Here is a 57,671-nt window from a genome sequence, read left to right on the forward strand (position 1 = left end):
TTTATGAACTAAGCTTGATCTGTGTCTTAATTTGTTTTTTATAAATATAGATGATGGTATGTATACTGATTTGACAATTATTTTTTAATGGGATGGGTTAATAATTAATATGAAATTTATTAAAAATAGATTAGGAGTGATAGCTTTTTTGATTTTTATGTTAGCTCCTATTATATATGCGGCTGTTCTTGACTTTAATGCTAAAAGACATGCGGAAACGATTTGTGCTGAAGCTGTAAAAATTAATAATAAATCAATGATAATTAACTATTTTAAAGAGAAAGCTATCAAAGAAATTTACACTAGAGGGCTTAAATATACTGAAGATAAAGAAGGTTATGGAATAGCAAGTAAAGAAATTATATATGGGTATTTAGAAGGAAATAATAGGGCTTACTTCTCATACAGAGGGTTTGTATTTACAACCTATGATTGCGTTATTGATTTTGAGCATGATGTGGTTGCTGCTAGTCAAGTAGTTTTGTTTGATTGAGTAATTAAACTATTTAGGGGTGATCACTAGTGTCTAGCTCAGAAATGAAAGCTATACTCCACTCAAAGCGCGCTAATCTCTATTATTTAGAGCATTGTCGTGTTATGCAAAAAGATGGACGGGTATTGTACTTAACGGAAGCCAAAAACGAAAATCAATACTGGAATATCCCTATTGCCAATACTACGGTTATTTTATTGGGTACAGGTACATCTATCACTCAAGCAGCCATGCGAATGTTGGCCAGCGCTGGTGTTTTAGTTGGCTTTACAGGAGGTGGAGGTACGCCTTTATTTATGGGAGCAGAAATTGAATGGCTCACGCCACAAAGTGAATATCGTCCTACAGAATATATGCAAGCTTGGATGAAATTTTGGTTTGAAGAAGAAAAACGCTTGGCGGTAGCTAAAGCATTTCAAGTGGCGCGAGTTGAGTTTGTTCAAAGGGTTTGGAATAAGGATACGGATCTAAAAGGGGAAGGCTTCTATATTGATGATTTAGATATTCAGTCTGCTCTTACTGATTATCATCAAAAAGTTGAAAAATATCAAAAAGTAGCTGATCTATTACTCGCAGAAGCAGCCATGACCAAACACTTGTATAAGGCGGCTGCACAACGCAGTGGCGCGTCTTCTTTTACACGTAACCCCGAAGAAGGGGATCTAGCCAATAACTTTTTAAATCATGGCAACTACTTAGCCTATGGATTAGCAGCCACTACACTTTGGGTGCTGGGTATTCCGCATGGCTTTGCTGTGATGCACGGTAAAACACGTCGAGGAGCTTTGGTATTTGATGTGGCCGATTTAATTAAAGATGCTATTGTTCTTCCTTGGGCATTTATTTGTGCCAAAGAAAAGGCCACCGAACAAGAATTTAGACAGCAGATTCTGCAAAAGTTTACTGAACACAAAGCATTGGATTTTATGTTTGATCAGATCAAAAAAGCCTGTTCAGAGATAAATTAAATTTAGGCACAAGCTTTATTGTATTGAAGTAAATTTCTTGGGTTGACGCTAGTAACCTTAGCCCAACTGGCAATGTAAACATAAAAATTTTACATAGGAGTGAGTAATTTATGTCAATCAGTTGCATTGATTTTCACCAAACCGCTAGCTTAGACAACCTAAAACTCAGGATAAACCTGTCATGAACGTATAAGCGGTTTTTTGTGTGCTTTGCGCCTCGTCAGCTTAAGACAGAACCTTTCTTTCGAGTACTTCTATGATAGTTACCTTCGTTTCCCAGTGTGAAAAAAGAGCCATTGCCCGTACGCGTAAAGTCTTGGATGCCTTCGCCAATCGCATTGGTGATAATACATGGCAAACCGTGATTACAGAAGAAGGCTTATTAGCTGTTAAAAAACTTTTGCGCCAAACCGTCACCAAAAACACAGCCGTCAGTTGCCACTGGATCCGCTCACGACGACGCAGTGATTTATTGTGGATAGTGGGTAACCGTAATCGTTTTAATAGTTTAGGGCATGTGCCAGTGAATACTACGCAGAAAAAACTAGTTGTAAAAGAATCTGAAAATGATTGGTGCTATTTACCTTTAATAAAAGGGTTAACGGGAATCTCAGCATTGTTACATGACTGGGGGAAGTGCTCTGATTTATTTCAAGAAAAGCTAGTAGCAAAAAAAGGTAAATTTTTAGGCGATCCATTACGTCATGAGTGGATATCCTGCTTGCTTTTACAATCTTTAATTGATCTATCTGGAGATACTACAAAAGATGACGCTTGGTTAGGCTTGCTAGCCGAAAATACTTGGACTGAAAGTGCTTTACTGGAAAGGATGACAAATCTTTTTGAAGAAACTAAATTTGAACAATTAACAGAGTTACCGCCGTTGGCGCAGATGCTCGTCTGGATTGTTATGACGCACCATAAGATGCCAGATACGCAAGATTTTAAACAATATAGTGACACCTCTATTGTTCAGTTGTCTAAGTTATTGACTACCATTAAAGCAAGTTGGGGGTATAAAAATAAAATTGATGATAGTTTCAATAAAAGGCTCCCTAAGTGCTTTACTTTTAAACAAGGCTTACTTGCAGAATCCTCAGAGTGGATTGCTGCATTAAAACGATGGGCCAGAAAACTTCTGTTTTCATTAGATAAGATTCAAGAGATTATTGATAATGGTAGTTGGAGGCTAGTTATTCAATATTCTCGAGCTTGCCTTATGTTAGGTGACCATTACTTCTCATCACTGCCAAAAGCTAGTTTTAGTAAATTGAGTAAAACAACCAATTTAATGGCGAATACTGATAAAGTTAACGGCGGAGTAAAACAATATCTAGATGAACATTTGCTTGGAGTGTATCAGCATGGTTTAAAAGCCTCTCAATATTTAAAGAACTTAACTCTAGATATGCCTTTTGCACATGATTTGCGGAAAATAAAAAGTAAAAGTCCAACGCAATTTATGTGGCAGGACAACGCAGTTAAATCCATAAAAGACTTTAGAAAAAAAGATGTATTCAGTTTTGAACAAGGATGGTTTATTGTCAATATGGCTAGCACTGGCACAGGAAAAACCATTGCTAATGCAAAGATTATGCAGGCTTTATCAGAGGATGCAGATAGCCTACGTTATATTTTGGCTCTGGGGCTACGCACCTTAACATTGCAAACTGGAGATGCTTATCGTGATCAGCTGGGTATGGAAAAAGAGGATTTGGCGGTATTAATTGGTTCTAAAGCTGTTCAGGAACTACATGATCAACATAAAAAACTAAAGCATACTGAAGAAAATGTAAATTATGAAGAGATAGGATCTGAATCATTAGAAGAACTATTGAATGAAGAAATTGACTTTCCAGATGAGCAGTTTTTTCCAGAATTTTTAAATATATTATTTCCACCTAATAAACCAAATCAAGCTAAAAGAAATAAAGCCTTTTTATATCAGCCAGTATTAGTTTGTACTATCGATCATATTATGGGAGCTACAGAAACAATACGAGGTGGAAAGTATTTACTACCTTATTTGCGCCTATTATCTTCTGATCTAGTGATTGATGAGGTTGATGATTTTAATGTAGATGACTTAATACCATTATCAAGGCTAATTCATTTAGCAGGCATGTTGGGGCGTAAGGTCATGATTTCCTCAGCAACCATTCCTCCTAGCTTGGCAACTAATTTATATCATGCTTATCAGAAGGGATTTCAACTATTTTGTTGTTTTCATCAAATTAAAAATTTAACTGTCAATGCCATGTGGGTAGATGAGTTTTCTACTAAGATAAAAGCACTGTCTTTATCTCGACATAAGGCTGACTCGCATGAGTACTGCGCTAATCATGATGAGTATATTGAAAAGCGCTGCCAAGAACTTTATAAACAAAAAATAAAACAACGCGCCCATATTATTTCCTGTGCGCATTTATTAGCTAAAAAAGAAGTTAAGCAAGATAATAATATTCAAGATCAATACTTTGAGTTAATCAAAGAGAATATACAGCAGTTACATCAAAAGCATCATACTGTTGATGTGGTTTCTGGTAAGAAAATTTCTTTTGGCGTTGTGCGTGTTGCCAATATTCAGCCTTGTGTCGCCTTAACTCGATATTTATTAAATGCTGACTGGGATCAGAATAATTCGCCGAAGGTAATGGCTTATCATTCAAGGCAAGTATTGCTATTACGCAGTGTCCAGGAGCAGCATTTGGATGAAGTGTTATCGCGCAAAGAAAAAACGGGAGAAATGCCTAAAGCGTTTGATCATACTTATATTCGTCAGCAGATAGACGCAGCTACTACAGATAATTTGATATTTATTCTAGTAGCAACGCCAGTAGAAGAAGTAGGACGTGATCATGATTTTGATTGGGCAGTTATTGAACCTTCTTCATATCGATCTATTATTCAGTTATCTGGACGTGTTTTGCGTCATCGTAAACCAGACACAGATATTACTAATGCCAATATAGCCCTGATGCAGTTTAATCTAAAAGGTTTATATAATAGGCCTATAGCCTTTAATCGACCAGGGTTTGAGTCTGAGCGATTTTCACTAGAAAGCAAAAGCTTGACTGATTTAATTGAGCATGAACAGAGTTTACTCAATATCAGTGCTATTCCGCGCATTCGAGAAGCTTCTGTTTTGCAGCCTAGTAAAAAATTGGCTGATTTAGAGCACGAGGTTACACATTTTAAACTAGGTAATAAAAAGGGTGGGCCGCGTTTTACTCAGGGATGGCTAGAGGAAATATGGTTTTTAACGGCATTACCGCAGCGGTTTCATCGGTTTAGGCAAAATGAGCCCAGTGTGCAATTATTTTGGATTTATAACGATGAAACCTTCTCTTTCTGCACAAAAACAGAGGAGGGCATTTGGCTTAATCGGCAAGATTGGTATGGTATCAAGCCTATCGAGCTGAGTCCTTTAGAACAGTCTAGAATATGGTTTAAGCGCGACTACTCTAGCATTTTGCAAGCCTATAGCGCTCCTCAAGCAGGACTGGAGAGTGATATTGACTATTTAATGCAAAGAATATCTCAACGCTATGGGGAGATTATGCTACCCGAACCTCAAGGTAGTGAGCTCAAAAGCTATACATATTCTGATGATTTGGGATTATTTGACTAGGCTCAAAGTTATTTCTAATAGGGCTAGCTAGATTTTATGACAATGTTGCCATTACTACTTTATAAATAGCTTGAAAGCTCTATTAATTGTGTAATGTGAGCTGTAAATTCACTGCCAAGTAGGCAGCTTATACTATTGAACTGGAAGGTCATAATGATTGAAACAATCAACGATTTTGTCAGTAGGCGAAAAGCAACATGGCTAGAAGCAAAACTTAAAAAAGCTAAAGATGATACTGAGCGACAGCAATTTGAAATAGATGCTACTGAGCGTTTTAACTTGGCTAATTGGCTGTCGGACGCTGCAAAACGAGCGAGTCAATTATCAATAACGACACACCCTAGTAAATTTTCTCATCCAAGCGCCAAAAGCACTAGTGTGATTGCTAATAACCCATCGCGGTGTGATGGCTACTTGCGCAGTGGTAATGTAGTCAGCCAGTTGGATGCATTTGGTAATGCAGCGGCCATGGATGTGTATCAATTTTTATCTCTGCCCATTCCCTCTATAGATAATCAAAACATATTAGATGCTTTTGAACAGTCAAATATTAGCTTGCAAGAAACAATTAATAATTTAGGCTTAAATTTTGAAGAGCTGAAAGACTCTTTTTTAACAATTAAACAAGAAATAGGAGCAATAAAAACAGATACTTTGTTAAAGCAAGTATATTTCCCTGTTGCAAAAAATCAGTACCACCTTCTTTCTCTTTTAACAGGATCTGGTCTAATAACAACATTTAAAGAACGTATTAATACCCTTCGCTTTTCTGAAGTGCAAAAAGAAGCCAGAGCGGCTAAAAGAGAAGGAGAGAACCACGCTACAGGATATCGTGATTTATTTGACTTGACCATTACAGGTTATGGCGGTAATAAACCACAGAATATTAGCGTTTTGAATAATCGAAATAATGGTCAAGCCTATCTCTTGCCCTGCTTGCCTCCTAGATTTAAAACACGAAATATTCGTTTACCAAAGCAGAATTTTTTTACACAAACACTCTATTTAAAAGCCGAAAAATCCCGTTTTATAGCATTGCATAAATTAACGTTAAGTAAATGGAATAACTTAGAAATACGATCAGCTATTGAAAATATAGTGCAAAGTATTATTGATTTAATTTTGTATAAGGCTTATCAGCTACGAAGCTCTAGTGAAAACAACTGGACAGATAATGATGCTTACCAAAATTTACCAATGAGCCAAAAAATTTGGCTTGACAATCAGTATAAAGACCTTAGAGCTGAGGATAGTGAGTGGCGCGAAGATGTGGCTAAACAAATGGCTAGAGTAATTCTTAGTACTTATGAAGACATAAATGGAAAGACGAGTTTGGATGATACTTCGCTTAAGTTTATAACGCATGAAGTAGAGCAGTCCCTTGCGGAAGATAAGGAGTTTTTCTAATGAGTCGCGTTTTCTTGTTAATTCCTCATCTTAAAATTCATAACGCCAATGCTATGAGTAGCCCATTCACCATAGGTTTTCCAGCAATGACTGCCTGGATGGGAGCGATGCATGCTTTGCAACGTCAGTTACAGGCTACTGGTTTATCAAATATTAGCTTTACAAAACTAGCAGTTAGTTGTCATCAACTTGATTTACAAGCGTTTAAAGGCAGAGGAGATTATGTTTACTCTATCGTAGGCACGGGAAATCCTTTAGATAAAGATGGTAATAGACCCGCATTCATTGAAGAAGCACGTTGTCATCTAGAAGTTTCATTGCTATTTGAAATAGAAGGGTTTGATATTGATGACAAAGAAAAACTGCTAAAGGTAAGTAATCAATTGATTATGACCATGAAGTTTGCGAGTGGTGATGTCCAGCAAGTTGAGGCATGCCAATTGCTATTTTTTGATACTGATGCTGATAGTCCGAAGCAAGAGCTTAAAAAAGTCACTAATGCATTAATGCTAGGCAATGTATTAATTGAGCGAAAGGATTTAATGGTATCTAGTATGAATGAGGGGCTGGATGCCATTGATGCGTTACTTGACCATTTAACGGTAAATGTTCAAGCAACAGAAGAGAAAAGTACTGATGGCAAGTATCTCTGGCAAAGTAGTCGAAAAACAGCCGGTTGGATTGTACCTGTAGCTGTTGGATTTCAAGGTATTTCTGATTTAAGCAGTGTGCCAATATTAAACCAGCGCGACCAAGAAACACCGCATCGCTTTGCTGAAAGTATAGTTACACTCGGCGAATTTATTTTACCTTACCGCGCGAAAAAAATTGACGATATTTTATGGGAGTACGATACCGATTTAAGTAATGACTTATATCTGTGTCGTAATCAACTTTAACTCAGTATATAAATTACTTAATATCCAAGAAGGAATATAAAATGGCCAAGAGTACTATTGAGGTAGCAAGTGTTTTATCTTTTGAAAAAAAACTAGTGCCTTCAGATGCTTTTTTTTATGGCACAACATGGAGTAATCGTAGCCAAGCTGAGCCGCTGGCATTAGTAGAAAAATCTGTAAGAGGTACTATTTCTAATCGTTTAAAAGCAGCCACTGCAAATAATACTTTAAAACTAAATGCAGAAGTAGATAAAGCTAATTTGCAGCGCGTAGACACCTGTGCTCTTACTGAAAAGCAAGATACTTTAAAAGTTACATTTACATTAAAAGTACTTAGTGGCCTAGATAAACCATCTGCTTGTAATAACAAAGAGTTTTTGGCAAGTTATGCTGAGGCAGTTCAGACGTATATTGCTGAATTTGGTTTTAAAGAACTAGCAAAACGATATGCGTACAATATCGCTAATGGCCGTTTTCTATGGCGTAATCGAGTAGGTGCAGAAAAAATTCAGATCAGTGTAACGCTAAATGATGGCGTATCTCTTGAGTTTAATGCTTTTGAATACTCACTAAAAGAATTCGATAAAACAGACACTAAACTTGAACAGTTAGCAGCGGCTATTGCAGAGGCATTGGAAGGCAAACAAAATTATTTATTGATTAAAGTCGAGGCTTATGCATTGCTAGGCCAAGCTCAAGAGGTTTACCCTAGTGAAGAGCTAGTGTTAGATAAAAACAACAGCAAAGACAAAAAAAGCAAAATACTTTATGCCGTAAATGATGTAGCAGCGATGCATTCGCAAAAAATTGGCAATGCTTTACGAACTATAGATACATGGTATCCAGACTTTGCAGAATATCAACTGCCGATTGCAGCAGAACCGTATGGCGCTGTGACAAATTTAGGACATGCTTTTAGAACACCAAAAGAAAAAAATGACTTCTTTAGCCTATTTGATGCCTTTTCTACTGGAGATGAGCTATCTAGCCTAGAACAAAAACACTATGTTATAGCAGTGCTTATTCGTGGCGGCGTTTTTGGTAAAAGCACTAAGGAATAAGGACATGTTATGAATTTCTATCAAGAAGTTACACTAATAAGGCAGCCAGAAATTTCACTGTACTTTATTTGGTCCAAGGTATATACGCAATTGCATATAGCATTGGTTGAATCAAAAAACAGTGATAATCAGGTGAGTCTTGGTGTTGCTTTTCCTGAGTACCGTTTAAACTCGGATAAGAAAATAAGCTATTTGGGTAGCAAACTGCGTGTTTTTTCCCAAACGGAGGCTGAGCTAGTAGCGTTAGATTTGAGTAGATGGTTAGAACGCCTAACTGACTATGTGCATATCAGCCCAATCCGTAGCGTACCTAAGCAAGTAAATGGATATGCCATTTATAAGCGCAAGCAGGTCAAAAGTAATGCAGAGCGATTAGCTAGGCATCGTATAAAACGAGGTGATATTACATACGAAGAAGCATTGCAACGGTATCTAAATATAACCACACACTGTGATTTGCCTTTTATTCAAATGCATAGTTTAAGTGGTTCAGATTTTACTCATAAGCAACAATTTAAGCTGTTTATAGAAAAAATACCTGCAACAGAAATAGGGAAAGAGGGGTTTAATGCTTACGGACTAAGCCAAAATACAGCTGTACCCGAATTTTGACCCAATTTTTTTAAGTTCTTTAATAACTTATATAAATCAATAGGTTACAATAGCAGCGAAAAACTTGGGGTAAATCCTAGTTTTGACACCTAAGTTGCTGTTGTAACTTATTTTTTTGCGTTACAATTACAGTTCACTGCCGCATAGGCAGCTTAGAAATCAATCAACAAAACCATCCTCGATGACTGGCTGTTCACTGCCGCATAGGCAGCTTAGAAACCCCTACCTGATGCCCACCAAGGGTAGCCCTGGTTCACTGCCGCATAGGCAGCTTAGAAAAAAAACGGCTAGCGGGATACGTGATGTAAAGCGTTCACTGCCGCATAGGCAGCTTAGAAAATATAAACCTTGAAACACACTACTAATGCCCCGTTCACTGCCGCATAGGCAGCTTAGAAAACGTTGCCGCCCGTCGCATTCTCTACGTGCGCGTTCACTGCCGCATAGGCAGCTTAGAAATTGGTACATGAAGCTGATTTGGATCGAAGTTTGTTCACTGCCGCATAGGCAGCTTAGAAAATGTTTAGCCCTGCCGCCGGGTCTGTTGTGTTGTTCACTGCCGCATAGGCAGCTTAGAAAATTCTAGTTGTACTTTTGCAGTTTCTTCGCTTGTTCACTGCCGCATAGGCAGCTTAGAAAAAAGGAAGAAAGTCGCGCCGCTTCCGCTACTAGTTCACTGCCGCATAGGCAGCTTAGAAAATTATCTGCATCGCAATTTGCTACAAGAATTTGTTCACTGCCGCATAGGCAGCTTAGAAATTTGGCTCATGTTTTCTCCTTACTCTCTTGGCAGTTCACTGCCGCATAGGCAGCTTAGAAAGCAATCCGACGCTATAGATAACGGCCGTCCCAGTTCACTGCCGCATAGGCAGCTTAGAAAACCAAAACGATTGCTTTCGTCAATGTCATAATGTTCACTGCCGCATAGGCAGCTTAGAAATTAAAAATATGATGGATTACCCGTTAGGAATGGTTCACTGCCGCATAGGCAGCTTAGAAACTGAGCCTGAAAAGGCGGCACGCTCTTTTCTCGTTCACTGCCGCATAGGCAGCTTAGAAAATCTCAGCGCCTGAGGCTGCCCAGCTAATAGGGTTCACTGCCGCATAGGCAGCTTAGAAAATCATAAAAAACGCCTTCAACATCAGCAGAAAGTTCACTGCCGCATAGGCAGCTTAGAAATGAATCGCAGGCTTCGCCTTGGTACTGGCTGGGTTCACTGCCGCATAGGCAGCTTAGAAAGCTAACACTGCGGTCTTGCTCTTGTCCGATAGGTTCACTGCCGCATAGGCAGCTTAGAAAGTCCGCATTGTGCTGCACTGGTAACGCTGCGTGTTCACTGCCGCATAGGCAGCTTAGAAAATAGGAAGAAGTTCCTACCATGGTTAGATCAGGTTCACTGCCGCATAGGCAGCTTAAAAAACAGTTCAGTGCAGGTTAGTATTCTTTGAAGTGTTAGTAGTGTTTACTAGAGCTGTTTTTATTTGTTAAATAAGGCTTTAACACTTACGAAAGCACATGATAGACAGTATTCGGCTTGCTAACCTAGGCGAGCTTGGTTAGACATATTCTGTAATCAATCCTCTTTATGAAGTTTGCACTTTGATCATAAAATCCCAATATATTACTGGTTCACTTAGCTAAATACTGTTAGCGTTGAGCTGGCTTTATTGTAGGTGGATGTTCTGTTTTTTGTGAACAGATGTCATTAATCAATGGCGTAAGATCAATATAAAAACAATAGGATCTCTTTAGTATGCATAACGCAGACTTTGTAATTGGATGCAAAGTGATGTCGCAGAACCTGAGTAAAATGGTGATTAACGTATGAATCTTCACGAGTATCAGGCGAAGCAACTTTTCGCTGAAGTAGGTTTACCAGTATCTAAAGGTATTGCTACCAATACACCAGAGGCAGCAGAGCAAGCCTGTGAGCAGTTAGGTGGTGAACGCTGGGTTGTAAAAACACAAGTCCATGCCGGGGGACGAGGCAAGGCAGGTGGTGTAAAGCTGGTTAGCAAAGCTAGCGAGGCTAAAGAGTTTGCGGCGCATTGGTTAGGTAAGCGTCTAGTTACGTATCAAACAGATGCAGCAGGGCAGCCAGTTAATACTATTTTAGTAGAGCGTTGCACTGATTTTGAAAAAGAACTCTATTTAGGTGCTGTAGTTGATCGTGGTACACGCCGTATTGTCTTTATGGCGTCTACAGAAGGTGGCGTGGAGATTGAAAAAGTCGCCCACGAAACGCCTGAAAAAATTATTAAAGAAATTATTGATCCTACCGTTGGGGCTCAGCCTTTTCAGGGGCGTGAAATTGCGTATAAACTAGGTTTAAAAGGGGATCAAGTTAAGCAATTTACTAGCATCTTCCTAAAAGCCGCGCAGTTATTCAAAGATTACGATATGGCACTAATGGAAGTGAATCCTTTAGTGATAACTAAAACAGGTGACTTGTTGTGCCTTGATGCTAAAGTCAATATTGATGGTAATGCAATTTATCGTCAGCCTAAATTACGTGCCTATCACGACCCTAGCCAAGAAGATCCACGCGAAGCGCACGCAGCACGCTTTGAGCTCAATTATGTTGCTTTAGAGGGTGATATTGGCTGTATGGTAAATGGTGCCGGTTTAGCCATGGGTACTATGGATATTGTAAATCTGTATGGTGGCAAGCCAGCGAACTTCCTTGATGTAGGCGGTGGTGCAACTAAAGAGCGCGTAACTGAGGCCTTCAAAATCATCTTATCTGATGAAAAAGTAAAAGCCGTTTTGGTAAATATTTTTGGCGGTATTGTACGTTGCGATATGATTGCTGAAGGCATTATTGGCGCAGTACAAGAAGTGGGCGTAAAAGTGCCTGTAGTAGTACGTTTAGAAGGTAATAATGCAGAGTTAGGCAGTAAGGTTTTAGCCGCCAGCGGTTTGAATATTATTGCCGCCACCAGTTTGACTGACGCCGCTCAGCAAGTAGTGAAAGCAGCAGGAGAGAACCAATGAGTATTTTGATTGATAAAAACACTAAGCTCATCTGCCAAGGCTTCACTGGTTCACAGGGTACATTTCACTCAGAACAAGCCATTGCTTATGGTACTAAAATGGTAGGTGGCGTTACACCTGGCAAAGGCGGTACTACTCATTTAGGCCTACCCGTATTTGATACAGTTAAAGAAGCGGTACAAGCAACAGGTGCTAATGCCTCTGTTATTTATGTGCCTGCTGCATTTTGTAAAGACTCTATCTTAGAAGCTGCTTATGCTGGTATTGAGTTGATTGTTTGTATTACAGAAGGTATTCCAACCTTGGATATGCTCGATGCTAAACTCAAATGTGATGAGTTAGGTGTGCGTCTTATTGGGCCTAACTGCCCAGGTGTAATTACGCCTGATGAATGTAAAATTGGCATTCAGCCAGGTCATATTCATCGCGCAGGTAAAGTCGGAATTGTTTCACGCTCAGGTACTTTAACCTATGAGGCAGTGAAACAAACAACAGACGCAGGTTACGGCCAATCTACCTGCGTAGGTATTGGTGGCGATCCGATTCCAGGTTCAAGCTTTATCGATATTCTTAAACTCTTCCAAGATGATCCACAGACAGAAGCCATTGTTATGATTGGCGAAATTGGTGGTACAGCAGAGGAAGAAGCGGCATCCTTTATTAAAGCGAATGTGACTAAACCAGTCGTTTCCTATATTGCAGGTGTTACAGCACCAGCAGGTAAGCGTATGGGACATGCGGGGGCTATTATTTCTGGCGGTAAAGGCACAGCGGCTGAAAAGTTTGCTGCGTTAGAAGATGCTGGAGTGCGTACTGTGCGTTCTTTGGATGAAATTGGTAAGGCGTTATCAGAAGTAACGGGTTGGCCATTACGTAACGCCTAGTTTCGGTGTTACCTAAGAAGCGGTGCTAGTTTAATGAATAAGCTAGCACCGTTTTTGTTTGTATCTATGTTTGATTGGCTAACCAAAGCATCATAGAAAACAGTAATAAATAAAGTGTTTTCTCTTTTGTAGCAATAAAAAGTTAAAATAATCCAATACGGGGTTAAAAATTGCGGTAAAGCACAATAAAAAAAACCTCAACTAAAGTATTGATAGTAATTATTGCGGACTTGGGGCCTGGGCGAGCTAAAACGATAAAAATAAGCAAAATTTGTTATAATTGTTCAATTAATTTCTGTGTTACCTACTAGCTAAAGCTGTTTTTAACTGCTTACCACATTATAAGTGGTTGTTGTTTAGGTTTCTTGTGTATTTCTTGGCATTATCGGCTAAGTACTATCCGCCTAAATAGGTTCGCTAACCGCAACCTTCCTCAATTAGCTCAGCACAGAACAATCTTTTCATCGGCGTGGCTAAGGCCATGCCACTGATGGTTGAATGTTATGAAACGCCTTAATGGTTTTGAATTACTCGCCTTAGGTTTTATGACCTTTGCGTTATTTTTAGGTGCAGGTAATATTATTTTTCCTGTGTTAATTGGTATGCAAGCGGGTGAGTATACGCTTGTTGCGGGTCTCGGTTTCTTGATTACGGGTGTTAGCCTACCTCTACTGACAGTGGTTGCCTTGGCCCGTGTTGGTGGTGGGCTAACTACGTTAACCTCGCCACTGGGTAAAACAGTCGGATTGGTTTTTGCCATTAGTGTTTATTTATCAATAGGGCCATTATTTGCAACACCGCGTACAGCCAATGCTTCCTTTGTAATTGGTATTACGCCATTTTTTGAGTATTTGCCATTTGTGGATGCGGCTCAGTTAGCTGATAAAACCTACAAAGATAACGTAGCCAACTGGACGCTTTGGATTTATAGCACTATCTATTTCTTAATTGTGCTTTATCTGGTTTTATCGCCAGGTAAAATTATTGATCGCTTAGGAAAAATCATTACGCCAGTATTATTATTAGGCTTGATTGTATTAGGTTGTGCTGCCGTTTTTGCTCCTGCTGGCCCGATTGGTCCTGTATCGGATGAGTTTTCAAAATTACCTATGCTAGGCGGTTTTCTCAATGGCTATCTGACAATGGATGCATTGGGTGCATTGGTCTATGGTTTGGTGATTGCCAATGCAATTCGCAGTAAAGGAGTTAATGATAAAAAACTCATTACACGTTATTCAATTTATGCTGGCATTATTGCTGCTATAGGTTTGTCTTTAGTTTATTTAACTCTAATCTATTTAGGCGCTGGTAGTTATAGTATTGCTAGCGGTGTTTCTAATGGTGGCGATATCTTAGCCTTATACGTGAACCATACCTTTGGTTATTACGGTAACTTCTTGCTGGCATTAGTTATGGTGCTGGCCTGTTTAACTACCGCTGTAGGATTGATTACTGCCTGTGGTGAGTTTTTCAACGATGTTACCGGTATTCCTTATACCATTATAGCTATTGCTTTTACCTTGTTTAGCTGGTTGGTGTCGAATGTGGGTTTAGAGCAGTTGCTCAGTTTCTCTGCACCCGTGCTAACAGGACTCTATCCATTGGCTATTGTTATTACACTTTTAGCCCTGGCAGATGGTGTTTGGAATTATCGACCACTCATTTATATTCCAACTCTGTTTGTTACTTTGCTGTTTGGCATTGTTGATGGTTTAAATGCTGCGGGATTAAATGATTATGTGCCACGCATGTTTGATGGGATTTTTGCCGCAGAAGTAAAAATGGGCTGGCTGCTTCCTGTTTGTTACACAGTGCTTGCCGCTTTTATTTTGGATCGTTATGCGCCGCGTGCCATTGATTATGTGGTTCAACAAGCCAATAAATCCTCAAAAGAATAAAAGATATTTACCTCATCTAAAAAGCCCTGAGTTATTCAGGGCTTTTGCGTTTTGTTGTGGCTAAAACGATAGATTGCGGTTAATTGAGGAAATTTAATTAATTTTGGCTAAAATGATCAGGCCCTGTTTTAGTTATTTTCTAAACCCTAAAAAAATTAGTGTTTATTAGCGAATTATTGATATTTACTAAAAAAAATAAGCGTAATTTGTTATTGTTACTAGTTCCATCTTACCCGATGGATGATTGTTTTTAAGGATTACAATAGCAGTAATGCCACTTACCCAGTGCAATAACTCGCCTTAAAAATAAGGGTCGCACACCAAGCGATGGCAATTGAAACAGCTGATAGTTATCAGTTACCTGTATCTAAATGCAGCCTTGTGCTGTGTTGCATCCTTTGGTTTGAAAATAAATGAAGCGTTTAAGTAGTTTTGAGTTGCTCGCTCTAGGTTTTATGACCTTTGCGTTATTTTTAGGCGCAGGCAATATTATTATGCCGGCTTTAATTGGTATGCAAGCTGGGGCGCAGGCTTGGCCAGCCTCTATCGGTTTTTTAATTAGTGCGGTAAGTCTGCCATTATTGGCAGTAGTTGCCTTAGGTCGTGTAGGGGGCGGACTAATTAGCTTGGCCTCTCCTTTAGGGCGTTTTGTGGCAGTTTGTTTTGCTGTAGCTGTATATTTAGCAATAGGCCCTTTGTTTGCTACACCTCGTACTGCAGCAGTGTCTTTTGAAATAGGTTTAACACCTTTCTTAAAGTTTTTGCCTGGCGTTGATCAAAGCTGCTTAGTCAGTGAAGAGTGTTATAAGCCTGTAGCTTCTACAGCGCTTTGGGGGTATTCAACGCTGTATTTTGCGATTGTATTATTTTTAGCGCTACGTCCTAGTAAAATTGTTGATAACTTGGGCAAGATAATGACGCCTGTATTACTGCTAGGGCTTATTGTGCTAGGTGGTACAGCCATGTTTTTACCTGCTGGCGAAATGGGACCAGTGCAAGCAGAATACAGTAAAGTTCCTATGGTAAAAGGTTTCCTTGAGGGTTACTTAACCATGGATGCCCTTGCAGCATTAGTGTTTGGTTTGGTTATTGCTAATGCTATCCGTAGTAAAGGAATTACAGATCAAAAATTGATTACACGTTACAGCATCTATGCGGGTTTGATGGCCGCTGTGGGTTTATCACTTGTTTATTTGACACTTATTTATTTAGGGGCTGGCTCTTACGATCTAGTAAAGGATATTCCAGATATTAATGGTGGATTGATATTGGCCAAATATGTAGAGCATACCTTTGGCGATGTTGGTAATAGTTTATTGGCTTTGGTTATTGTGCTGGCTTGTTTAACTACAGCTGTTGGTTTAATTACAGCCTGTGCAGAGTTTTTTAATGACTTAACAGATATTCCGTATTGGGTTATTGCCAGTGTGTTTACGACCTTTAGCTGGTTGATTTCTAATGTGGGCTTAAGCCAATTACTAGAGCTATCTATTCCAGTTTTATATGGTTTGTATCCACTAGCTATTGCTTTGATTCTATTAGCCTTAAGCAGCAAGCTTTGGAATTATCCATCTATAGTATTTATCCCTGTTATGTATGTAACCTTCATTTTTGGATTAGTCGATGGTTTAAATGCAGCTAAATTAAATGCTTATGTGCCAGCGATGTTTGATGGTCTATTTGGTGTTGATATGCAGATGGCTTGGGTGTTACCAGCTGTTTTTACGCTATGCTCGGCTATAGTGCTAGATCGCTATGCCCCTCAAGCCATTAAACATATTGCGCAGCAGATTAAGTCATAAACTAACTAGGAAGTCTGCATAAAAGCCAAGCAGTAGCTTGGCTTTTTTAATCTACTACTTTGGAATAATAGGTTGAAATATAAAATTTTAACTGCCAATTAGTTATCTGTTATTAGTATTTTATTTTTAAAATATTTTAGATTTAGAATTTTTTATTTGATTTCTGGGTTGTTGTTAACATTTTATGGCAAGTTGGCTGCTTGTGCTCTAGCATGCGTTTAAATTTGTTATGTTACCCACCGAATTAGCACTTATATCCAAGAAGGCTAATTTTTTTGCACTCAAGTTATCCATTTGGGCTTTCTCTACTTGTTCAGTTGTGACAATGATCTTGTACATCAGCTGGTAAGGATCACGCATGAATCGCTTAAGCGGCTATGAAGTTTTAGCCTTGGGCTTTATGACCTTTGCTTTATTTTTAGGTGCTGGGAATATTATTGTTCCAGCTGAAGTGGGTATGAAAGCGGGTGCTGCCTCATGGGCTGCCTGCTTAGGCTTTTTAATTACAGCAGTGAGTATGCCATTATTAACTGTTATTGCTCTGGCTAGAGCAGGTGGTGGCATGGCTATTTTAACCTCGCCTGTAGGCCGAGTAGCGGGGTTGGTTTTTGCCGTAGCTATTTATTTGGCCATTGGCCCATTTTTCGGTACACCTCGTACCGCTGCTGTTTCTTTTGAAATTGGTATTACACCTTTTCTAAAATATTTACCCTTTGTGAATACTGAGCAATTGGTGGAGAAAGATTATCTTGCGCAGGTTTCCTCAATAGCTTTATGGGGGTACTCCAGTCTTTATTTTACGATTGTATTTTGTTTAGTTATTAATCCTAAAAAAATGGTTGACCGGTTGGGCAAGTTATTAACCCCAGCGTTATTGCTAGGCTTATTAATTTTAGGTATTAGCGCTATTGCAGCTCCAGCTGGAGCATTAGGACCTATAACAGAACGCTATCAAGAAAATGCAATGCTATCTGGTTTCTTAGATGGCTATTTAACAATGGACGCTTTAGCGGCATTGGTGTTTGGTTTGGTTATTGCTAATGCGGTACGTAGTAAAGGCATTACTGACAAAAAACTTATCACAGGTTATTGCATTGTTGCAGGTGTTATTGGTGCAGTAGGTTTGTCTCTGGTTTATTTAGCGCTAATTAACCTTGGGGCAAGTAGTTATGCCATTGCAGCGGATGCTGCCAATGGTGGCGCAATTTTAGCGGCCTATGTGCAGTATACTTTTGGTGACTTAGGTAATGTATTGCTTGCTAGTGTAATTATTCTTGCTTGTATGACGACCGCAGTAGGCTTGATTACAGCTTGTGGTGAGTATTTTGCCGAGTTAACAGGCATGTCGTATCGTTTGATTGTGCTACTGGTGACTTTATTTAGTTGGCTCGTTTCAAATGTTGGTCTGACTGATTTATTAGCTTTTTCGATTCCAGTTTTAGTTGGGTTATACCCATTATCTGTCGTATTGGTTTTGCTTTCGTTGGCCCATAAACTCTGGCGCTATCCGCCATTGGTTTTTATTCCAACGCTTTTGGTTACATTGGTGTTTGGAATTTTTGATGCTTTTGTTGCGGCTAAGTGGGATTTTTTAGTGCCCGACTTTATTCAGGCGTTATGGGGTGCTGAGCAGCAAATGGGCTGGGTGCTACCCGTTAGCTTTACTTTATTGATGATGCTGATATTAGATAGAGCGTTTGGCCAACATCTTATTAAATCTAAATTCAGTAATCCAAATTAAGCAAACAGTGGGGAGTGCACGATAAAAGCCATTATTGAGCTGGCTTTTATCGTTAAAAATTAGTTTTTTAATTTATTGATAGTATTTTCTGTAGCTTCTTTAGTTTTTTCCCACGCATTACTAGAAGCTTCCTTGGTTTTATTCCAGGCTTCGTTGCTGGTGTCTTTGGTTTTCTCCCAAGCTGAAGTATCGTTTTTTGGGGAGGTTCCTAGCGCTTGGTTTAGATGCTCTATGGTTTGTTGGGTGCCTGTATCAACTTCTGCTGTACTAGTAGATTGTTGTGGCACCGCCGCACTCATGGGGGGCTGTTGCTTAGCAGGAGCTTCTTTTTCGCACGCTGTTAAGAGGGCGCTTGTGGAAATAAGTAAGCTAAGCAGTAGTTGTTTTCTCATTACTCAGGTGGCCTTCTTAGTTACTTGTGTTTGGCGCATCTTCGCCTAAAGCGTGGTTCATGTTATCTATCGCCTGTTTATTGGCGGCTTCTAAGTCATGCTTGACCTTGTCAATTTGTTGTTGGCCATGTGTCAGGATTGAAGGGGCTTCTTTTGTAACAGGAGCTTCTTCTTTCCCGCAAGCGCTTAACAGCAAGCTAATTGAAATGGCTATGGTAAGAGAGAAGATGTTTTTCATATGTGTTTCCTAAAAGAGAAGAGCAAACTACTTAGAGTCTAAGGTGATGAGAAGGTTTTATGTGAAAACTTAACAATTTTTTACAGTAACAAAATCCTTGTATTTCACAAAAATATCCCCATTAAAGGAAGCATTGGTTTAAGTATCTTTTAAAAGTGTGGAGTTTGTGTCGTTATGAGCGCTACTAAGGCTAAAGAAACCCTAGGTTTTCAAACAGAAGTTAAACAGCTTCTGCATTTAATGATTCACTCATTGTATTCCAATAAAGAAATTTTCTTGCGTGAGCTGATTTCAAACGCTTCTGATGCAGTGGATAAGCTACGTTTTGAAGCGCTATCTAATGGCGCATTATTGGCTAATGATAGCGAATTGCGTATTCGCGTTAGCTTCGATAAAGAGGCTAAAACGCTAACCATTGAGGACAATGGTATTGGCATGAGTCGTGATGAAGTGATCGCTAACTTAGGCACTATCGCTAAATCAGGAACAGCAGATTTTCTAAGTAAATTAACGGGCGATCAAAAGAAAGACTCTCAGCTCATTGGCCAGTTCGGTGTGGGCTTTTACTCTGCCTTTATTGTGGCAGACCAAGTGGATGTGTATACCCGTCGTGCTGATTTACCTGCTGACCAAGCAGTTCTCTGGAGTTCAAAAGGGGAAGGTGAGTTTGATATTGAAACTATCACTAAAGAAGAACGTGGTAGCCGTATTGTATTGCACCTAAAAGAAACTGAAGTGGATTTTGCCGACGGTTGGCGCCTGCGCACTATCATCACCAAGTACTCTGACCATGTGGGGTTGCCTATTGAACTGCCTAAAGAGCAAGAGGAAGAAGGTGCAGAGGCAGCAGGCGAGTGGGAAGTAGTTAACCGTGCTAGCGCGCTATGGACACGTTCTCGCTCTGAAGTTAAAGAAGACGAATATAAAGAGTTTTATAAGCATGTTGCCCATGATTATGACGATCCATTGGCTTGGAGCCATAACCGTGTTGAAGGTAAATTAGAATACACTTCGCTCCTCTATGTTCCCGCGCGCGCGCCTTTTGACTTATATCATCGTGAAGCACCTAAAGGCTTAAAACTCTATGTGCAGCGTGTATTTATTATGGATCAAGCGGATCAGTTTTTACCACTGTATCTGCGTTTTATCAAAGGTGTAGTTGACTCTAATGACCTTTCATTAAACGTATCACGCGAAATCCTACAAAAAGATCCAGTCATTGATAGCATGAAATCAGCGCTAACTAAGCGCGTATTAGATATGCTAGAGAAAATGGCTAAAGCAGATACCGAAGATTATCAAAAATTCTGGGATACCTTTGGTCAAGTGCTTAAAGAAGGTCCTAGTGAAGACTTTGCCAACAAAGAAAAAATTGCAGGCTTATTGCGTTTTGCTTCTACGGCCAATGAAAATGATAAGCAAGTTGTATCTTTGGCGCAGTACATTGAACGTATGAAAGAAGGTCAAGATAAGATTTATTACTTAACAGGCGAAAGCTATGCGCAAGTTAAGAATAGTCCGCATCTTGAGGTATTCCGTAAAAAAGGTATTGAAGTACTGCTTTTAACAGATCGTATTGATGAGTGGCTAATGAGCTACTTAACTGAGTTTGATACTAAGCATTTTGTTGATGTAGCTCGTGGTGATCTTGATCTAGGTACATTAGATTCAGCAGAAGACAAGCAAGCGCAAGAACAAGAAGCTAAGGCTAAGCAAGGACTGATAGAGCATTTAAAAGAAGTGCTGAACGATCAAGTTGAAGATGTGCGTGTTTCGCATCGTTTGACAGAGTCGCCAGCCATTTTAGCCATTGGTGAGCAAGATCTTGGTTTGCAAATGCGTCAAATTTTAGCTGCTTCTGGTCAAGCGGTACCTGAAAGTAAGCCAATTTTTGAGATTAACCCTAATCATCCATTGATTGAAAAGCTTGATGTGGAAACTGATGATGAACGTTTTGCCAGCTTAGCTTTTGTATTATTTGATCAAGCTGCTTTAGCAGCAGGAAATACCTTGAAAGATCCTGCGGCCTATGTGCAGCGATTAAATAAATTATTAATTGAGCTTTCTGCTTAGTTAATAGAAGAAAAAGCGAAGCCTAGGCTTCGCTTTTTTATGGCTATGTGATCTGGGGCACAACCAGCATGACCAGCGTTAAAAGATAACTTTTGAATACTATATAGTAAGTTAATGAGATAACACTGAGAGGAATATATGTTTAAGAGCGCACTCAAACTGGCTGTTTTAGGTTCAGCCATGGTTCTACTAAATGCTTGTACAACTAATTCTACGTCGGCTACGGTGGCAAGTGCAGGGCACAATGCTAAAGCGTGCGCCCCAGCTCCTGCTAAAACCTTAGTTGGTCAAACTGCGAATTTATCTGATTTAGTTATTAAAGAGAAAACTGGGGCTAAAACTATTCGCCGCCTTGAAGAAGGTTCTCCAATGACTATGGATTATGATGCTCAACGTATTAGCATCATTACTAAAGGCGATGTTATTGTTGATGCAATTTGCGGTTAATTGAATAAACTGCTGAGCATGTCAGTATTGCAACCAATTGATATTCATCTTGATGCTGAAGACAGTGACGATGATTTTTTCAATTTGGGTTTTGAGTTTGATCGTGCCTTAGGCGTAAAGCCAGATTATTTATGCTTATGTCGTGATTTTTACGAAGCACCTGAGTTTTTGTATATCGAAGCTGAAGATCAAATTTTTGGCTTCTATACACAAAAAGCGTCTTTTACCATTGAAAGATGTATCTTAACTATTCGTTTACATGATCAGCAGGTGTTTCATTGGAACCAAGCGCAGCAGGTGCAAATTGCGCTTGATCCTAAACAGTTAGAGCAAGTTAGGGATTGTTTAGTATGCATGTTTGACTTCACTTAAGGCCAGGGCGTTAATACTTCGTAGCCATCACAGGTAACAAGCACCATGTGTTCCCACTGTGCTGAAAGCGATTTATCTTGAGTGACCACAGTCCAGCCATCTTTTAATGTGGATGTGTACTTTTTACCAGCATTAATCATAGGTTCAATGGTAAAAATCATGCCCTCTTGTAAGCGCAAACCTCGCTTAGGTGTCCCATAATGTAGGACTTGTGGTGCTTCATGATAGGTTTGGCCTATACCATGGCCGCAATATTCTTCAACCACAGAAAAACCTTCGCGATGGGCTATGGTTTCAATAGTATGTCCAATATCACCTAATGTAGTACCGGGGCGAACAATATCAATGGCACTTAGCATGGCCTCAAGGCAAGTATCGGCTAAATGTTTAGCTGTTGGATTTGGTGTACCAACAAAGTACATACGGCTAGTATCGCCGTACCAACCATCCTTGATAATGGCGATGTCAATATTGAGCATATCACCATCTTGCAAAATATAATTGTCAGGAATGCCATGACAAACCACATGGTTAACAGAGATGCAGGCTGTTTTTTGATAGCCATGGTAGCCAATATTAGCTGGGATAACCTTTAATTCATTGACTATGTAGTGGTAACACAGCTGATCAAGGTAGTCTGTTGTTACCCCGGCCTTAACGTGAGGTGTTATCCAATGCAATACTTGTGCTGCTAAATGGCCGGCCAAGCGTGCTTTAGGAATTTGTACTGCAGTTTTTAGGGTGACAGTCATGGGGTTATAACTTCTGTAGACTTTGTGCTTAAATGTTTGAGTATAGATTCAAGAGAGAACATTGCGTTGCTGTGCAGTGATTGCTCCAGCAGTAGCTGTGTGAGTTCGTTATATGTTTTATTTGGATAGAGCTCTATGAGCATGCCAATTTTCAGCCAATGTTCGGCTTGTGCATTAATAGATCGATCTAAAGCAATGCTTGCTAAGCGCAGATTGTCATGCATTTGGTCAGATATTTTTACGATGCCCATGGCTATATATGCTTCATATATATTGTGTATATAAAATATAGACTAAAGCCTTTACTTTTATTTGACAAGTATTAGTTAAGTGAAGAGTTCTGTGGTTTTGCCTTAGTAATTCGTCCAATTTCAGCTTAAGTTCAGTTGTTTTTTGGCATTATTCTTGGGGTCGCGGTTTTCTATCTTGCTTTAAACTATTTTGCATAAGGAGCTAGCATGAAATTATTGGTTGTAGAGGATGAAGCACTTTTGCGTCATCACCTTTTTACCCGCCTGGGCGAGCAAGGCCATATTGCTGATGCAGTTGCTAATGCTGAAGAAGCACTTTATCGCATTGAAGAGTTTAATCATGACCTAGCTATTATTGACTTGGGCTTGCCTGGTATGGGAGGGTTAGAGTTGATTAAACAGCTACGCGAAGCTGGGAAAACCTTTCCTATTCTTATTTTAACTGCCCGTGGCAATTGGCAAGATAAAGTAGAGGGGCTAGCCGCAGGCGCTGATGATTATGTAGTTAAACCTTTCCAGTTTGAAGAATTAGAAGCCCGTCTAAATGCCTTACTGCGCCGTTCTTCTGGTTTTACACAGGCAAATATTGAAGCCGGTCCATTAACCTTAGATTTAAATCGTAAACAAGCTTTACTGGAAGGAGAACCTCTAGGTTTAACGGCTTATGAGTACCGAATTTTAGAATATTTAATGCGTCACCATCAGCAGGTCGTAGCTAAAGAACGCTTAATGGAGCAGCTGTATTCAGATGAAGCTGACCGAGACCCCAATGTGATTGAAGTACTTGTTGGTCGTTTGCGTCGAAAAATAGAAGGCAAACAGGATTTTAAACCAATAGAAACCGTGCGTGGGCAGGGGTATATTTTCACCCAAGTGTGTCACTAAAAAGAGGGCAGATGGTGGCAAGAAGGCATAAAGGAATATCCTTACGCTTACGCTTAATGTTAAGCGCAAGCTTGATCGCTTTGGTTTTTATGTTGGCCTTAATGCCAGCACTGCAAAGCGTTTTCATTAATGCCTTGGAAGAATCAATAGAGCAGCGCTTGGCGGCGGATGCAAGCTCTATTATTTCTGCTGCACGCATTGTTGATGGCCAATTGCGTATGCCAGATAAGCTGCCTGATGAGGAATATAATTTCCTTTCTGCTAGGCAATTGGCGTTTATTTACGATAAAAATGAAAACCTATTATGGCAGTCTTCCAGTAGTGCCCAAGAAAAAATTGCCTATCGACCGCAGTATGATGGGGATGGGCAAGATTTTTTACGTACCTTTGATGACAATGGGCGAGAGTTTTTTGTTTATGATGTAGAAATTGATGTGCTTCATGGCATCCCAGCCAAACTCAGTATTATTGCTATGCAGCCTGTTAGCGATTACAAAACCATGTTTCGTAACCTTCGTCGTCATTTAGCTATAGGTTTGGGGGGGGCTTGGCTGCTCTTACTTGGTTTCTTGTGGGTTGGCATGGCGTGGGGAGTTAGTGCCTTGCGCACATTAAGCGCTGAGCTTGATGAAATTGAGCAGGGATCACGTGCAGCTTTAAGCGATGATCAGCCACGTGAGCTCTCGCGCTTAACACGTTCATTAAATCGATTATTAGAAGTGGAGCGTCATCAAAGTGAACGTTATAAGCATTCTTTAGATGATCTAGCCCATAGTCTAAAAACACCATTGGCGGTTCTACAAGGAGTTTCTGAGAATCTAACGCAGCAGCCTGAAAACTTCGAACAAGCCCAGACCTTGCAAGAGCAGGTCAATCGTATGAGTCAGCAGGTAAGTTACCAGTTGCAGCGTGCGAGCTTGCGCAAAAGTGGTTTGGTACGTCATAAAGTTGTACTTAAACCTTTAGTTGAAACTTTAACGGATGCACTAGATAAAGTATATCGCGATAAAAAAGTACATTTTGAAGCTGATTTTGCTGATGACCTTTATGTATCTATGGAGCAAGGAGCGCTTCTAGAATTGATGGGCAATTTACTCGAAAACGCTTATAGATTATCGCTAGGCTATATTCGCGTAAGTGCGACTGTGCAGGATAAATGGTGTGAAATTATAGTTGAGGATGATGGACCAGGAGTTCCAGCTGATCAGCGTGAGCGCATCTTAAAGCGTGGCGAACGTTTAGATACTCAGTTTCCTGGGCAAGGCATAGGCACCGCAGTAGTAGTGGATATAGTAGATAGCTATGGTGGCAGTTTATTACTGCAAGATTCACAATTAGGTGGTGCAAAATTTATCATTAATCTGCCGTGTTACTAGGTGAATAGCGGCGCAACTCTTGGGTAAAGCTCAATGTTGTTTTACAGCTTTTGCATATATAGCGATAGCCTTTCGCGACAAAGTTATGACGCCGAATGCTGAGTAAGTGTTCTGCTGTGCAAGCACATTGATAAATATAAAAAGTTTTTTCTGGTACTGTGATGGCATAGTTGTGGCAGCGTTCCGCAGGAAGTTTAAATACAGTTTGCATGATGCTTTTCCATTGCGGGCCATGTGCTTTTATCTGCGCACCATACAGCGCAAAGGCGAGCAAATGCGCCACTTCGTGCGCCACTGTTTGCTGCAGAAAATGGGCTTGGTTTTCTTGGTACAACTGCTGATTAAAGCGCAATTTATTCGCTTGTAAATACGCCATTCCTGCTTTTTGACCCGTTAGATTTAACTCTATTTTAGGTCGAGAAAATGAGCGATTAAAAAAGCCTTCTGCGGTTTTATAACAATTTTCAACTCGTGCTTTAAGTAATTCTGGCATAAACTTGTTTGCTGCTTGATCTTGTTACATTATGTGCGTTTTATTATTTGCTTACCTATCATTAAACATCAATGAATAGAGCATAGTAAAAGATCATGCTTTCTATGCTGCGTTTAAAACGGTAGACAGTTTACACTGCTATCACCAAAATAACCCCAAAATCTATGCCGTAGAGGATACTTTAATGTCAGCCCAAGATGCGCTCGTAGTTCGTGCGGATTTCGACCAGGTAATGGTTCCAAACTATGCTCCAGCAGGTTTTATTCCTGTGCGTGGCAAAGGTTCTCGAGTATGGGATCAGCAAGGTCGAGAATGGGTTGACTTAGCCGGTGGAATTGCCGTTAACAGCTTAGGTCATGCGCATCCAGCATTAGTTAAAGCGTTGCAGGAGCAGTCCGAGAAGCTGTGGCATGTCTCCAATGTCTTTACGAATGAACCTGCTTTACAGCTTGCCAAAAAGCTAATTAATAGTACCTTTGCGCAACGTGTATTTTTTTGTAACTCGGGTGCAGAAGCTAACGAAGCCGCTTTAAAACTGGCACGTCGTGTTGCCTTTGAACGCTTTGGTGGTGACAAGTATGAAATTATTTCGGCACTAGATAGCTTTCATGGACGTACATTTTTTACTGTAAGTGTTGCAGGGCAGCCCAAATACTCTGATGGATTTGGTCCAAAACCTGAAGGTATTAGCCATGTGCCTTTTAATGATCTAGCGGCATTAGAAGCACAAATATCGGATAAAACCTGTGCTGTTATTCTAGAGCCAGTGCAGGGAGAAAGTGGCGTTCTGCCTGCCAATAAAGCCTATATTGAAGCCGTACGGGCGCTGTGTGATAAGTACAATGCATTGCTTATTTTCGATGAAGTACAAACAGGCGTGGGGCGTACCGGCAAGCTTTATGCGCATGAGCATTTTTCAGTAACCCCTGATATTTTAACTACGGCTAAAGGTATAGGGGGTGGTTTTCCATTAGCCGCAATGCTTACTACGGATGAGTTGGCGAAGCATTTTGCAGTAGGTACGCATGGAACGACCTTTGGAGGGAATCCATTAGCTTGCGCTGTAGGGAATGCCGTGATGGATATCATTAACACGCCGGAAGTGCTTAAAGGTGTTAATGAGCGCGGCACTTACCTAAAAGAGAAATTAACTGAGTTAGGTACAAAATACGGTATTTTTACTCAGGTGCGCGGCTGGGGATTATTGATAGGTGCGGTGTTATCAGCTGAATGGCAGGGGCGTGCCCGTGAAGTGCTGCAAGCCGCAGAGCAGCAGGATCTTATGATTTTGGTTGCAGGCCCTAATGTGGTACGTTTTGCACCTAGTTTAGTTATTGATTATGCCGATATTGATGAAGCTATGCAGCGTTTAGATAAAGCATTAGCTAAACTCTTAAATTAAACATTCTTATAAGCCATAACCTTTCAGTTATGGCTTTCTTTATAAAAGGTAAAGCTTATGTCTGACGGACTAAAATTATTACTGGATGACGGTGAAGACAATATTACTGAACAAAAGTGCAGCCGTTTTGCTGTGGTGATGGAAGGGCAGGAAGTTTGGATTCAGAAAATTGGTAATCAGTTATTTATTGGTGTTGAAGTGGCTGAGGACTCGCAAGAGTTTATGAACTTAGTGGTTCGGCCAATGGCAACCAACCTAATTAGCCTAGGTTTGGAAGAAGATCAGGCAGATGATGAGCATGAGCATGGTCCAGACTGCGATCACTAAGTGGAAAAAGGCTGTGTTAATTCCTGTCTAACGATATAATGAAAACTTTTCGGCAATTTGCCGTGAACGTGTAGCAATAACTACAGACTGATGTGGGAAACCTTATGAAAAGCGCCGAGATCCGCGAAGCCTTCCTTCGCTTCTTTGAAGAAAAGGGGCATACGCGTGTTGCGTCTAGCTCGTTGATCCCAGAAAACGATCCAACCTTGCTTTTTACCAACGCAGGCATGAACCAATTTAAAGACTGCTTTTTAGGTTTAGAGAAGCGTGCCTATACGCGTGCTACTACGAGCCAAAAGTGTGTGCGTGCAGGCGGCAAACATAATGACTTAGAAAACGTAGGTTATACCGCGCGTCATCATACGTTTTTTGAAATGCTTGGTAACTTTAGCTTTGGTGATTACTTCAAGCAGGATGCTTTGCATTACGCGTGGGAATTTTTAACCAGTGCTAAATGGTTAAATCTGCCTAAAGAAAAGCTTTGGGTTACAGTTTACGCCTCAGATGATGAAGCCTTTAGTATTTGGGCTGACGAAATCGGCGTGCCTGCAGAGCGGATTATTCGTATTGGCGATAATAAAGGTGCGCCCTATGCCTCAGATAACTTCTGGGCAATGGGGGACACAGGTCCTTGTGGTCCTTGTAGTGAAATTTTTTATGATCACGGTGAGCATATTTGGGGTGGCCCTCCTGGCTCGGCTGAAGAAGACGGTGATCGTTATATCGAAATCTGGAATAACGTTTTCATGCAGTTTAATCGCACTGCTGATGGTGTGATGCATCCGCTACCTGCTCCAAGTGTTGATACGGGCATGGGTTTAGAGCGTATTAGCGCTGTATTGCAACATGTTAATTCAAATTATGAGATTGACCTGTTTACTAGCTTGTTGGCTGGCTGCGCCAAGGCTATTGGTTGTGCTAATGATGCATCGCCATCACTCAAAGTAGTGGCTGATCATATTCGCTCCTGTAGCTTCTTAATTGCCGATGGTGTTACACCAAGCAATGATGGCCGTGGTTATGTACTACGCCGTATTATTCGTCGTGCTTGCCGTCATGGTAATAAACTAGGCGCCACAGGCCCGTTCTTTCATAAAATAGTAGATGCGTTAGTGAAAGAAATGGGGGCTGCTTATCCTCAGTTGAAAGAGCAGCAAGCGCACATTGAGCGTGTCCTTAAAACTGAAGAAGAACAGTTTGCGAAAACGCTAGAGCAAGGCTTGCGTATTTTAGAGCAAGACTTGGCTGAACTTTCAGGCAAAGTTATTCCAGGTAAAGTGGTATTTAAACTCTATGATACCTATGGCTTTCCGGCTGACTTAACGGCTGATATTGCGCGTGAGCGTGATCTAACTATTGACGAACAGGGCTTTGAGCGTGAAATGGATGCTCAGCGTGAACGTGCACGTTCATCTAGTGCCTTTGGTATCGACTATAACAGCCTAATTAAGTTAGACAGTGAAACGCACTTTGTAGGCTATGAGCATAAGCAGGTACAGGCTAAAGTGGTTGCTATTTTGTCTGATGGCAAGCAGGTGAGTGTTCTATCTGTTGGGCAAGAAGGCGTTATTGTTTTAGATCAGACAGCGTTTTACGCAGAGTCTGGCGGGCAAGTCGGTGATTGTGGTTATTTGGCTACTGATACTGCACGTTTTGATGTGCGTGATACCACTAAAGCCAGCAGTGCTTTTCTGCATCATGGTGTTATGCTGCAAGGTGAGTTGAAAGTAGGTGATGTGCTTGATGCTATTGTGGATGCGCGCGTGCAAAAAGCCACTTCGCTAAATCACTCAGCAACGCATTTATTGCATGCCGCATTGCGTCAAGTATTAGGTGAGCATGTTCAGCAAAAAGGCTCTTTGGTTGATAGTCAACGCTTACGCTTTGACTTTAGCCATTTTGAAGCTGTAACTGCTGAACAAATTAAACAACTTGAAACCATAGTTAATCAACAAATACGCGAAAATAGCGCTGTCTGTACTGAAATCACCGATATTGAAACGGCTAAAGCTAAAGGTGCTATGGCCTTATTTGGTGAAAAGTATGGCGATACAGTACGTGTGCTCAGTATGGGTGATGGTTTTTCTGTTGAGTTATGTGGCGGTATTCACGCTCAGCGCACAGGTGATATAGGAGTATTTAAAATCACCAATGAAAGCGGTGTGGCCTCAGGGGTGCGTCGTATTGAAGCTATCACAGGTGAAGCAGCATGGTTATGGTTAAATCATAGCGATGAGCAAGTACAGCAGGCCGCTCAGGCACTGAAAGCTAACCGTAATAACATACTAGATAAGTTAGCGGCCACTATTGAGCAGGTGAAACTGCTAGAAAAAGACTTGGCCCAGCTAAAAGCCAAGGCAGCAGCTTCTGCTGGTGGTGATTTAGCTGCGCAAGCTAAAGAAATTAAAGGCGCCAAAGTATTAGCTGCCCGTATTGATGGTCTTGATGGTAAAGAGCTTTTGGCTTTGCTCGATCAGTTGAAAAACAAGCTAGGCAGCGCCATTGTGTTATTAGGTGGCGAACATGAAGGCAAGGTTGTATTAATTGCCGGCGTGACGAAAGACCTGACAAGCAAGGTTAAAGCGGGCGACTTAATGAAGCAAGCGGCAGCGCTAGTGGGCGGCAAGGGTGGTGGTCGTCCAGATATGGCGCAAGGCGGTGGAAGTGATGCCAGTCAATTAGAAGCCGCATTGGCCTTGGCTGAAACTTTTGCACAAAGCGAGCTTTAATTATTAAGTACAGGAGGTGAGTGCGCTTACCTCACTTATAAGACTGGGTATGGGAGCCTATAAAAGGCTGAGGCAGTGTTAAATGGCGTTAATCGTACAAAAGTTTGGTGGTACTTCAGTAGGTTCAATTGAACGCATTGAACAAGTCGCTGCTAAAGTGCGTAAGTTTCGTGAAGAAGGCCATCAGGTCGTAGTTGTTGTTTCTGCGATGAGTGGTGAAACGAATCGACTATTAGGGTTAGCTAAGCAAATTACTAGTAAGCCATCATTGCGTGAAATGGATATGATGGTTTCAACAGGTGAACAGGTAACCATTGCTTTACTAGCGATTGCGCTCATGAAACAAGGCATGCCGGCTATTTCTTTTACAGGTACTCAAGTACCTATAGTAACGGATAGCTCATATAGTAAAGCGCGTATTTTAAGTATTGATGAAAGTAAAATTCGCACTGAACTTGATGTCGGTAAGGTTGTGGTAGTGGCAGGTTTTCAAGGTGTCGATGAGCAGGGGCATATTACCACCTTAGGTCGTGGTGGCTCAGATACAACAGCGGTAGCTATTGCAGCGGCCTTAAAGGCAGATGAGTGCCAGATTTATACCGATGTTGATGGCGTTTATACGACTGATCCTCGTGTTGTGCCCAAAGCAAAACGTCTTGAAAAAATTACTTTTGAAGAAATGCTAGAAATGGCTAGTTTGGGCTCAAAAGTATTACAGATTCGTGCAGTAGAATTTGCGGGTAAGTACAATGTGCCTTTGCGCGTTTTACATAGTTTCCAAGAGGGTGCTGGCACCCTGATTACGCTTGATGATGAGGAATCCATGGAACAACCTATTATCTCTGGTATTGCCTTTAGCCGAGATGAAGCTAAATTAACTATTCGTGGCGTGCCAGACACTCCAGGCGTTGCGTACAAAATTCTAGGTTCTATTAGCGATGCTAATATCGAAATAGATATGATCGTACAAAATGTTGCAAAAGATCATACAACTGACTTTACCTTTACCGTTAATCACTTAGATTATGATAAAGCTATGGAAATTCTGCAAAATACCGCATCCCAAATAGGTGCGCGTGAAGTTGCAGGAACCACTAACATTGCTAAAGTGTCTATTGTAGGGGTTGGTATGCGTTCGCATGCTGGTGTAGCCAGTCAAATGTTTGGTGCTTTGGCTAAAGAGAATATCAATATTCAAATGATTTCTACATCAGAAATAAAGGTTTCTGTTGTGTTGGACGAAAAGTATCTAGAGCTAGCTGTTCGCTCATTGCACACAGCCTTTGGTTTAGATGCATAATCACTGAATTAGGCAATCTATGCCTATGCGTGCCTAGTCATAGACTAGATATTAAAGCGCGTCTTACCCTAAAGAGGGCGCGCACTTACAGAGTAGACTGTAATCCTAAAAACTGTAGCAAGGAGAAAAAAATGTTAATCCTAACTCGTCGAGTCGGAGAGACTCTGATGGTAGGTGATGAAGTCACTGTCACTGTACTGGGTGTTAAAGGTAATCAGGTACGTATTGGTGTGAATGCGCCAAAAGAAGTTGCGGTTCACCGTGAAGAGATTTACCAACGTATTCAAAAAGAGAAAGAAGAAACAAATCTCTGATTTTTTTAAGTTTTTTTAAAAAAAGCTTTGCAAAGATGAAAATATTGGGTATTATGCGCCCCGTTCCGGAGAGGTGGCCGAGAGGCCGAAGGCGCTCCCCTGCTAAGGGAGTATACCTCAAAAGGGTATCGAGGGTTCGAATCCCTCCCTCTCCGCCATCTTTGCATTGCAGAGGTTTAGATTTAAAAGTTTTGTGATTTATTTCAAATAAAGCTTGCAAATCAAATACTTATCTCTATAATGCGCCGACAAGAATTGATGCACTCATAGCTCAGCTGGATAGAGTACTCGGCTACGAACCGAGCGGTCGGAGGTTCGAATCCTCCTGAGTGCGCCACTTTTGATTTGACTGGTTAGCTTGATCAGTCATATCGGTAAGCCAGTAGTGGACTGGTTAAAAATCACTAACTTCGCACTCATAGCTCAGCTGGATAGAGTACTCGGCTACGAACCGAGCGGTCGGAGGTTCGAATCCTCCTGAGTGCGCCATTTTTTAAAAGCTTGCTTTAACAGCAAGCTTTTTTTTTGTTCATTTTTTATAAATGAAATCTAGTCTGCGTAATCTTAATGCACAATGCATTAGTATATCTAAACAACACAAAAGGCCCGTAAGCGCACCAGTATCGTTTTAATAAGTAGTTAGCCTTAAGTGGTTTTGCAAAGGAAGGATTTAATGTCTGAAGCAGAAGCGAAAAAGCCTCAAGATCGTATTCAGGAGCATTTAGCTCAAGTACATGCGCTATTGCAACGACATCGAGATATGCCTATTAAAGCTTTATCTAAAGCAGCGGCATTACCTGATTATCTTGTAGAGTTACAAGAGAAACTTCAAGAACTGCATCCGGCTGATATTGCCTATATTCTTGAGGCCTTGCCTTTAGATGAGCGTTTAATTGTTTGGCAGTTTGTTGATGTTGAAGATGATGGTGAGATTCTTCTAGAGGTTTCTGATGCGGTACGAGAAACCCTTATCGCTGACATGGATGATCAAGAGATCTTAGCGGCAGCTAAAGACCTTGATGCTGATGAGCTTGCTGACTTAGCTCCTGAGCTTCCGCAGGATGTTGTTCTAGAGCTAATGGAGTCCTTGGACGTTCAGCAGCGTGAGCGAGTTCGTTCGGCACTTTCTTACGATGAAAACCAAGTCGGTGCTTTAATGGACTTTGAAATGGTCACTATCCGCGATGATATCTCGCTGGAAGTGGTCATGCGTTATTTGCGTCGTTTAAAAGAGTTGCCTGATCAAACGGATAAGCTCTTTGTGGTTGATCATGATGGCGTACTTAAAGGTGTCTTGCCAATAGATCGGTTATTGCTAAATGACCCAGAAAAGCATGTTATTGAAGTGCTAGATGATGAGCCTATTACCTTCCATCCTGATGAGGATGGATATGATACAGCGCAAGCATTCGAGCGTTATGACTTGGTTTCAGCGCCTGTGGTAGATCGGCAAGGTAAGCTTGTAGGGCGTTTGACTATTGATGAAATGGTCGACTTAATTCGTGAAGAAATTGATAGTGAAGCTTTGAATCGAGCTGGTTTGCGTGAAGAGGAGGATATTTTCGCCTCCGTTTGGCGTTCTGTAAGAAACCGCTGGGCGTGGCTAGCCATTAATTTAGTCACCGCCTTTATCGCGTCACGAGTGATTGATGGCTTTGAAGACTCCATTGAAAAGCTAGCGGCTTTAGCCGCATTGATGCCTATTGTGGCAGGTGTGGGTGGTAACTCAGGTAACCAGACGATTACCATGATTGTGCGCGCAATGGCACTAGATCAGGTTACTACGGGCAACACGTCAAGGTTGTTACGCAAAGAGTTAGGGGTTTCTTTAGTTAACGGCTTAGTCTGGGGTACTGTTGTCGGTTTTTGTGCCTACTTGTTGTATGGTAATTGGGATCTAGGTGTGGTAATGGTTGCAGCTATGACCTTGAACTTACTGCTCGCAGCCTTTATGGGGGTGATTATCCCTATGACCCTAGTACGTTTTGGGAAAGATCCAGCAAAAGGCTCTAGTGTCATGATTACTGCTATCACAGATAGTGGTGGATTCTTTATCTTTTTAGGCTTAGCTACTATCTTTTTGTTGTAGACGCGCCTTTTCTGTTTGCCATTTAAGGTATAAGCGCGGTAATGTTCGTTTGATTTATCGATCAAAAACATTACCGTGTGATATAAAAATATTGCCTTTTGGTATCTCAAGGAGCGTACATGTCTTCAGCACCAAGCCTTATGGACGGTGTGCAACTCATGCTTGTTGGCATGGGTTTGGTTTTCCTGTTTCTAGTTGTACTTATTGGATGCATTCGCTTAATGGCGGTAGTGATAGCACCTTTTGCTAAACAGCAGCCAGCCGTAGCGCCGATTAAAACTAAGCAGCCTACCATTAGCGAATCTCAGCCAAGTGCAGAAATAATTACTGCTATTGAGCTGGCGATTAAGCAGCACCGCGCGCAATCGCGCCAATAACTTTAGATGTGGAGTTAAGTAATGACTGCTCAAAAAGCATTGAATATTACCGATGTTGTGTTACGTGATGCGCACCAATCTATTTTAGCCACCCGTGTTCGACTTGAAGATATGCTACCCATTGCTGCCAAGCTGGATCAGGTGGGGTTCTGGTCTGTGGAAACTTGGGGGGGCGCAACCTTTGACTCATGCATTCGTTATTTAGGTGAGGATCCGTGGGAGCGTATCCGCGCGCTAAAACAGGCTATGCCTAACACACCACAACAAATGCTATTACGTGGCCAAAATCTATTAGGTTATCGTCATTATGCCGATGATGTTGTCGATAAATTTGTTGAGCGCGCAGCAGTGAATGGCGTTGATGTATTTCGTGTATTTGATGCAATGAATGATCCGCGCAACTTAGAACGTGCGATTAAGGCAGTTAAAGCCAATGGTAAGCATGCGCAAGGAACAATTTCCTATACTACGAGCCCAGTGCATACCTTGCAAATGTGGTTAGATTTAGCAAAACGCATTGAGGATCAAGGTGCTGATTCCCTTTGTATCAAAGATATGGCAGGTATTTTAACGCCATATACTGCCTATGAATTAGTTAAGCAGCTAAAAGCGCAAACTAATTTATTAGTGCACTTACATTGCCATGCCACGGCGGGCTTATCCACGGCTACCATAGTTAAAGCGGTAGAGGCAGGGGCTGATAATGTGGATACCTCTATTTCCTCAATGTCGATGACATATGGTCATTCGCCAACAGAATCTGTTGTAGCTATTTTTAAAGATACAGAGCGTGATAGCGGCTTAAAGTTAGAGTTATTAGAAGAAATCGCGGCTTATTTCCGCGAAGTGCGTAAAAAGTATGCCAAGTTTGAAGGTAATTTACGGGGTGTTGATTCACGTATTCTGGTAGCTCAAGTGCCAGGCGGTATGTTAACCAATATGGAAAATCAGCTGCGCGAGCAGAATGCTAGCGATAAGTTTGATGCAGTATTGGCGGAAATTCCGCGCGTTCGTGAGGATTTGGGTTTTATTCCTTTGGTAACCCCTACGTCACAAATTGTAGGCACTCAAGCCGTTATTAACGTTTTAACAGGTGAACGTTACAAAACTATTACTAAAGAAACAGCGGGCGTATTAAAAGGTGAGTATGGTGCTGCGCCAGCAGCTTTCAATGCTCAGTTGCAAGCGCGAGTTTTGGATGGTAGTGAAGCCATCACGTGCCGTCCAGCCGATGTTTTAACGGATGAATTAGATGTTTTAACAGCAGATGTTAAAAAGCTAGCACAGGAGCATGGCTTTAAACTGGCCGATAATGAAATTGATGATGTGTTGACTTATGCGCTGTTTCCTCAAATTGGCCTTAAGTTTTTGCAAAACCGCGATAACCCTTCTGCGTTTGAACCTGTACCAACAGGTCAAGAAGCAGTTTCAACGCCAGCTAAAGCTGATCAGCCGGCAGCCTACACAGTTGAGGTTAATGGCCAGCAGTTTGTAGTTAAGGTTTCTGAGGGAGGGGATATTGAAGGCTTGAAACCGCTAAACGCAGCGGCTAATGCGGCTTCGGCTGCAAGTACGCCAGTAGCTGTAGGTGCTGGTGAGCCTCAAGTGGCTCCTTTAGCGGGTAATATTTTTAAAGTGCTCGTTGAAAAAGGTGACTCAGTTGCTGAAGGGGATGTTGTTATTATTCTTGAAGCAATGAAAATGGAAACTGAAATTCGTGCAATGCGTGCTGGCACTATCAGTGGTGTCAATATCAAAGTGGGTGATGCTGTCGCAGTGGGCGATACATTACTGACAATTGCATGAGGCTAAGCTATGGATAAGTTACTTAATTTATGGCAAAGCACAGGTATTTATCAATTAGTACAAGGCCAGGCCAGTGGTCAGGTATTAATGATTGTTGTTTGTGCAGCGCTGATTTTCTTGGCTATTCGCAAAGGTTTTGAGCCTTTATTGCTAATTCCTATTGGTTTTGGTGGTATTTTAGCGAACTTGCCTGGCGCAGGAATGGCAGAGGCAGGTGGGCTACTCAATATCCTCTATGAAGTAGGTTTGCCTACGAGTGTTTTCCCGTTGCTCATTTTTATGGGTGTGGGCGCTATGACTGATTTCGGCCCTATGCTGGCTAATCCTAAGACGCTGTTACTAGGCGCAGCCGCTCAGTTTGGTATTTTTGGTACTTTGCTGGGAGCATTAGCTATAGGTAGTTTAGGTATTCCTGGGCTGGAGTTTACCATGCGTGAAGCCGCTTCTATTGCCATTATTGGTGGTGCGGATGGCCCAACGTCGATCTTTGTGACTTCTCGCTTGGCGCCTGACTTACTTGGCCCTATTGCGGTAGCGGCTTACTCTTATATGGCGTTGGTTCCTTTAATTCAGCCGCCAATAATGCGAGCCTTAACCAATAAGGCAGAGCGTGGCATAGTGATGACTCAGTTGCGCCATGTTAGTCAAACCGAAAAAATTATATTTCCAATAGTGTTGTGTCTATTAATTGGCTTGTTATTGCCCGATGCTGCTCCTCTTGTTGGTATGTTTGCTTTTGGTAATCTCATGCGTGAATCTGGTGTGGTTGAGCGCTTAGCTGATACCACGCGCAATGCCTTAATTAATATAGTCACTATTGCTTTGGGCTTGACAGTAGGCTCTAAACTTTCCGCAGATTCATTCTTACAAATGAAAACCTTGGGTATTCTATTGTTAGGTATGATCGCCTTTAGTGCTGGCACTGCCGCTGGGGTGATTATGGCTAAAGTTATGAATATCTTTAGTAAAAATAAAATCAACCCTTTAATTGGCTCGGCTGGTGTTTCGGCTGTACCTATGGCAGCGCGCGTATCTAATAAAGTAGGTCTGGAGTCTAATCCTCAAAACTTCCTGTTAATGCATGCTATGGGGCCGAATGTTGCTGGTGTAATAGGTTCTGCTGTAGCGGCAGGTGTATTACTTAGCTTTGTAGGTTAGTTGTAAAAAGGCTACGTTAGTAGCCTTTTTGAGGCGATCAAACCGCAATCAAAAAAGTGAACACTAGGGGATTTACAAGAAAAGTGGGATTAATAAAAGTTATTTATTTTTATTGGGCTTTAGTGTTTTCTAGTGCTTCCTCTGCTTTTCTTAGTGCTTCGGCAGCTTGAGCTTGTGCACGAGCCGATGCATCTTCAGCAGCTTGGATGCGGGCTAGCATTTCCTTCTTATCAATACTACTGCAAGCAGAAAGGCCAGCAATAGCTATAATGCCAATTAAAAGGGTTGAGGTAAGTTTGCGCATAACAACTCTCTAGGCTATAGAATTTTGTATAGTATAGCCTGAGTAACATGACTACAATATAAACCGCTGCTATGAGCGGTTTATATACTAGTTCTGTGCAACTACCTGGATATTAATGGCATGCATACCTTTAGGGCCTTCTTGTAACTCAAATGTTACTTGTTGCCCAGCTTTTAAGGTTTTGTAGCCTTCCATAGTTATTGCGCTATAGTGTGCAAACAGATCCTGAGTGTCACCGTCAGCCACAATAAAACCATATCCCTTGGTATTGTTGAACCACTTAACTTTACCGTTAATCATTTGGCTTCCTCTGCAAATACCTTCTGTGAGGTATTATTTAATACTTTCATAAGTTATCTTAGACAATTGCCTGAAATGACTTATCATCTAGATAGTAGCGTTTTAGCATCACTGCTAATAGTGTCAATTACCGATAAGGTCTGTGACGATTTAAATCAATTTTTTAAAAAATAATTTTACAAATGAGTGATATATATAACAGCCATGACATAGAGCAGGATGGTGAGCTTACTTTTGCAACACAAGCCGCTAAGCCTAAACTAAAACGACCACCTTTATATAAGGTGATCATGCTTAATGATGACTACACACCTATGGATTTTGTGGTAGAAGTACTAAAAATATTCTTCTCAATGTCCTCAGAGCAAGCCTTTGCTGTAATGCGTGCTGTTCATGAGCAAGGGAAGGGGGTTTGTGGTGTTTATAGTAAGGACATTGCAGAAACTAAAGCAGAGCAAGTAACGCAGTGCGCACGTGATAATGAATATCCATTATTATGTGAGATAGAGCAAGAATAAACGGATATGCAGAGAGAGGTGTAAGTATGTTGAATGCCGAATTAGAAACCACCTTAAATGCTGCATTTATTTATGCGCGTGATAATCGTCATGAGTATGTGACGGTAGAGCATATTTTGCTGGCATTGCTAGATAACACAGTAGCACGAGCTGTGCTAAAAGGTTGCCATGTCAACCTAGATTCGCTGGCCGGTGAGTTAAGTGAATTTATTGAGCAAACTACACCACGCTTAACCACAGAGGATGAGCCGCAGCCATCCCTAGGTTTTCAGCGTGTTTTACAGCGCGCTGTTTTTCATGGGCAAAGTAGTGAAAAGAAAGAAGTCGATGGTGGCGATGTTTTAGTGGCGATCTTTTCTGAGGCTGATTGCCAAGCGTTATACCTGTTGCAAGCACAGAATCTTAGCCGTCTAGATGTTGTTTCTTATATTTCGCATGGTTTATCCAGTGAAGAGTCACCTCATAATGAAAGCAACACAGAAGACATGGATGAGGAAGCCCAAGCACAACAGCAGTCAGCCTTAATGCTTTATACGCAAAACCTTAATCAGTTGGCTTTTGAAGGTAGAATTGACCCTTTAGTTGGGCGTGAAGCTGAAGTGGAGCGGGTGGCGCAAATTTTAGTGCGCCGCCGTAAAAATAACCCTTTACTTGTAGGTGAAGCAGGGGTTGGTAAAACAGCCATTGTTGAGGGATTGGCTAAACGCATAGTCGAAGGTCGAGTGCCTAATATTTTGCGCGATAATGTTATTTATGCATTAGATTTAGGGGCGTTATTAGCAGGTACTAAGTACCGTGGGGATTTTGAGAAGCGCTTAAAAAAGGTGCTTTCTGAGTTGGTAAAGCAACCACAGGCTATTTTGTTTATTGATGAAATTCATACCATCATTGGGGCAGGTTCAGTTTCTGGTGGTGCTATGGATGCTTCTAATTTATTAAAGCCGGCCTTGTCAAATGGACAATTGCGCTGTATTGGTTCAACTACTTTTCAAGAATATCGCGGTATTTTTGAGAAAGATCGTGCACTAACACGGCGTTTTCAGAAAGTTGATGTGAATGAGCCTAGTTTAGATGATACCTATCAGATTCTATTGGGTTTAAAAACTCAGTTTGAGCAACACCATGATTTGCAATATAGCGAAGAGGCACTGCGTGCAGCTGTCGATTTGTCTGCTCGTTATATCACTGATCGACATATGCCGGATAAAGCTATTGATGTAGTAGATGAGGCCGGCGCCTTCCAACGATTGAAAACTAAAGAGCAACGACTAGCTATTATTGAGGTTGAACAGATAGAAGAGGTGGTTGCCAGAATAGCCCGTGTACCTTCGCGTCAAGTGAGCAGTAATGATAAGCAGCAGTTGAGAAATCTTGAGCGAGATTTACGCTTAACTATTTTTGGTCAGGATCAAGCAATTGAAGATTTATCATCGGCGATTAAACTGTCTCGGGCAGGGCTTAAATCACCTAGTAAACCTGTAGGATGCTTTTTATTAGCTGGCCCAACAGGAGTAGGAAAAACAGAGCTAGCGAAACAATTGGCGAAATCATTAGGTATTGAGCTGGTGCGCTTTGATATGTCTGAATACATGGAAAGGCATACGGTCTCTCGTTTAATAGGTGCGCCACCTGGTTATGTCGGTTTTGATCAAGGCGGGCTGCTAACTGAGGCCGTTACTAAAAACCCTCATTCAGTATTGTTGCTAGATGAGTTGGAAAAAGCGCATCCTGATGTTTTTAATCTCTTATTGCAAGTGATGGATAATGGCACATTAACAGATAATAATGGGCGCAAAGCTGATTTTCGTAATGTCATTTTGTTAATGACAACAAACGCAGGAGCGCAAATGGCAAGTCGCTCTTCTTTTGGTTTTACTGAGCAAGATCATAGCTCTGATGCAATGGCTGAGATTAAACGCTTCTTTACCCCAGAGTTTAGAAATCGTTTAGATGGTATTGTGCAATTTTCACATTTAGCGCAGCAAACATTAGAAAATATTGTTGATAAATTCTTGGTTGAGCTGCAGGTGCAGTTGCAAGAGAAACAGGTTCAGTTGCAAGTAAGTCATGCGGCTCGTGTTTGGTTGGCGAAGAAAGGTTATGATCCTGTGATGGGCGCAAGACCTATGGCGCGAGTGATTCAAGAAAAGGTAAAGCGACCTTTGGCAGATGCCTTGCTCTTTGGTGAATTGTCTGAGCATGGTGGTTTGGTAGATATTGATTGTATCAATGATGCGCTTACTTTTAGCTTTCAGGCTGAATCTGCACTTTGTGAAGCTTAAAGTTGCTGTAGTAGCTATGAAAAAGCCAGCATAAATGCTGGCTTTTTTAGGCGGCTAATTAAATATTAGCGAGCACGGTAGGTAATGCGACCTTTGCTCAAATCATAGGGTGTTAATTCAACACGCACTTTGTCGCCAGTTAAGATGCGAATGTAATTTTTACGCATTTTGCCTGAAATGTGAGCGGTAACAACGTGCCCGTTTTCAAGTTCAACGCGAAACATGGTGTTAGGCAAAGTATCAACAATAGTGCCTTCCATTTCGAAGCTGTCTTCTTTAGACATGCAGTAAAACCTCAATATAAAATAGAGCCAAGAAGGCTTGGTAAAAATCGGCGGTTATAATACCAGTAAATAGGGCAAAACACCAAGTGCTTGATGTTGGGATTGGTTAGTCAATTAGCTTAACCTGGCGCCAGTTGTCAAAATAGCGTAGCTCAATAGGTCTATATTTTGCTTTATAACTCATTTTTTGGCAATTTTTTAACCAATAACCTAAGTAAACATAACTGAGTTTGCGCCGCTTTGCTTCTTCAATTTGCCAAAGAATAATGAAGCTACCGAGGCTGCGCTTTTCTTCTTTAGGGTCGAAAAAGCTATAAACAGCGGATAGACCATCTACTAAAATATCAATTAAAGCAATGGCTATCAGTCGCTGTTTAAGTCGAAACTCGACTAAATGGGCAAATGGGTAGGGATACAAAATAAAATCTTGGTATTGTTCTGGGGTAGCAGGGAACATGCTACCATCAGCATGGCGTGCATTAATATAACGCTCATAAAGCTGATAATGTTCTTGCTCAAACTGAATAGGTACTAGTTTGCTTTGTAAGTCTTGGTTGTGTTTAAAGGTGCGTTTTTGTGTGCGACTAAACTCGAACTTATGCACAGGCACACGAGCTGGGGTGCATTCATTGCAGCTTTCACAATGAGGGCGATACACATAATCACCACTACGGCGAAAGCCTAGTGCATTAAGTTTTGAGTATTGTTCGGTGGTTAGTGGCGTACTATCGCTAGTAAACAGACTTTTAGCTTGTCGATCTGGGAAGTAGCTGCAGTCATGGCTTTGGCTAAGAAAGAACGATAGCTCATCAATATTGTTTTTAATGGTCATATAAACGTTTTAGCTCGCTTGACCAATTCATTGTCGTCGTTTGGTCAAGATAACGGGTTAGGTAAGACGAAAAATTACTACGACTAATTTCACTGGCGCCTAAGCTACTTAAGTGCTGAGTGTGCATTTGGCAGTCAATCAAAACAAAACCGGCTTGTTTAAGATACTGTACCAAGGTAACAAAGCCTGTTTTAGAGGCATCGGTGACTCGGCTAAACATGGATTCTCCAAAAAATAGTTTACCCATAGCAATGCCATATAAACCACCAACTAGCTCATGGTTTTGCCATACCTCAACGCTATGGGCGTAGCCTAGTTTGTGGAGTTGGCTATAACCTTGGATAATATCCTCTGTAATCCATGTGCCTTCTTCATCGCCCCTGGGTGCGGCACAGGCCTGGATGACTTGAGTAAAGCAGCGATTGAAAGTAACTTCAAATATATTTTTTCGCAGGCTTTTGCGTAAACTTTTTGAGACATGTAGGTTCTCAGGTAAAAGAACCATACGCGGGTCAGGCGACCACCATAAAATGGGTTGGCCTTGTGCAAACCATGGAAAGCAGCCATGGCGATAGGCTGCCAATAGACGTGCACTCGATAAATCACCGCCTGCAGCCAGCAGTCCGTTTGGCTCATGTAATGCACAGGTAAGGGGTGGAAAATCAGTGGAGTTGCGTTTTAACCAAGTTAGCATGATGGTGTCCATGTGAAAATCGTCATTATTATACAAGTTTAATCGCGAAATCCTCATTGCGTGATCTAGATGGCGTAGAATATACGTGTTAAATCCGTACAATGATGTTTTTAAGTTAGTTTAAAGTAATGCAGGACTTTTCTTTGAAAAATAGAGACGAAGATTTATCTGTAATGGAAGTGCAAAGTTGGAAGCAGCAAGCTGTACTACGTCTGAAAGAAGGCTTACTAATTGCTTTAGTTGTTATTTGTGTGTTTTTTTGGATGTCGTTAGCCACTTTTGATGCTAATGATCCAGGCTTTACTAATATTAACGTGCAAAACGCACCTATTCGAAATGCCGGTGGTCCTTTGGGGGCGTGGATTTCGGATGTACTCTTTAGCGTGCTAGGCTATTTTGCATGGATATTTCCATTGATCTTAATGTTCAAAATCGCTCAGGTTTTTGTGAATCGTTACAAACCAATGATTTGGAATGGTTGGCTATTTACATTACGCGCCTCAGGTTTTTGTTTTTTAGTGGCAACAGGAGCTGCGTTAACGGCGATTCATTTCCAAGAGCCAGCGAATGCCCCCGCTAATTTTAATATTTTAGGTAAAGCTTTAGGGTTCACTTTAGAGCAATTATTAGGTACTCAAGGCTCCAGTTTATTGCTTATTGCAGCATTTTTATTTGGTTTTACTGCCTTTAGTAATCTCTCTTGGTTTGCTGTAATGGAAGCTATAGGGCGCTTTACTTTAGGTGCTCTCGACTGGGGCTTTGAAAAACTCAAAGCCTGGTGGCAAGTTAAAGAAGATAAAAAAGTATTTGATGATGAAGAGGATGAACCATTACTAGCGCCTAAACTGATGGATGAAGAACCTGATTTTGATGAGGATAGCTTCTCAGCATTGGATGACTTTGAGCCTGACCACGTAAAACCACGTGCGGCACCTGTAACAGCTGATGAGCCTGTGAAAAGTAATAAGCCTATTATCGTTCCACCTGCAAGATCTACATCAAAATCAGTAGTTACTGAAGACGAGGAAACTAGCGACTTCATTTGGAGTGGTTTTGACTCTGATCGCCATGAGCCAGTAGTGAGCGACGATTTTGAGTTTGATAATTCTGAACCTGTCATGCTAACACCGCCACAAAAAGCCAGAGCTCATGCAGAGAAAACAGCTCCTGTTACCCATGAGGTAGATGAAACCTTCTATTTTGAGCCAGATGAACTAGATGAGTTAGATGAACAACCTTATAGTTCCAGTTTGGTTGGGTCAAAAAACAATGCTTCATTTCATCGGCCAGTTGCCAATGATGTGGATTTTGGTTTTGTAGATGATGAAGATGATGTGCCTGTGTTGTCACAGCCCGCACGTGAGCCCGTAGCTATTACAGCGCCTGATCCTATTCCTACTATTCCTGTACCGCAATTTGCTCAAACTATGCCAGGTATGCAGCGTGAAACAGTGCGTAGCTTGCCACCGTTACCATCAGTTGAATTGCTAGATGCGGCTGAGATTAAAGAGCAAAGTTACTCAGAAGAATCGCTACAGGAAATGTCTCATGTCCTAGAAACCAAGCTCAAAGAGTTTGGTGTGTCGGTTAGGGTTGAGTCTGTGCATCCTGGTCCTGTGGTAACACGCTTTGAAATTTTATTGGCAGCGGGGGTGAAGGTTAGTCGTATTACTAACCTGGCAAAAGACTTGGCACGCTCAATGGCGATGACTAGCGTACGAGTGGTTGAGGTGATTCAGGGGAAAACCACGGTTGGTATTGAGGTGCCCAATGAAAATCGCCAAGTAGTACGTTTAATTGAAGTGATAGATTCACCTGAGTTTCAAGAGGCTAAATCGCCTGTGGCGTTGGCGTTAGGGCATGATATTGGTGGGCAACCAGTAACCGCTGACTTGGCAAAAATGCCGCATCTATTAGTGGCAGGTACTACTGGTTCTGGTAAGTCTGTAGGGGTTAACGCCATGATTTTGTCTGTACTTTTTAAGTCTACACCTGAAGAAGTACGGATGATTATGATAGACCCGAAAATGCTAGAACTTTCGATTTATGAAGGTATTCCGCATTTACTCTGTCCTGTTGTAACGGATATGAAAGAAGCGGCTAATGCTTTACGTTGGTGTGTAGCAGAAATGGAACGCCGCTATAAGCTGCTGGCAGCGGTAGGCGTACGTAATTTGGCTGGTTATAACCGTAAAGTTAAAGATGCTCAAGAAATCGGACGACCGCTCAGTGATCCGTTATACCGCAAAAAAAGCATTGATGACCTACCACCACCTTTAGATAAACTATCCACTATTGTGGTGGTAATTGATGAGTTTGCCGACATGATGATGATTGTCGACAAGAAAACCGTTGAGGAACTTATCGCCCGTATTGCTCAAAAAGCACGTGCGGCCGGTATTCATTTAATTCTAGCCACTCAGCGGCCATCAGTAGATGTGATTACAGGTTTAATTAAGGCCAATGTGCCAACACGCATGGCATTCCAAGTATCCAGTAAAATTGACTCCCGTACTATTCTGGATCAAGGGGGCGCTGAGCAGTTGCTAGGCTATGGTGATATGTTATTTTTAGCACCAGGTACTAGCGTGCCAAATCGTGTGCATGGTGCTTTTGTTTCTGATGATGAAGTGCATCGTGTAGTGGAAGCTTGGAAACAGCGTGGCACACCAGAATATATCGATGAAATTTTAGCAGGCGCTGAAGATGACAACGGCAGTGAAGGCTTTGAAGGCACTGGCAGTGATGAAGATGATCCGCTTTATGATGAAGCGGTACAGTTTGTGACGCAATCGCGCCGCGCGTCTATCTCTGCAGTGCAACGTAAACTACGCGTTGGTTATAACCGTGCTGCTCGCATGATTGAAGCTATGGAGGCTGCAGGTGTGGTATCTGCACCAAGCCATAATGGTTCACGTGATGTAATAGCTCCTCCTCCTTATCGTGATTAAGAGAACTCTATGCGTATACTTTTAAAAGCACTAACCCGTTTTTCATTAGCTGTTGGCTTGGTGTTGTCGATAGTACCAGCCCAGGCACAGGATGCCGCTCAGCGTTTGAGTGATTTACTCAGTAAGACAAACACTATCTCCGGGCGTTTTTCGCAACTGACGCTAGATGCCAGTGGTACGCAACTACAAGAAGCGCAAGGTAATATGGTGTTGCAACGACCAGGCCAGTTTCGTTGGCATACGGATCCACCTTTAGAGCAAGAATTAGTCAGTGATGGCAAAACCGTGTGGTTATATGACCCTGACTTAATGCAGGTGACAGTGCAAAAAATGGATCAGCGCTTAACTCATACGCCAGCTTTACTGTTATCAGGTAGTGCTAAACAAATCAGTGAAAACTTTGAGGTAGAGGTTTTTGAAGGCGGCACTGTTGTTGACTTTACACTGCGCCCTAAGGCTAAAGATACCTTGTTTGACAGCCTGCGCTTATCGTTTCGTAATGGCGTAATTAATGACATGCAACTATTGGATGCGGTGGGACAGCGCACCAATATTCTCTTTTTTGAACTGGAAATGAATAAACCAGTGGATAAAAAACAATTTACTTTTGATGTGCCTAAAGGCGTTGATGTGATTCAGGAGTAAGTGTGGATTTATTTGCGCAAACGCCACCAGCCCAACCACTAGCCGCACGTTTGCGTGCGGCTAACTTGCATGAGTACGTTGGACAGCAGCATATTTTAGCAGCTGGTAAACCTTTGCGCGAAGCACTAGAGCAAGGCGCTTTGCACTCCATGATTTTTTGGGGGCCGCCTGGTGTAGGTAAAACCACCTTAGCTAAGTTACTGGCTGATATTACAGATGCGCACTTTGAAACTATTTCGGCGGTATTGTCTGGGGTAAAAGAAATTCGCCAAGCTGTAGATATCGCTCGCCAGCAGGCAGGACGTGGGCGTCGCACGATTTTATTTGTAGATGAAGTCCATCGTTTTAATAAGAGCCAGCAAGATGCCTTTTTGCCCTATGTGGAAGATGGAACACTGATTTTTATTGGTGCGACAACAGAGAACCCTTCCTTTGAACTGAATAATGCATTGTTGTCGCGTGCTCGTGTTTATGTATTAAAAAGCCTTGATCAAGAAGCTATGTTGCAATTAATAGAACGTGCGCTTACGGAAGATAAAGGCTTAGGTGCGCGCCAATTAAGCATGGACTTTGCAGCTAAAGAGCTATTAATGAATGCAGCCGATGGCGACGGTCGACGCTTGCTTAATCTATTAGAAAATGCGGCTGACTTAGTTGAAGATGGCAGTGCTATAGAAATAGAACTACTGAAAAGCTTGCTAGGTGATAGTGTTCGGCGCTTTGATAAGGGCGGTGAGGCTTTTTATGATCAAATTTCTGCACTGCACAAATCGGTACGAGGCTCTAATCCTGACGCTGCACTGTATTGGTTTGCTCGCATGTTGGATGGCGGCTGTGACCCGCTTTATATAGCTCGTCGGGTGGTGCGCATGGCCAGTGAAGATATTGGTAATGCGGATCCCAGAGCTTTAGGTATTTGTTTAGATGCATGGCATGTGCAAGAGCGCCTTGGTAGCCCAGAAGGCGAGTTGGCTATTGCTCAAGCCGTAGTCTATTTAGCTTGCGCGGCAAAAAGTAATGCAGTGTATATGGGATATAAAGCCGCGCGGCGTGATGCTGCTGAGTTTGGCTCTTTAGAAGTGCCATTGCATTTGCGTAATGCACCTACCAAACTCATGAAACAACTCGGTTATGGGGAAGAATACCGCTATGCCCATGATGAGCCTAATGCGTATGCTGCCGGTGAAGATTATTTCCCAGAAGAGTTATCGCCACGTCAGTATTACCAGCCGGTAGAGCGTGGTTTAGAAATAAAAATTGCCCAAAAGCTTGAGCATCTACGCCATTTAGATACAAATAGCGCACGTCAAAGACGTAAACAACCATGAATATTGCTGTTTTTTTTGCGATTGCCTTAGGCGGTGCTGTTGGGAGCCTGTTGCGTTATATGGTAGGCTTGTGGGTTAGTGCACATTGGGCAAGTTATTTTTATCTAGCTACTTTTAGTGTAAATATACTAGGTAGTTTTTTAATGGGCTGTTTGTACGGATTATTTCTGTTGCGCCCAGAAATACCAGAAGTGATTCGTTTAGGTAGTATGGTTGGTCTGTTAGGCGGTTTTACTACCTTTTCCTCCTTCTCTATTGAGTCATTTCGCTTATTGCAAAATGGGCATATTTTAACGGCTTTAGGCTATATACTTTTAAGTGTTGCATTAGGCTTGCTAGCGGCATGGGCAGGCGTTGTGTTAACAAAATCTTGATAACTAAGTACGGATATTTTCATGCTTGATTCTAAATTGGTTCGCACCCAACCTCATGAGGTAGCTGCGCTACTGAAAAAACGTGGGTTTATTCTCGATGTAGAGAAAATTAGCGAGTTAGAAGCTCAACGTAAACAAGTTCAGTCTCGTACTGAAGAGCTGCAAGCACAGCGTAATAGTCGCTCGAAAAATATCGGGCAAGCTAAAGCACGTGGTGAAGATATCGCGCCTTTATTGGCTGAAGTAGATCAGCTAGGTTCTGACTTGGATAACAGCAAGCGCGAATTGGAAAGAATTCAAGCTGAGTTTGATGCTGTTTTATTAAGTATTCCTAATATTGCCCATGAGTCAGTGCCAGAAGGCGCTGATGAAGAAGAGAATGTTGAAGTACGCCGTTGGGGTACAGCCAATACATTTTCTTTTCCAGTTAAAGACCATGTTGAGTTAGGTGAAAACCTAGGAGGCATGAGTTTTGAAACAGCCGCCAAGTTATCAGGCGCACGCTTTGTCGTATTACGTAATGGTATTGCGCGCTTGCATCGCGCATTAGCGCAGTTTATGTTGAACTTACATACTTCTGAGCATGGTTACGAAGAGGCTTACACACCTTACTTAGTGCAAGCTCCAGCACTGCAGGGCACAGGGCAGTTGCCTAAGTTTGAAGAGGACTTATTCCGTTTGGATCGTGAAGACCAAGCGTCGTTATATCTGATTCCAACGGCAGAAGTCACACTAACCAATACAGTGGCTGATAGTATTTTAGAAGCTAAAGATTTACCTATTAAACTGGTAGCGCATTCACCTTGTTTTCGCAGTGAGGCAGGCGCATCCGGTCGGGACACTCGGGGCATGATTCGCCAGCATCAGTTCGATAAGGTAGAAATGGTACAAATCGTGGCGCCAGAACAGTCATTTGAGGCGCTAGAAAGCCTAACCAATAATGCTGAACGAGTATTGCAGTTATTAAATTTACCTTACCGGGTAATGGCGTTATGTACTGGTGATATGGGCTTTAGCGCAACTAAAACCTATGATCTTGAGGTCTGGATTCCTAGCCAAAATAAATACCGCGAAATTTCATCATGCTCTAACTGTGGTGATTTCCAAGCGCGACGTATGCAAGCGCGTTATCGTCATCCTGAAACAGGTAAGCCTGAATTAGTACATACACTCAACGGTTCTGGTTTGGCGGTAGGTCGTACTTTGGTCGCGGTACTTGAGAATTATCAGCAAGCTGATGGTAGCATTCTTGTACCAGAAGTATTGCGTCCTTATATGGGCGGACTTGAAGTGATTCAGGCTTAACGGCTGATCTCACTTGAGCATTATTAAAAAGGATGAGGTAAACTCATCCTTTTTCTATTTCAGCTTTTAGCACAGGAAAAGTCATGGAACTCTTGCCTTTATTTCATCATCTTTCACAGCGCACCGTGGTTGTGGTAGGTGGCGGGGAAGTGGCGCTGCGAAAATGCCGTTTGTTAGCCAGAGCAGGGGCTAAAATTCGTGTGATTGCACCTGATGTTATTTCTGATCTTGAAGATTTATTACAAGAGCACCAAGGGCAAATAGTTTTACGTGACTATCAAAGTAGTGATGTAGAAAATGCAGTACTAGTTATTGCAGCAACTAATAATATGGCTGTCAATGAGCATGTGTCTATTGATGCAAAAGCCTTAAATATTCCAGTAAATGTGGTGGATAGCCCTGAGTTGTGCACTGTTGTATTTCCAGCCATTGTTGATCGCTCCCCCATAATGGTGGCTATTTCTAGTGGCGGTCATGCGCCTGTCTTAACACGTATTCTGCGCGGAAAGTTAGAAACACAGTTACCTATTGCTTATGCTCAATTAGCTCAGTTTGCTCGGTTTAATCGCAAAGCTGTAAAGCAGCGTTTTGATGATGTGCATGAACGACGTATTTTTTGGGAAAATGTATTGCAAGGGCATATTGCTGAAATGATTTTTGCAGGCAATGTGGAGAAAGCCCAAAAAGAGATTGAAAAAGCGCTAGAGAGTGGACAAGAACCTCAGGGAGAACTGTATTGGATCAGTGTATTAACAGATGATCCTGAGTTGTTGACGTTCAAAGCGTTACGTTTAATGCAGCAAGCTGACATGGTTTATTACAATGATGCTTTAAGCCCTAATATTGTCGACTTATGCCGCCGAGATGCCGACTTAATTGGCGTTGATAGTGACGAAAATATTACGGCAGAACGCTTTCTCCCGTGGTTGCAGCAAGGCAAACGTGTCGTTTGTTTATCTGATAAGCCATTATCAAGCCAGTACGTTAAAACAGTAGTTAAACGTTGTGAAGAAGAAGGCGTTATTTGTATTCAGGTTCCAAGTGTGAATACCTTAAAAGGCTGATCGTTTAAACGATCAGCACTGCATCACTGTCTTGTAATACGACATAGTCTTTTATTGTTCCAGATTCATAGGCAATTCCTAAGTTACTATTAATTTTTGGAATACGTGGATCCTGACGCACAAAATACAATGTTAATAGTTTATCTTGCTGTTCAAAGCATAGTTGTAGCTGATGCTCCATAAACTCCCAGCTAACTAAGCGACTGCCGACTAACTGCTCTGTTAATTCATCCCATTGATGTTCTGCAAAGTTGCTAACCCAGGGCCGCATTTGTGAATAAGTAGAAGGGTGATTAGTCAGTACTCGATCGTTATACAGGACATAAGAGCCAGCTCCCCAAACAGCATAGGTTAAAAACTGCTGCTGATTTAACTCAATGCCAAAAAATCCTGGGCCACCCATGCCGTAAGTGCCTAAGTGAAAACATAGGCTGGTAACTAATTGGCCTATTAATTGTGTAGGTGTTGTATCACATAACAAAACAGGACGATTAAACATCAGTAGCTCGCAAGGATCAGGGTCACCATACAGTAGGTACGCTTGTTCTTCGCCTTTAGGTAAGCCTAAATCCATGGCAGAGAGCCATCCTTTAACACGCGCTTGCTCTACTTCTGCTAAGGGTACTTGCTTGGCATATCGTTCAATTAAGCCCATCTTTAAATTACTAAAAGGATGTTCTTGCATTGTTGCTCCTATAAAATTTTAGCGCTGAAAGTATCACAGCGATTCATATCGCCATATTGGAAACCTTGTTTAAACCAGTGCTCACGTTGTTTCGCTGTTCCATGAGTGAAGGCGTCAGGTACAACATAGCCTTGGCTTTGTTTTTGTAGACGATCATCACCAATAGCTTGTGCCGCATTTAAAGCATCTTCTAAATCACCAGCCTCTAACCAGCTATGACGTTTTTGTGCATGATGAGCCCAAATACCTGCAAAACAATCGGCTTGTAATTCTTGACGAACCAGTAAGCCATTGTTGCCCTCAACGTTGTGACCTTGCTGGCGAGCTTGCTGTACTTGCTTACTAATACCTAATACAGTTTGCACATGGTGACCTACTTCATGAGCAATAACATAGGCTTGGGCAAATTCCCCGCCTGCATTAAAACGCTCGCGTAGCTCACGGAAAAAGCTTAAATCAATATAGACTTTTTGGTCTGCTGGACAATAGAAAGGTCCCATAGCTGAGCTTGCATTGCCACAGGCGCTGCGCACTGAGTTTTCAAAAACAACTAAGGTTGGAGCTGGGTAATTAGCGTGTTTCTGGGTAAACAAAGCACGCCATGTGTCTTCAGTGTCACCTAGTATGGCCGCCGTAAAGTCAAAGTTACGATTATCTTCTGCAGTAGGAGGTTGCTTACTACTACTTGCTGAGTGAGGTTGATTAATCACCTCATTGGCAACTTGCCCCAGAATTTGCATCGGATCTTGCCCGTTAATAAGGCCAAGTACCACTATAATAGCAACACCACCCAACGTAAGTTTTCCACCAAGCTTAGTGCCTTTTCCACGTTGATCTTGAATATTTTCACTTCGACGTGCTTTGTCCCAGCGCATAATAGTTAATCCAGTTCAAATAAATACTAAAGTTTAAAGTGTTTTTAATTAATATAAATAGTTATATTGTTAAATGCGTATAGGTTTATTTTGTGTAGTTTTGCTACTTTGGCTGTGTCTGCATATATGCACTAGGGAGCGCAGAGTAAATGGGTTTTTCAATAAAATGGTCTGACGAGTTCAAAACTGGGATTGAGACCATCGACGAGCAGCATCAAAAATTGTTCAGCTATTTTGAAATTGTGGACAGAATGATGGCTGATCGCAATGCAGAGGATATTCCTTTAATCATTAATGGCCTGATTCAATACGCTATTTCACATAATGCGTATGAAGAATTACTCATGCATGAGGCTGGCTATCCATTATTATCAAGCCATCGTAAAGAGCATCGTGAGTTTAAGCGCCGCGCATTAGGCTATGAGCAAAAGCTTAAAGAAGGTGTTGACCCACTAAAAATTGCACGTGAAGTACGTAATGATATTGGATTATGGCTGGTAAATCATATTAAAGAAGAAGACTTGAAGTACGCCCCAGTAGTACGAAAAAACTTAGCCCTTACGTCGGAAACAGGCGTTATGAAAAAAATATTTTCTAATATTTTTGGTTGAAATATTGGCGAGCTTAGGCTCGCCAGATAAATTCCTCTGTTTCACTTCCGTTCACTTTTATCCACCGATCCGCATCTGCTTCACCTTGCACTTCCTCCCAAGCGCCAGGCGAACAACGTACTTCGCAGCCTAAGGCAAGGCTAGCTGCTGTGGCACAATCAAGGTCAGTTGTCCAAGGTGTTTGATCACTTTCTAGTAATAAACAGTGCCAGCTACCTGCTGCTTTGTGAAACCAAGAAATAGGAAAACTAGCGCCTTGGGCGTGGCTTAAACTGCCTTTAGTTGACCATTTAAGCGTGCAGTTCAGGCTAGTTTCTAGCCATGTGCTAACTTTGGCTAGGTGAGCATCTTTGATATAAATTTCAATATCAGGCTGGCGCATGGTTAGCTTCCTCATGTTTTACAATCCAGTCATAACGAATGGCAACAGTTACTGCTAAAGGCTGATTTATTACAGCGTTACGCCGCTCCGTGGTGGCGCGCCAGCCATGAGGCGTCATGGCTAATAAATTAGCACGATCCTCTGCACTCTCAAGTAGGATGTTATAACGCAGCACTTCGCTGTGCTCGAGCTGCATACCGTTGGGTATGAGTTGTAGGTGTTTTTCATCGTCATAATGACGAACTTCATCATAGAGTTTACGGCGTAACTCAATAAGGTGATCGTGACAGGGGCCCATGCGTAGTAAACCACCACCAAGGCTTAAGACACGCTGCGCTTCTTGCCAATCTAGAGGGCTAAATACGCTGGTAAAAACCTGGCAACTATCAGTTGCCAAAGGGATACGTGCCATGCTGGCAACCATCCATGTAACACTAGGATTACCTTTGCTGGCGCGCTTAACCGCATCGCGGGAGATATCTAAGGCGTAACCTTGGCTGCTCGGTAGTTGTTGTGAAATTTGGTCAGTGTAATAGCCTTCACCACAACCGACATCTACCCAATGTTTAGGCTGTTTATCTGCAGCTAATTGAGCAAGGCGCAGGGCCAGTGGTTGATAATGCTGTGCTTGTAAAAAAGCGCGGCGAGCTAATACCATTTCTTGGTTGTCACCTGGCGAGCGACTATTTTTATGCTGTACAGGCAGTAGATTGTAATAACCTTGTTTGGCTTGGTCGAAACAGTGGTTGTTAGAGCAGGTTAAACTGTGCTCATGCGCAGTTAAAGGATCATGACACAGTGGGCAAATCAGCATGCAAGCAGCCTTACAAGGGTGTAATAATAGATGTCGCTAAGCAGGTTAAGGTCTTCTGCACGTACCTGTTCATTGGTTTGATGAATGGTTGCGTTGAGCGGGCCTAATTCTACCACTTGTGCACCTAATGTGGCGATAAAACGTCCATCAGAAGTACCGCCACTAGTGCTGGCTTGTGTTTCTATGCCTGTTACTTGCTTAATGCTTTGGCTAATGGCATTTAATAAGGCCCCAGGTTTGGTCAAAAAGGGTTCACCAGATAGATTCCAAGCAATTTTGTAATCCAGTGCATACTTATCGAAAATCGCTAGAATTTTACGTTTAAGGGTTTCAGCTGTATTTTCTGTGGAGAAGCGTAAATTAAAATCAATGTGCAGTTCACCTGGAATAACATTGGTTGCACCAGTACCGCCATTAATATTAGAAATTTGTAGGCTGGTAGGAGGAAAAAACGCATTGCCATCATCCCAGTGTGTTTGGCTGAGTTCAGCTAAGGCTTGTAGCGCAAGATGGATAGGGTTGCGCGCTAACTGAGGGTAGGCAACATGACCTTGTTTTCCTTTAATGATTAAGTGTGCGCCAAGAGAACCTCGCCGTCCGTTTTTGACTATATCGCCTAAGGTGTTAGAGCTAGAAGGTTCACCTACAATACACCAATCCATTTTTTGCTGGCGTTCACGCAGTTTTTCGACAACGGCTTTAGTGCCATGTATGGCAGGACCTTCCTCATCGCTGGTGATTAATAGCGCGATTTGGCCATTATGATTAGGGTAGTCAGCAACGAAGCGCTCAATGGCGACTAACATGCTGGCAATACTGCCTTTCATGTCGGCTGCACCGCGTCCACGTAACATACCTTTCTCATCTATAACCGGTGAGAAAGGCGCTGTCTCCCATTGCTCTATAGGGCCTGTAGGTACTACATCCGTATGTCCAGCAAAACATAATACAGGGCCTTGACTGCCGCGAATGGACCATAGGTTGTCCACTTCAGCAAAGCGCATAAACTCATTGGTAAAGCCTTGTTTGGCTAGGCGCTGAGCTAGTATTTGTTGGCAGTTTTGATCATCTGGAGTAACCGAAGGGCGCGCAATCAGCTCAAATGCCAGCGCGAGTGTGGGTGAAAGTTCGCTAGACATAATGGGGTTTCATATTGAATAAAAACAACATACTAAAGCAAAGCGAAAAGACTGTCTGTTTTGCCTGAGTTTTTTTGTAAATCAATTTATACTGGCGCCGCTTTGTATGAGGAAAATTTATGTTTGATCAGCGCTTTGGTGGTATTGCTCGTTTATATGGTAATCAGGCTGTGCACTATTTACAAAATGCTCATGTGGCAGTGGTAGGCATTGGTGGTGTGGGCTCGTGGGCTGCTGAAGCGCTGGCGCGTACAGGGGTTGGTGAGATCAGTTTATTTGATTTAGATGATATTTGTATTACTAATGTGAACCGCCAATTGCATGCTGTCACTGATACAGTAGGGCAAATGAAAGTAGATGTTATGGCGCAGCGAATTACGCAAATTAACCCCGATTGCCAAGTGCATCCTATTGCTGATTTTGTGACACGTGAAACCATGGCAGAGCATATCACAGAGCAATTTGATATGGTGCTTGATTGTATTGATAGTGTGGCCGCCAAAGCAGCACTGATCGCTTGGTGCAAACGCCGTAAAATACCCATTATTACTACAGGTGGTGCAGGTGGACAAATAGATCCTACGCAAATACAAGTCATAGATTTAAATAAAACCTATAACGATCCTTTGGCGGCTAAGGTGCGTTCTACTTTGCGTAGAGATTATGGTTTTTCGCGCACCCCAGGGCGGCATTACAGCGTTCCTTGTGTCTTTTCAACAGAACAGTTGCGCTACCCCAAGCCTGATGGCGGTGTGTGTCAAAGTAAAAGCTTTGTTGGGGAAGGTGTAAAGTTAGATTGTGCAGGTGGCTTTGGTGCTGTAACTATGGTTACGGCCAGTTTTGGTTTTGTAGCCGCCGCTAAAGCCGTAGAAAAGCTAGCCGCTAAAATGCCTAAAAAACTACTGCAAGCTATCGATTAACTTGCTGCAAAATCGCTTGGTACACGGCATTGAGTCCGTTCGCACGTGATGGAGAAAGCTGCTTTTGGAGTCCTAGTTGAGTAAACCAGTCATGAATGTCTAACTGTGTTAGCTCTGTAGGGTTAAGCCCATTAATGCGAATAAGTAAAAGTGCAAATAACCCTTTTAATAAACGCGCCGGCGAGTTAATTCGGCAGGCTAGCGGGTTGGTATTATCAATGACTAACCAGACTTGGCTTTGGCAGCCATGTATTTGATTATCGGCGTGTTGCTCATTTTCAGTCAATGCAGGCAGCTGCTCTGCATACTGGAGTAATAAGCGAGCGCGTTGCTCCCAGCCTGCTTGTTGGGCAAAGTTATCAAGGGTTTGTTGTGCGAGTGTTGAAAGTCTCATAGCAACATATCAACGGCATTGTCCAATGCTGTAAAGAAAGCCGTTAAATCTTGACTATCATTGTACAGGGCTAACGATACGCGCAAGGCGCCATTGATGTCCAAATACTGCATTAGTGGCATGGCACAGTGATGTCCAGCACGTACCGCAATGCCTTGTTCGCCTAAGAGCATAGCCACATCTGCCGTATGTATTTGCGGGATTGAAAAGCTCGCTAAAGCACAATTAGGCTCACCAATAAGTTTGATATAGCTACGCTGCTTTAAACCGTCAAGAAGTTGTTGGTGCAATGTTTGTTCATGCTGTTTAATAGCGAGATTATCTTGGGCTTTCAGCCAGTTTAAACTGGCAGCAAACGCAATAGCGCCAGTAATATTAGGAGTGCCGGCTTCAAAGCCTAGCGGGGCAGGCATAAACTGTGCGCTGTGAAAATCACATAACTTGACCATTTCACCACCAAATTGCCAAGGCTGCATATGTACTAATGCATTTTGGCTGGCATATAAAATACCCAAGCCATCTGGGCCGTATACTTTATGTGCAGAACAAGTATAAAAATCAGGTTCCAGTTGACGAAGTGAAATTGCTTGATGTGCGCTTAGTTGTGCACCGTCGATTAAGGTTAATGCGCCTTGTTGCTTGGCTAGTGCTAAGAGTGGCTGCGGATCTTGCAGATGCCCAATAACATTAGATAAAGGGCTAAAGGCGACTAGCCGTGTACGAGAGGTAATCAGTTGTGCCGCTTGATTTAAGTCTATGGCACCTGATGGTAAAAGGGGAAGTACAACCAGCTTTAATTGCTTGCGTTGCGCTAGCTGTTGCCAAGGTAATAGATTGGCATGGTGTTCAGCAGCACTAATAGCAATTTCATCGTCTTTAGTAAATAAAGTTTCTAAACTATAGGCAATTAAATTAATAGCTTCCGTTGTGCTTTTACAAAAAATTATCTGTTGGCTAGGTGCATCAAAAAACTGAGCAATATCTTCACGTGCGTTTTCAAAGGCGCGAGTCGCTGTTTCACCTGGAATATGTTGTGCCCTATGAACATTGGCCACGCCATTGGCATACTGAGCTTGTATGGCATCTAGCATAGCCTGAGGTTTTTGTGCTGTGGCAGCGCTATCAAGCCAGATTTGTTGCTGTTGGGTAAAGTGTTGTATTCCAGGAAAAGCTGAACGCCAAGCAGAGCTGAGAAGCATGTGTTGTACCTAAAAGCGCCGCGTTAACGGCGCTAAAACTATTAGTTTTTATGGAGTTGTTCGTTAAGCGTAATGGCTTGACGATTAGTGAGGCACTCAATCGCACCTGTTAATGAATTGCGGCGCAATAGTAAATCATCTTGCCCAGAAATATCAGCACCTTTTACTACTTGGTTGGCTTTTTCAGGAAGAATAATTTTGCTGCTAGCAGTAACGTATAAGCCAGCTTCTACGGTACAACGAGCGCCTAAGCTGATACCTATACCAGCATTAGCCCCAATAAGGCATTGTTCACCTACGCTAATAACAGCCTTACCGCCGCCAGATAAAGTGCCCATAGTTGAGCAACCACCGCCTAAGTCAGCGTTTTTACCAACCATTACACCAGCTGAAATACGTCCTTCAATCATATTAGGGCCTTCACAGCCAGCATTAAAATTGACAAAACCTTCATGCATAATGGTGCTACCTTCGCCAATATAGGCACCAAGACGCACGCGAGTAGCGTCAGCAATGCGAACACCCGTAGGCACAACGTAATCACACATTTTAGGTAGCTTATCTACTGAGAAGACTTCTAATGCCCTATCTTTAATACG

Annotated in this window: 53 protein-coding genes, 3 tRNA genes, 2 pseudogenes and 1 CRISPR repeat array (1 of these 59 running past the window's edge); of the genes and pseudogenes, 40 read left to right on the forward strand and 18 right to left on the reverse strand. The window is 41.9% G+C overall.

The annotated features are described in order from the left end of the window. Positions 1-109 precede the first annotated feature (109 nt). The 12 genes from VQ643_RS09950 to brnQ (VQ643_RS10005) all read left to right on the forward strand — a co-directional run bounded on the left by VQ643_RS09950 (position 110) and on the right by brnQ (VQ643_RS10005) (position 18,391). Entirely contained in the window at positions 110-493 is a 384-nt protein-coding gene (locus VQ643_RS09950) for a hypothetical protein (RefSeq protein WP_414199619.1), read from the forward strand. A gap of 29 nt (positions 494-522) precedes the next feature. Next, the gene (gene cas1f / locus VQ643_RS09955; RefSeq protein ID WP_414199620.1) at positions 523-1,461 is read left to right on the forward strand and encodes a type I-F CRISPR-associated endonuclease Cas1f; all 939 of its coding nucleotides are present in this window, start codon (positions 523-525) and stop codon (positions 1,459-1,461) included. A 256-nt stretch (positions 1,462-1,717) separates the two neighbouring features. After that, on the forward strand, positions 1,718-5,092 hold the full coding sequence (cas3f, locus tag VQ643_RS09960) for a type I-F CRISPR-associated helicase Cas3f (protein ID WP_414199621.1): 3,375 nt from the start codon (positions 1,718-1,720) through the stop codon (positions 5,090-5,092). Between the two features lie 153 nt (positions 5,093-5,245). Beyond that, positions 5,246-6,499, forward strand: a complete 1,254-nt coding sequence (gene csy1, locus VQ643_RS09965; RefSeq protein ID WP_414199622.1) for a type I-F CRISPR-associated protein Csy1 — start codon at positions 5,246-5,248, stop codon at positions 6,497-6,499. Further along, a complete protein-coding gene (gene csy2, locus VQ643_RS09970) occupies positions 6,499-7,398 on the forward strand; it encodes a type I-F CRISPR-associated protein Csy2 (RefSeq protein ID WP_414199623.1) in 900 nt (299 codons plus the stop codon). The genes csy1 and csy2 overlap by 1 nt, the downstream gene beginning before the upstream one ends. Positions 7,399-7,439: 41 nt before the next feature. After that, positions 7,440-8,459: a type I-F CRISPR-associated protein Csy3 gene (csy3, locus tag VQ643_RS09975; protein WP_414199625.1), complete on the forward strand. Its 1,020-nt coding sequence runs from the start codon at positions 7,440-7,442 to the stop codon at positions 8,457-8,459. A gap of 9 nt (positions 8,460-8,468) precedes the next feature. Next, a complete protein-coding gene (gene cas6f / locus VQ643_RS09980; RefSeq protein WP_414199626.1) occupies positions 8,469-9,071 on the forward strand; it encodes a type I-F CRISPR-associated endoribonuclease Cas6/Csy4 in 603 nt (200 codons plus the stop codon). Positions 9,072-9,202: 131 nt separating this feature from the next. After that, positions 9,203-10,491: direct repeats of the CRISPR family, unit length 28 nt; unit sequence GTTCACTGCCGCATAGGCAGCTTAGAAA. 405 nt (positions 10,492-10,896) lie between these two features. Continuing rightward, positions 10,897-12,066, forward strand: coding sequence for an ADP-forming succinate--CoA ligase subunit beta (gene sucC, locus VQ643_RS09985; RefSeq protein ID WP_414199627.1), 1,170 nt, complete (start codon positions 10,897-10,899; stop codon positions 12,064-12,066). Beyond that, positions 12,063-12,950 (forward strand): succinate--CoA ligase subunit alpha, encoded by an 888-nt coding sequence (gene sucD, locus VQ643_RS09990; protein ID WP_414199628.1) that lies wholly within the window; start codon positions 12,063-12,065, stop codon positions 12,948-12,950. The genes sucC and sucD overlap by 4 nt, the downstream gene beginning before the upstream one ends. A 503-nt stretch (positions 12,951-13,453) precedes the next feature. Further along, a complete protein-coding gene (brnQ, locus tag VQ643_RS09995) occupies positions 13,454-14,848 on the forward strand; it encodes a branched-chain amino acid transport system II carrier protein (RefSeq protein WP_414199629.1) in 1,395 nt (464 codons plus the stop codon). Between the two features lie 413 nt (positions 14,849-15,261). Beyond that, a complete protein-coding gene (gene brnQ, locus VQ643_RS10000) occupies positions 15,262-16,650 on the forward strand; it encodes a branched-chain amino acid transport system II carrier protein (RefSeq protein WP_414199630.1) in 1,389 nt (462 codons plus the stop codon). Positions 16,651-17,008: 358 nt separating this feature from the next. After that, positions 17,009-18,391, forward strand: a complete 1,383-nt coding sequence (gene brnQ / locus VQ643_RS10005) for a branched-chain amino acid transport system II carrier protein (RefSeq protein ID WP_414199631.1) — start codon at positions 17,009-17,011, stop codon at positions 18,389-18,391. A 59-nt stretch (positions 18,392-18,450) separates the two neighbouring features. Here brnQ (VQ643_RS10005) and VQ643_RS10010 read toward each other — a convergent pair whose 3' ends face one another. Then, positions 18,451-18,783, reverse strand: coding sequence for a hypothetical protein (locus VQ643_RS10010; protein ID WP_414199632.1), 333 nt, complete (start codon positions 18,781-18,783; stop codon positions 18,451-18,453). A gap of 16 nt (positions 18,784-18,799) precedes the next feature. Beyond that, positions 18,800-19,021: a hypothetical protein gene (locus tag VQ643_RS10015; protein ID WP_414199633.1), complete on the reverse strand. Its 222-nt coding sequence runs from the start codon at positions 19,019-19,021 to the stop codon at positions 18,800-18,802. A 174-nt stretch (positions 19,022-19,195) separates the two neighbouring features. Here VQ643_RS10015 and htpG point away from each other — a divergent pair, with 174 nt between their 5' ends. The 3 genes from htpG to VQ643_RS10030 all read left to right on the forward strand — a co-directional run bounded on the left by htpG (position 19,196) and on the right by VQ643_RS10030 (position 21,913). Next, positions 19,196-21,094: a molecular chaperone HtpG gene (htpG, locus tag VQ643_RS10020; protein WP_414199634.1), complete on the forward strand. Its 1,899-nt coding sequence runs from the start codon at positions 19,196-19,198 to the stop codon at positions 21,092-21,094. Positions 21,095-21,232: 138 nt separating this feature from the next. Continuing rightward, a complete protein-coding gene (locus tag VQ643_RS10025) occupies positions 21,233-21,541 on the forward strand; it encodes an I78 family peptidase inhibitor (protein ID WP_414199635.1) in 309 nt (102 codons plus the stop codon). A gap of 18 nt (positions 21,542-21,559) precedes the next feature. Continuing rightward, complete coding sequence (locus VQ643_RS10030; protein WP_414199636.1) at positions 21,560-21,913, forward strand: hypothetical protein; 354 nt, start codon at positions 21,560-21,562, stop codon at positions 21,911-21,913. Here the strand turns inward: VQ643_RS10030 and map are convergent. After that, entirely contained in the window at positions 21,910-22,665 is a 756-nt protein-coding gene (gene map / locus VQ643_RS10035; RefSeq protein WP_414199637.1) for a type I methionyl aminopeptidase, read from the reverse strand. The genes VQ643_RS10030 and map overlap by 4 nt on opposite strands. After that, positions 22,662-22,916, reverse strand: coding sequence for a ParD-like family protein (locus tag VQ643_RS10040; protein ID WP_414199638.1), 255 nt, complete (start codon positions 22,914-22,916; stop codon positions 22,662-22,664). The genes map and VQ643_RS10040 overlap by 4 nt, the downstream gene beginning before the upstream one ends. Positions 22,917-23,123: 207 nt before the next feature. Between VQ643_RS10040 and VQ643_RS10045 the strand changes: the two genes are divergently transcribed. Together VQ643_RS10045 and VQ643_RS10050 are read left to right on the forward strand one after the other, a co-directional pair. Then, positions 23,124-23,801, forward strand: coding sequence for a response regulator (locus VQ643_RS10045; RefSeq protein WP_414199639.1), 678 nt, complete (start codon positions 23,124-23,126; stop codon positions 23,799-23,801). Between the two features lie 11 nt (positions 23,802-23,812). Then, a complete protein-coding gene (locus VQ643_RS10050) occupies positions 23,813-25,177 on the forward strand; it encodes an ATP-binding protein (protein ID WP_414199640.1) in 1,365 nt (454 codons plus the stop codon). Here VQ643_RS10050 and VQ643_RS10055 read toward each other — a convergent pair. Next, entirely contained in the window at positions 25,158-25,670 is a 513-nt protein-coding gene (locus tag VQ643_RS10055) for a SprT family zinc-dependent metalloprotease (RefSeq protein WP_414199641.1), read from the reverse strand. The two genes, VQ643_RS10050 and VQ643_RS10055, sit on opposite strands and share 20 nt — an antisense overlap. Before the next feature lie 184 nt (positions 25,671-25,854). On the opposite strand from VQ643_RS10055, the gene VQ643_RS10060 reads away from it, so the two are divergent. The 12 genes from VQ643_RS10060 to VQ643_RS10115 all read left to right on the forward strand — a co-directional run bounded on the left by VQ643_RS10060 (position 25,855) and on the right by VQ643_RS10115 (position 37,172). After that, complete coding sequence (locus VQ643_RS10060) at positions 25,855-27,072, forward strand: aspartate aminotransferase family protein (RefSeq protein WP_414199642.1); 1,218 nt, start codon at positions 25,855-25,857, stop codon at positions 27,070-27,072. Positions 27,073-27,129: 57 nt separating this feature from the next. After that, positions 27,130-27,399 (forward strand): topoisomerase II, encoded by a 270-nt coding sequence (locus tag VQ643_RS10065; protein WP_414199643.1) that lies wholly within the window; start codon positions 27,130-27,132, stop codon positions 27,397-27,399. Between the two features lie 104 nt (positions 27,400-27,503). Continuing rightward, positions 27,504-30,128, forward strand: coding sequence for an alanine--tRNA ligase (gene alaS, locus VQ643_RS10070; protein WP_414199644.1), 2,625 nt, complete (start codon positions 27,504-27,506; stop codon positions 30,126-30,128). Between the two features lie 82 nt (positions 30,129-30,210). Further along, a complete protein-coding gene (locus tag VQ643_RS10075) occupies positions 30,211-31,428 on the forward strand; it encodes an aspartate kinase (protein ID WP_414199645.1) in 1,218 nt (405 codons plus the stop codon). A 131-nt stretch (positions 31,429-31,559) separates the two neighbouring features. Then, on the forward strand, positions 31,560-31,742 hold the full coding sequence (gene csrA, locus VQ643_RS10080) for a carbon storage regulator CsrA (RefSeq protein WP_414199646.1): 183 nt from the start codon (positions 31,560-31,562) through the stop codon (positions 31,740-31,742). A 67-nt stretch (positions 31,743-31,809) separates the two neighbouring features. Beyond that, positions 31,810-31,900, forward strand: a tRNA-Ser gene (locus VQ643_RS10085). Positions 31,901-32,002: 102 nt separating this feature from the next. Further along, positions 32,003-32,079: transfer RNA gene (locus VQ643_RS10090), tRNA-Arg, on the forward strand. A gap of 75 nt (positions 32,080-32,154) precedes the next feature. Further along, positions 32,155-32,231 (forward strand) — tRNA-Arg (locus VQ643_RS10095). A gap of 184 nt (positions 32,232-32,415) precedes the next feature. Beyond that, positions 32,416-33,831: a magnesium transporter gene (gene mgtE / locus VQ643_RS10100; protein ID WP_414199647.1), complete on the forward strand. Its 1,416-nt coding sequence runs from the start codon at positions 32,416-32,418 to the stop codon at positions 33,829-33,831. 119 nt (positions 33,832-33,950) lie between these two features. After that, positions 33,951-34,208, forward strand: coding sequence for an OadG family protein (locus VQ643_RS10105; protein ID WP_414199648.1), 258 nt, complete (start codon positions 33,951-33,953; stop codon positions 34,206-34,208). Positions 34,209-34,229: 21 nt separating this feature from the next. Continuing rightward, a complete protein-coding gene (oadA, locus tag VQ643_RS10110; protein WP_414199649.1) occupies positions 34,230-36,014 on the forward strand; it encodes a sodium-extruding oxaloacetate decarboxylase subunit alpha in 1,785 nt (594 codons plus the stop codon). 9 nt (positions 36,015-36,023) lie between these two features. Then, positions 36,024-37,172 carry a sodium ion-translocating decarboxylase subunit beta gene (locus tag VQ643_RS10115; RefSeq protein ID WP_414199650.1) on the forward strand — a complete coding sequence of 383 codons (1,149 nt, stop codon included), beginning with the start codon at positions 36,024-36,026 and terminating at the stop codon, positions 37,170-37,172. Positions 37,173-37,281: 109 nt separating this feature from the next. Here the strand turns inward: VQ643_RS10115 and VQ643_RS10120 are convergent, their stop codons facing one another. Next, positions 37,282-37,476: a hypothetical protein gene (locus tag VQ643_RS10120; protein WP_414199651.1), complete on the reverse strand. Its 195-nt coding sequence runs from the start codon at positions 37,474-37,476 to the stop codon at positions 37,282-37,284. An 87-nt stretch (positions 37,477-37,563) separates the two neighbouring features. Next, positions 37,564-37,776, reverse strand: coding sequence for a cold shock domain-containing protein CspD (gene cspD / locus VQ643_RS10125; protein ID WP_414199652.1), 213 nt, complete (start codon positions 37,774-37,776; stop codon positions 37,564-37,566). A 182-nt stretch (positions 37,777-37,958) separates the two neighbouring features. Between cspD and clpS the strand changes: the two genes are divergently transcribed. Both clpS and clpA read left to right on the forward strand, forming a co-directional pair. Continuing rightward, positions 37,959-38,294, forward strand: coding sequence for an ATP-dependent Clp protease adapter ClpS (gene clpS, locus VQ643_RS10130; protein WP_414199653.1), 336 nt, complete (start codon positions 37,959-37,961; stop codon positions 38,292-38,294). A gap of 26 nt (positions 38,295-38,320) precedes the next feature. Beyond that, on the forward strand, positions 38,321-40,576 hold the full coding sequence (gene clpA / locus VQ643_RS10135; protein ID WP_414199654.1) for an ATP-dependent Clp protease ATP-binding subunit ClpA: 2,256 nt from the start codon (positions 38,321-38,323) through the stop codon (positions 40,574-40,576). A gap of 65 nt (positions 40,577-40,641) precedes the next feature. Here the strand turns inward: clpA and infA are convergent, their stop codons facing one another. From infA to aat, 3 genes are all read right to left on the reverse strand, one after another. After that, a complete protein-coding gene (gene infA / locus VQ643_RS10140) occupies positions 40,642-40,860 on the reverse strand; it encodes a translation initiation factor IF-1 (protein WP_053101714.1) in 219 nt (72 codons plus the stop codon). 106 nt (positions 40,861-40,966) lie between these two features. Beyond that, positions 40,967-41,692: an arginyltransferase gene (locus VQ643_RS10145; protein WP_414199655.1), complete on the reverse strand. Its 726-nt coding sequence runs from the start codon at positions 41,690-41,692 to the stop codon at positions 40,967-40,969. Then, positions 41,682-42,386 carry a leucyl/phenylalanyl-tRNA--protein transferase gene (gene aat, locus VQ643_RS10150; protein WP_414199656.1) on the reverse strand — a complete coding sequence of 235 codons (705 nt, stop codon included), beginning with the start codon at positions 42,384-42,386 and terminating at the stop codon, positions 41,682-41,684. The genes VQ643_RS10145 and aat overlap by 11 nt, the downstream gene beginning before the upstream one ends. A 173-nt stretch (positions 42,387-42,559) precedes the next feature. Between aat and VQ643_RS10155 the strand changes: the two are divergent. The 7 genes and pseudogenes from VQ643_RS10155 to VQ643_RS10185 form a co-directional block, all read left to right on the forward strand. Beyond that, positions 42,560-43,102, forward strand: a pseudogene (locus VQ643_RS10155) (DNA translocase FtsK 4TM domain-containing protein); the annotation flags it as partial. Positions 43,103-43,843: 741 nt separating this feature from the next. Then, positions 43,844-45,337: pseudogene (locus VQ643_RS10160) on the forward strand (DNA translocase FtsK); the annotation flags it as partial. Between the two features lie 9 nt (positions 45,338-45,346). Next, positions 45,347-45,982, forward strand: coding sequence for an outer membrane lipoprotein chaperone LolA (lolA, locus tag VQ643_RS10165; protein ID WP_414199657.1), 636 nt, complete (start codon positions 45,347-45,349; stop codon positions 45,980-45,982). 2 nt (positions 45,983-45,984) lie between these two features. Next, complete coding sequence (locus tag VQ643_RS10170; protein WP_414199659.1) at positions 45,985-47,310, forward strand: replication-associated recombination protein A; 1,326 nt, start codon at positions 45,985-45,987, stop codon at positions 47,308-47,310. Further along, the gene (gene crcB / locus VQ643_RS10175; RefSeq protein WP_414199661.1) at positions 47,307-47,684 is read left to right on the forward strand and encodes a fluoride efflux transporter CrcB; all 378 of its coding nucleotides are present in this window, start codon (positions 47,307-47,309) and stop codon (positions 47,682-47,684) included. Before VQ643_RS10170 ends, crcB begins: the two co-directional genes overlap by 4 nt. A 21-nt stretch (positions 47,685-47,705) precedes the next feature. Continuing rightward, positions 47,706-48,989 carry a serine--tRNA ligase gene (serS, locus tag VQ643_RS10180; RefSeq protein WP_414199662.1) on the forward strand — a complete coding sequence of 428 codons (1,284 nt, stop codon included), beginning with the start codon at positions 47,706-47,708 and terminating at the stop codon, positions 48,987-48,989. A gap of 83 nt (positions 48,990-49,072) precedes the next feature. Next, entirely contained in the window at positions 49,073-50,053 is a 981-nt protein-coding gene (locus VQ643_RS10185; RefSeq protein WP_414199663.1) for an NAD(P)-dependent oxidoreductase, read from the forward strand. Positions 50,054-50,057: 4 nt separating this feature from the next. Here VQ643_RS10185 and VQ643_RS10190 read toward each other — a convergent pair whose 3' ends face one another. Continuing rightward, positions 50,058-50,738, reverse strand: a complete 681-nt coding sequence (locus VQ643_RS10190; protein WP_414199664.1) for a hypothetical protein — start codon at positions 50,736-50,738, stop codon at positions 50,058-50,060. A gap of 8 nt (positions 50,739-50,746) precedes the next feature. Then, entirely contained in the window at positions 50,747-51,613 is an 867-nt protein-coding gene (locus VQ643_RS10195) for a neutral zinc metallopeptidase (RefSeq protein WP_414199665.1), read from the reverse strand. Between the two features lie 149 nt (positions 51,614-51,762). On the opposite strand from VQ643_RS10195, the gene VQ643_RS10200 reads away from it, so the two are divergent. Beyond that, positions 51,763-52,224 carry a bacteriohemerythrin gene (locus VQ643_RS10200; protein ID WP_414199666.1) on the forward strand — a complete coding sequence of 154 codons (462 nt, stop codon included), beginning with the start codon at positions 51,763-51,765 and terminating at the stop codon, positions 52,222-52,224. 13 nt (positions 52,225-52,237) lie between these two features. Here VQ643_RS10200 and VQ643_RS10205 read toward each other — a convergent pair whose 3' ends face one another. From VQ643_RS10205 to dapE, 3 genes are read right to left on the reverse strand one after another with little or no spacing between them, the layout of a single operon-like run. Further along, positions 52,238-52,606, reverse strand: coding sequence for a hypothetical protein (locus VQ643_RS10205; protein WP_414199667.1), 369 nt, complete (start codon positions 52,604-52,606; stop codon positions 52,238-52,240). Continuing rightward, positions 52,593-53,420, reverse strand: coding sequence for a putative RNA methyltransferase (locus VQ643_RS10210; protein WP_414199668.1), 828 nt, complete (start codon positions 53,418-53,420; stop codon positions 52,593-52,595). The genes VQ643_RS10205 and VQ643_RS10210 overlap by 14 nt, the downstream gene beginning before the upstream one ends. Further along, positions 53,414-54,559 (reverse strand): succinyl-diaminopimelate desuccinylase, encoded by a 1,146-nt coding sequence (gene dapE, locus VQ643_RS10215; RefSeq protein WP_414199669.1) that lies wholly within the window; start codon positions 54,557-54,559, stop codon positions 53,414-53,416. Before dapE ends, VQ643_RS10210 begins: the two co-directional genes overlap by 7 nt. 119 nt (positions 54,560-54,678) lie before the next feature. Here dapE and tcdA point away from each other — a divergent pair, with 119 nt between their 5' ends. After that, the gene (gene tcdA, locus VQ643_RS10220; RefSeq protein ID WP_414199670.1) at positions 54,679-55,479 is read left to right on the forward strand and encodes a tRNA cyclic N6-threonylcarbamoyladenosine(37) synthase TcdA; all 801 of its coding nucleotides are present in this window, start codon (positions 54,679-54,681) and stop codon (positions 55,477-55,479) included. Here tcdA and VQ643_RS10225 read toward each other — a convergent pair. The 3 genes in view from VQ643_RS10225 to dapD are tightly spaced (at most 41 nt apart) and all read right to left on the reverse strand, a layout consistent with a single transcriptional unit that may run on beyond the window. Beyond that, positions 55,469-55,873, reverse strand: coding sequence for a SufE family protein (locus VQ643_RS10225; RefSeq protein WP_414199671.1), 405 nt, complete (start codon positions 55,871-55,873; stop codon positions 55,469-55,471). The genes tcdA and VQ643_RS10225 overlap by 11 nt on opposite strands. Beyond that, entirely contained in the window at positions 55,870-57,072 is a 1,203-nt protein-coding gene (locus tag VQ643_RS10230; RefSeq protein ID WP_414199672.1) for an aminotransferase class V-fold PLP-dependent enzyme, read from the reverse strand. Before VQ643_RS10230 ends, VQ643_RS10225 begins: the two co-directional genes overlap by 4 nt. 41 nt (positions 57,073-57,113) lie before the next feature. Next, on the reverse strand, positions 57,114-57,671 hold the 3' portion of the coding sequence (gene dapD, locus VQ643_RS10235; protein ID WP_414199673.1) for a 2,3,4,5-tetrahydropyridine-2,6-dicarboxylate N-succinyltransferase. The gene runs 465 nt beyond the window's last position; 558 of the gene's 1,023 nt are visible here — the last part of the coding sequence; its start codon lies beyond the right edge, outside the window; the stop codon is at positions 57,114-57,116.

Origin of the sequence: Pseudomonas sp. F1_0610 (genome assembly GCF_047470865.1) — a bacterium.
Lineage (GTDB): Bacteria > Pseudomonadota > Gammaproteobacteria > Pseudomonadales > Pseudomonadaceae > JAZDRH01.

What these genes read in the sequence shown, in the direction of transcription:
- VQ643_RS10025 (WP_414199635.1), top strand. Translation starts at nt 21,233, where the DNA reads ATGTTTAAGAGCGCACTCAAACTGGCTGTTTTAGGTTCAGCCATGGTT.
- infA (WP_053101714.1), bottom strand. Translation starts at nt 40,860, where the DNA reads ATGTCTAAAGAAGACAGCTTCGAAATGGAAGGCACTATTGTTGATACT.
- VQ643_RS10145 (WP_414199655.1), bottom strand. Translation starts at nt 41,692, where the DNA reads ATGACCATTAAAAACAATATTGATGAGCTATCGTTCTTTCTTAGCCAA.
- VQ643_RS10010 (WP_414199632.1), bottom strand. Translation starts at nt 18,783, where the DNA reads ATGAGAAAACAACTACTGCTTAGCTTACTTATTTCCACAAGCGCCCTC.
- csy2 (WP_414199623.1), top strand. Translation starts at nt 6,499, where the DNA reads ATGAGTCGCGTTTTCTTGTTAATTCCTCATCTTAAAATTCATAACGCC.
- cas3f (WP_414199621.1), top strand. Translation starts at nt 1,718, where the DNA reads ATGATAGTTACCTTCGTTTCCCAGTGTGAAAAAAGAGCCATTGCCCGT.
- VQ643_RS10105 (WP_414199648.1), top strand. Translation starts at nt 33,951, where the DNA reads ATGTCTTCAGCACCAAGCCTTATGGACGGTGTGCAACTCATGCTTGTT.
- crcB (WP_414199661.1), top strand. Translation starts at nt 47,307, where the DNA reads ATGAATATTGCTGTTTTTTTTGCGATTGCCTTAGGCGGTGCTGTTGGG.
- brnQ (WP_414199631.1), top strand. Translation starts at nt 17,009, where the DNA reads ATGAATCGCTTAAGCGGCTATGAAGTTTTAGCCTTGGGCTTTATGACC.
- VQ643_RS10030 (WP_414199636.1), top strand. Translation starts at nt 21,560, where the DNA reads ATGTCAGTATTGCAACCAATTGATATTCATCTTGATGCTGAAGACAGT.
- VQ643_RS10075 (WP_414199645.1), top strand. Translation starts at nt 30,211, where the DNA reads ATGGCGTTAATCGTACAAAAGTTTGGTGGTACTTCAGTAGGTTCAATT.
- cas6f (WP_414199626.1), top strand. Translation starts at nt 8,469, where the DNA reads ATGAATTTCTATCAAGAAGTTACACTAATAAGGCAGCCAGAAATTTCA.
- VQ643_RS10065 (WP_414199643.1), top strand. Translation starts at nt 27,130, where the DNA reads ATGTCTGACGGACTAAAATTATTACTGGATGACGGTGAAGACAATATT.
- VQ643_RS10185 (WP_414199663.1), top strand. Translation starts at nt 49,073, where the DNA reads ATGGAACTCTTGCCTTTATTTCATCATCTTTCACAGCGCACCGTGGTT.
- clpS (WP_414199653.1), top strand. Translation starts at nt 37,959, where the DNA reads ATGAGTGATATATATAACAGCCATGACATAGAGCAGGATGGTGAGCTT.
- VQ643_RS10225 (WP_414199671.1), bottom strand. Translation starts at nt 55,873, where the DNA reads ATGAGACTTTCAACACTCGCACAACAAACCCTTGATAACTTTGCCCAA.
- VQ643_RS09950 (WP_414199619.1), top strand. Translation starts at nt 110, where the DNA reads ATGAAATTTATTAAAAATAGATTAGGAGTGATAGCTTTTTTGATTTTT.
- tcdA (WP_414199670.1), top strand. Translation starts at nt 54,679, where the DNA reads ATGTTTGATCAGCGCTTTGGTGGTATTGCTCGTTTATATGGTAATCAG.
- VQ643_RS10200 (WP_414199666.1), top strand. Translation starts at nt 51,763, where the DNA reads ATGGGTTTTTCAATAAAATGGTCTGACGAGTTCAAAACTGGGATTGAG.
- VQ643_RS10120 (WP_414199651.1), bottom strand. Translation starts at nt 37,476, where the DNA reads ATGCGCAAACTTACCTCAACCCTTTTAATTGGCATTATAGCTATTGCT.
- VQ643_RS10205 (WP_414199667.1), bottom strand. Translation starts at nt 52,606, where the DNA reads ATGCGCCAGCCTGATATTGAAATTTATATCAAAGATGCTCACCTAGCC.
- oadA (WP_414199649.1), top strand. Translation starts at nt 34,230, where the DNA reads ATGACTGCTCAAAAAGCATTGAATATTACCGATGTTGTGTTACGTGAT.
- VQ643_RS10115 (WP_414199650.1), top strand. Translation starts at nt 36,024, where the DNA reads ATGGATAAGTTACTTAATTTATGGCAAAGCACAGGTATTTATCAATTA.
- mgtE (WP_414199647.1), top strand. Translation starts at nt 32,416, where the DNA reads ATGTCTGAAGCAGAAGCGAAAAAGCCTCAAGATCGTATTCAGGAGCAT.
- VQ643_RS10195 (WP_414199665.1), bottom strand. Translation starts at nt 51,613, where the DNA reads ATGCGCTGGGACAAAGCACGTCGAAGTGAAAATATTCAAGATCAACGT.
- csrA (WP_414199646.1), top strand. Translation starts at nt 31,560, where the DNA reads ATGTTAATCCTAACTCGTCGAGTCGGAGAGACTCTGATGGTAGGTGAT.
- csy1 (WP_414199622.1), top strand. Translation starts at nt 5,246, where the DNA reads ATGATTGAAACAATCAACGATTTTGTCAGTAGGCGAAAAGCAACATGG.
- sucD (WP_414199628.1), top strand. Translation starts at nt 12,063, where the DNA reads ATGAGTATTTTGATTGATAAAAACACTAAGCTCATCTGCCAAGGCTTC.
- VQ643_RS10040 (WP_414199638.1), bottom strand. Translation starts at nt 22,916, where the DNA reads ATGGGCATCGTAAAAATATCTGACCAAATGCATGACAATCTGCGCTTA.
- VQ643_RS10210 (WP_414199668.1), bottom strand. Translation starts at nt 53,420, where the DNA reads ATGCTGATTTGCCCACTGTGTCATGATCCTTTAACTGCGCATGAGCAC.
- dapE (WP_414199669.1), bottom strand. Translation starts at nt 54,559, where the DNA reads ATGTCTAGCGAACTTTCACCCACACTCGCGCTGGCATTTGAGCTGATT.
- VQ643_RS10230 (WP_414199672.1), bottom strand. Translation starts at nt 57,072, where the DNA reads ATGCTTCTCAGCTCTGCTTGGCGTTCAGCTTTTCCTGGAATACAACAC.
- map (WP_414199637.1), bottom strand. Translation starts at nt 22,665, where the DNA reads ATGACTGTCACCCTAAAAACTGCAGTACAAATTCCTAAAGCACGCTTG.
- VQ643_RS10055 (WP_414199641.1), bottom strand. Translation starts at nt 25,670, where the DNA reads ATGCCAGAATTACTTAAAGCACGAGTTGAAAATTGTTATAAAACCGCA.
- brnQ (WP_414199629.1), top strand. Translation starts at nt 13,454, where the DNA reads ATGAAACGCCTTAATGGTTTTGAATTACTCGCCTTAGGTTTTATGACC.
- VQ643_RS10050 (WP_414199640.1), top strand. Translation starts at nt 23,813, where the DNA reads ATGGTGGCAAGAAGGCATAAAGGAATATCCTTACGCTTACGCTTAATG.
- alaS (WP_414199644.1), top strand. Translation starts at nt 27,504, where the DNA reads ATGAAAAGCGCCGAGATCCGCGAAGCCTTCCTTCGCTTCTTTGAAGAA.
- cspD (WP_414199652.1), bottom strand. Translation starts at nt 37,776, where the DNA reads ATGATTAACGGTAAAGTTAAGTGGTTCAACAATACCAAGGGATATGGT.
- serS (WP_414199662.1), top strand. Translation starts at nt 47,706, where the DNA reads ATGCTTGATTCTAAATTGGTTCGCACCCAACCTCATGAGGTAGCTGCG.
- csy3 (WP_414199625.1), top strand. Translation starts at nt 7,440, where the DNA reads ATGGCCAAGAGTACTATTGAGGTAGCAAGTGTTTTATCTTTTGAAAAA.
- VQ643_RS10060 (WP_414199642.1), top strand. Translation starts at nt 25,855, where the DNA reads ATGTCAGCCCAAGATGCGCTCGTAGTTCGTGCGGATTTCGACCAGGTA.
- lolA (WP_414199657.1), top strand. Translation starts at nt 45,347, where the DNA reads ATGCGTATACTTTTAAAAGCACTAACCCGTTTTTCATTAGCTGTTGGC.
- VQ643_RS10190 (WP_414199664.1), bottom strand. Translation starts at nt 50,738, where the DNA reads ATGCAAGAACATCCTTTTAGTAATTTAAAGATGGGCTTAATTGAACGA.
- brnQ (WP_414199630.1), top strand. Translation starts at nt 15,262, where the DNA reads ATGAAGCGTTTAAGTAGTTTTGAGTTGCTCGCTCTAGGTTTTATGACC.
- VQ643_RS10045 (WP_414199639.1), top strand. Translation starts at nt 23,124, where the DNA reads ATGAAATTATTGGTTGTAGAGGATGAAGCACTTTTGCGTCATCACCTT.
- sucC (WP_414199627.1), top strand. Translation starts at nt 10,897, where the DNA reads ATGAATCTTCACGAGTATCAGGCGAAGCAACTTTTCGCTGAAGTAGGT.
- VQ643_RS10015 (WP_414199633.1), bottom strand. Translation starts at nt 19,021, where the DNA reads ATGAAAAACATCTTCTCTCTTACCATAGCCATTTCAATTAGCTTGCTG.
- aat (WP_414199656.1), bottom strand. Translation starts at nt 42,386, where the DNA reads ATGCTAACTTGGTTAAAACGCAACTCCACTGATTTTCCACCCCTTACC.
- clpA (WP_414199654.1), top strand. Translation starts at nt 38,321, where the DNA reads ATGTTGAATGCCGAATTAGAAACCACCTTAAATGCTGCATTTATTTAT.
- htpG (WP_414199634.1), top strand. Translation starts at nt 19,196, where the DNA reads ATGAGCGCTACTAAGGCTAAAGAAACCCTAGGTTTTCAAACAGAAGTT.